The 57,408-nt window shown below is 67.3% G+C and carries 53 protein-coding genes, 2 tRNA genes and 1 pseudogene (2 of these 56 cut by a window edge); 36 read left to right on the forward strand and 20 right to left on the reverse strand.

Features of this window, described 5'->3' with window-relative positions; all coding sequences use genetic code 11:
- From pafA to G6N59_RS26470, 6 genes are all read left to right on the forward strand, one after another.
- Positions 1-330, forward strand: partial view of a Pup--protein ligase gene (gene pafA / locus G6N59_RS26445; RefSeq protein WP_138229873.1) — the final stretch only. 1,029 nt of this gene lie to the left of the window's left edge; the window shows 330 of its 1,359 coding nt (coding positions 1,030-1,359); its start codon lies beyond the left edge, outside the window; its stop codon occupies positions 328-330.
- Between the two features lie 71 nt (positions 331-401).
- Positions 402-1,397, forward strand: coding sequence for a helix-turn-helix transcriptional regulator (locus G6N59_RS26450; RefSeq protein ID WP_138229874.1), 996 nt, complete (start codon positions 402-404; stop codon positions 1,395-1,397).
- A gap of 31 nt (positions 1,398-1,428) precedes the next feature.
- A complete protein-coding gene (locus G6N59_RS26455) occupies positions 1,429-2,409 on the forward strand; it encodes a helix-turn-helix transcriptional regulator (RefSeq protein ID WP_138229875.1) in 981 nt (326 codons plus the stop codon).
- A 31-nt stretch (positions 2,410-2,440) separates the two neighbouring features.
- A complete protein-coding gene (gene tatA, locus G6N59_RS26460; protein ID WP_138229876.1) occupies positions 2,441-2,716 on the forward strand; it encodes a Sec-independent protein translocase subunit TatA in 276 nt (91 codons plus the stop codon).
- A gap of 60 nt (positions 2,717-2,776) precedes the next feature.
- Complete coding sequence (tatC, locus tag G6N59_RS26465) at positions 2,777-3,724, forward strand: twin-arginine translocase subunit TatC (protein ID WP_138229877.1); 948 nt, start codon at positions 2,777-2,779, stop codon at positions 3,722-3,724.
- Entirely contained in the window at positions 3,708-6,575 is a 2,868-nt protein-coding gene (locus G6N59_RS26470) for a DEAD/DEAH box helicase (RefSeq protein ID WP_234884170.1), read from the forward strand. Before tatC ends, G6N59_RS26470 begins: the two co-directional genes overlap by 17 nt.
- 27 nt (positions 6,576-6,602) lie before the next feature.
- On the opposite strand, the gene G6N59_RS26475 is transcribed toward G6N59_RS26470, so the two are convergent.
- Positions 6,603-7,481, reverse strand: coding sequence for an MBL fold metallo-hydrolase (locus G6N59_RS26475; protein WP_138229878.1), 879 nt, complete (start codon positions 7,479-7,481; stop codon positions 6,603-6,605).
- A 141-nt stretch (positions 7,482-7,622) separates the two neighbouring features.
- Between G6N59_RS26475 and G6N59_RS26480 the strand changes: the two genes are divergently transcribed.
- On the forward strand, positions 7,623-8,363 hold the full coding sequence (locus tag G6N59_RS26480) for a DUF4333 domain-containing protein (RefSeq protein ID WP_138229879.1): 741 nt from the start codon (positions 7,623-7,625) through the stop codon (positions 8,361-8,363).
- Between the two features lie 119 nt (positions 8,364-8,482).
- Here G6N59_RS26480 and G6N59_RS26485 read toward each other — a convergent pair whose 3' ends face one another.
- Positions 8,483-9,433 (reverse strand): 5'-3' exonuclease, encoded by a 951-nt coding sequence (locus tag G6N59_RS26485; RefSeq protein WP_138229880.1) that lies wholly within the window; start codon positions 9,431-9,433, stop codon positions 8,483-8,485.
- Between the two features lie 67 nt (positions 9,434-9,500).
- On the opposite strand from G6N59_RS26485, the gene G6N59_RS26490 reads away from it, so the two are divergent.
- From G6N59_RS26490 to G6N59_RS26500, 3 genes are read left to right on the forward strand one after another with little or no spacing between them, the layout of a single operon-like run.
- Positions 9,501-10,625 (forward strand): M24 family metallopeptidase, encoded by a 1,125-nt coding sequence (locus G6N59_RS26490; protein ID WP_138229881.1) that lies wholly within the window; start codon positions 9,501-9,503, stop codon positions 10,623-10,625.
- Positions 10,626-10,667: 42 nt separating this feature from the next.
- A complete protein-coding gene (locus G6N59_RS26495) occupies positions 10,668-11,993 on the forward strand; it encodes an ABC1 kinase family protein (protein WP_138229882.1) in 1,326 nt (441 codons plus the stop codon).
- A gap of 10 nt (positions 11,994-12,003) precedes the next feature.
- Positions 12,004-12,645 (forward strand): class I SAM-dependent methyltransferase, encoded by a 642-nt coding sequence (locus tag G6N59_RS26500; RefSeq protein WP_138229883.1) that lies wholly within the window; start codon positions 12,004-12,006, stop codon positions 12,643-12,645.
- On the opposite strand, the gene G6N59_RS26505 is transcribed toward G6N59_RS26500, so the two are convergent.
- Entirely contained in the window at positions 12,623-13,018 is a 396-nt protein-coding gene (locus tag G6N59_RS26505; RefSeq protein WP_138229884.1) for an MmcQ/YjbR family DNA-binding protein, read from the reverse strand. The two genes, G6N59_RS26500 and G6N59_RS26505, sit on opposite strands and share 23 nt — an antisense overlap.
- A 53-nt stretch (positions 13,019-13,071) precedes the next feature.
- On the opposite strand from G6N59_RS26505, the gene ligA reads away from it, so the two are divergent.
- Positions 13,072-15,144, forward strand: coding sequence for an NAD-dependent DNA ligase LigA (ligA, locus tag G6N59_RS26510; protein WP_138229885.1), 2,073 nt, complete (start codon positions 13,072-13,074; stop codon positions 15,142-15,144).
- Here ligA and G6N59_RS26515 read toward each other — a convergent pair.
- From G6N59_RS26515 to G6N59_RS26535, 5 genes are all read right to left on the reverse strand, one after another.
- Entirely contained in the window at positions 15,141-16,721 is a 1,581-nt protein-coding gene (locus G6N59_RS26515) for a polyamine aminopropyltransferase (RefSeq protein ID WP_138229886.1), read from the reverse strand. The two genes, ligA and G6N59_RS26515, sit on opposite strands and share 4 nt — an antisense overlap.
- Positions 16,721-17,179 carry a DUF350 domain-containing protein gene (locus tag G6N59_RS26520; RefSeq protein WP_138230071.1) on the reverse strand — a complete coding sequence of 153 codons (459 nt, stop codon included), beginning with the start codon at positions 17,177-17,179 and terminating at the stop codon, positions 16,721-16,723. The genes G6N59_RS26515 and G6N59_RS26520 overlap by 1 nt, the downstream gene beginning before the upstream one ends.
- Before the next feature lie 37 nt (positions 17,180-17,216).
- Positions 17,217-17,633 (reverse strand): DUF4247 domain-containing protein, encoded by a 417-nt coding sequence (locus G6N59_RS26525; protein ID WP_138229887.1) that lies wholly within the window; start codon positions 17,631-17,633, stop codon positions 17,217-17,219.
- A 5-nt stretch (positions 17,634-17,638) separates the two neighbouring features.
- On the reverse strand, positions 17,639-18,250 hold the full coding sequence (locus G6N59_RS26530) for a DUF4178 domain-containing protein (RefSeq protein WP_138229888.1): 612 nt from the start codon (positions 18,248-18,250) through the stop codon (positions 17,639-17,641).
- A 91-nt stretch (positions 18,251-18,341) separates the two neighbouring features.
- The gene (locus tag G6N59_RS26535) at positions 18,342-19,007 is read right to left on the reverse strand and encodes an ACT domain-containing protein (RefSeq protein ID WP_138229889.1); all 666 of its coding nucleotides are present in this window, start codon (positions 19,005-19,007) and stop codon (positions 18,342-18,344) included.
- Between the two features lie 168 nt (positions 19,008-19,175).
- Between G6N59_RS26535 and gatC the strand changes: the two genes are divergently transcribed.
- From gatC to G6N59_RS26550, 3 genes are read left to right on the forward strand one after another with little or no spacing between them, the layout of a single operon-like run.
- Positions 19,176-19,475, forward strand: coding sequence for an Asp-tRNA(Asn)/Glu-tRNA(Gln) amidotransferase subunit GatC (gene gatC, locus G6N59_RS26540; protein WP_138229890.1), 300 nt, complete (start codon positions 19,176-19,178; stop codon positions 19,473-19,475).
- Positions 19,472-20,956 (forward strand): Asp-tRNA(Asn)/Glu-tRNA(Gln) amidotransferase subunit GatA, encoded by a 1,485-nt coding sequence (gene gatA, locus G6N59_RS26545; protein WP_138229891.1) that lies wholly within the window; start codon positions 19,472-19,474, stop codon positions 20,954-20,956. The genes gatC and gatA overlap by 4 nt, the downstream gene beginning before the upstream one ends.
- A 37-nt stretch (positions 20,957-20,993) precedes the next feature.
- Positions 20,994-22,025: an ATP-dependent 6-phosphofructokinase gene (locus tag G6N59_RS26550; RefSeq protein ID WP_138229892.1), complete on the forward strand. Its 1,032-nt coding sequence runs from the start codon at positions 20,994-20,996 to the stop codon at positions 22,023-22,025.
- On the opposite strand, the gene G6N59_RS26555 is transcribed toward G6N59_RS26550, so the two are convergent.
- Complete coding sequence (locus G6N59_RS26555; protein ID WP_138229893.1) at positions 22,022-23,023, reverse strand: glycerophosphodiester phosphodiesterase family protein; 1,002 nt, start codon at positions 23,021-23,023, stop codon at positions 22,022-22,024. The genes G6N59_RS26550 and G6N59_RS26555 overlap by 4 nt on opposite strands.
- A gap of 58 nt (positions 23,024-23,081) precedes the next feature.
- On the opposite strand from G6N59_RS26555, the gene gatB reads away from it, so the two are divergent.
- Positions 23,082-24,578 carry an Asp-tRNA(Asn)/Glu-tRNA(Gln) amidotransferase subunit GatB gene (gene gatB / locus G6N59_RS26560; protein WP_138229894.1) on the forward strand — a complete coding sequence of 499 codons (1,497 nt, stop codon included), beginning with the start codon at positions 23,082-23,084 and terminating at the stop codon, positions 24,576-24,578.
- Here the strand turns inward: gatB and G6N59_RS26565 are convergent.
- The gene (locus G6N59_RS26565; protein ID WP_138229895.1) at positions 24,575-25,684 is read right to left on the reverse strand and encodes a hypothetical protein; all 1,110 of its coding nucleotides are present in this window, start codon (positions 25,682-25,684) and stop codon (positions 24,575-24,577) included. The genes gatB and G6N59_RS26565 overlap by 4 nt on opposite strands.
- Positions 25,685-25,713: 29 nt before the next feature.
- On the reverse strand, positions 25,714-26,889 hold the full coding sequence (locus G6N59_RS26570) for a PQQ-dependent sugar dehydrogenase (protein ID WP_191248091.1): 1,176 nt from the start codon (positions 26,887-26,889) through the stop codon (positions 25,714-25,716).
- A 139-nt stretch (positions 26,890-27,028) separates the two neighbouring features.
- Between G6N59_RS26570 and G6N59_RS26575 the strand changes: the two genes are divergently transcribed.
- Positions 27,029-27,949 carry a DoxX family protein gene (locus G6N59_RS26575; protein ID WP_138229896.1) on the forward strand — a complete coding sequence of 307 codons (921 nt, stop codon included), beginning with the start codon at positions 27,029-27,031 and terminating at the stop codon, positions 27,947-27,949.
- An 11-nt stretch (positions 27,950-27,960) separates the two neighbouring features.
- Here the strand turns inward: G6N59_RS26575 and G6N59_RS26580 are convergent, their stop codons facing one another.
- Positions 27,961-28,371: a PH domain-containing protein gene (locus G6N59_RS26580; protein ID WP_138229897.1), complete on the reverse strand. Its 411-nt coding sequence runs from the start codon at positions 28,369-28,371 to the stop codon at positions 27,961-27,963.
- Positions 28,372-28,631: 260 nt separating this feature from the next.
- Between G6N59_RS26580 and G6N59_RS26585 the strand changes: the two genes are divergently transcribed.
- The 3 genes from G6N59_RS26585 to ilvC all read left to right on the forward strand — a co-directional run bounded on the left by G6N59_RS26585 (position 28,632) and on the right by ilvC (position 32,111).
- Positions 28,632-30,482, forward strand: coding sequence for an acetolactate synthase large subunit (locus G6N59_RS26585; protein ID WP_138229898.1), 1,851 nt, complete (start codon positions 28,632-28,634; stop codon positions 30,480-30,482).
- Between the two features lie 37 nt (positions 30,483-30,519).
- Complete coding sequence (gene ilvN, locus G6N59_RS26590) at positions 30,520-31,026, forward strand: acetolactate synthase small subunit (RefSeq protein ID WP_138229899.1); 507 nt, start codon at positions 30,520-30,522, stop codon at positions 31,024-31,026.
- Positions 31,027-31,109: 83 nt separating this feature from the next.
- Positions 31,110-32,111 (forward strand): ketol-acid reductoisomerase, encoded by a 1,002-nt coding sequence (gene ilvC, locus G6N59_RS26595; protein WP_179970391.1) that lies wholly within the window; start codon positions 31,110-31,112, stop codon positions 32,109-32,111.
- A 208-nt stretch (positions 32,112-32,319) separates the two neighbouring features.
- Here the strand turns inward: ilvC and wrbA are convergent, their stop codons facing one another.
- Together wrbA and G6N59_RS26605 are read right to left on the reverse strand one after the other, a co-directional pair.
- Complete coding sequence (wrbA, locus tag G6N59_RS26600; RefSeq protein WP_138229901.1) at positions 32,320-32,919, reverse strand: NAD(P)H:quinone oxidoreductase; 600 nt, start codon at positions 32,917-32,919, stop codon at positions 32,320-32,322.
- A gap of 14 nt (positions 32,920-32,933) precedes the next feature.
- On the reverse strand, positions 32,934-34,361 hold the full coding sequence (locus G6N59_RS26605; RefSeq protein WP_179970241.1) for a phytoene desaturase family protein: 1,428 nt from the start codon (positions 34,359-34,361) through the stop codon (positions 32,934-32,936).
- An 87-nt stretch (positions 34,362-34,448) separates the two neighbouring features.
- Here G6N59_RS26605 and serA point away from each other — a divergent pair, with 87 nt between their 5' ends.
- The 9 genes and pseudogenes from serA (at position 34,449) to G6N59_RS26650 (ending at position 43,483) form a co-directional block, all read left to right on the forward strand.
- Positions 34,449-36,035, forward strand: a complete 1,587-nt coding sequence (gene serA, locus G6N59_RS26610; RefSeq protein ID WP_138229903.1) for a phosphoglycerate dehydrogenase — start codon at positions 34,449-34,451, stop codon at positions 36,033-36,035.
- Positions 36,032-37,042: a 3-isopropylmalate dehydrogenase gene (locus G6N59_RS26615; RefSeq protein WP_138229904.1), complete on the forward strand. Its 1,011-nt coding sequence runs from the start codon at positions 36,032-36,034 to the stop codon at positions 37,040-37,042. The genes serA and G6N59_RS26615 overlap by 4 nt, the downstream gene beginning before the upstream one ends.
- 13 nt (positions 37,043-37,055) lie before the next feature.
- Positions 37,056-37,643, forward strand: a complete 588-nt coding sequence (locus G6N59_RS26620) for a hypothetical protein (RefSeq protein ID WP_138229905.1) — start codon at positions 37,056-37,058, stop codon at positions 37,641-37,643.
- 28 nt (positions 37,644-37,671) lie between these two features.
- Entirely contained in the window at positions 37,672-38,553 is an 882-nt protein-coding gene (gene bla / locus G6N59_RS26625) for a class A beta-lactamase (RefSeq protein WP_138229906.1), read from the forward strand.
- A gap of 9 nt (positions 38,554-38,562) precedes the next feature.
- On the forward strand, positions 38,563-39,837 hold the full coding sequence (locus tag G6N59_RS26630; RefSeq protein ID WP_138229907.1) for a DUF7373 family lipoprotein: 1,275 nt from the start codon (positions 38,563-38,565) through the stop codon (positions 39,835-39,837).
- A 79-nt stretch (positions 39,838-39,916) separates the two neighbouring features.
- Positions 39,917-40,360 (forward strand): annotated as a pseudogene (locus G6N59_RS26635) (dihydrofolate reductase family protein); the annotation flags it as partial.
- A 33-nt stretch (positions 40,361-40,393) separates the two neighbouring features.
- Entirely contained in the window at positions 40,394-40,675 is a 282-nt protein-coding gene (locus G6N59_RS26640; RefSeq protein ID WP_163910732.1) for a hypothetical protein, read from the forward strand.
- A 33-nt stretch (positions 40,676-40,708) separates the two neighbouring features.
- The gene (locus G6N59_RS26645) at positions 40,709-40,993 is read left to right on the forward strand and encodes a hypothetical protein (protein WP_138229908.1); all 285 of its coding nucleotides are present in this window, start codon (positions 40,709-40,711) and stop codon (positions 40,991-40,993) included.
- Between the two features lie 267 nt (positions 40,994-41,260).
- Complete coding sequence (locus G6N59_RS26650) at positions 41,261-43,483, forward strand: DUF2502 domain-containing protein (RefSeq protein WP_138229909.1); 2,223 nt, start codon at positions 41,261-41,263, stop codon at positions 43,481-43,483.
- 109 nt (positions 43,484-43,592) lie between these two features.
- Here the strand turns inward: G6N59_RS26650 and G6N59_RS26655 are convergent, their stop codons facing one another.
- Positions 43,593-44,813, reverse strand: coding sequence for an MFS transporter (locus G6N59_RS26655; protein WP_138229910.1), 1,221 nt, complete (start codon positions 44,811-44,813; stop codon positions 43,593-43,595).
- 129 nt (positions 44,814-44,942) lie between these two features.
- Here G6N59_RS26655 and G6N59_RS26660 point away from each other — a divergent pair, with 129 nt between their 5' ends.
- From G6N59_RS26660 to G6N59_RS26680, 5 genes are all read left to right on the forward strand, one after another.
- Positions 44,943-46,085, forward strand: a complete 1,143-nt coding sequence (locus G6N59_RS26660; RefSeq protein WP_163912145.1) for an alpha/beta hydrolase family protein — start codon at positions 44,943-44,945, stop codon at positions 46,083-46,085.
- Between the two features lie 26 nt (positions 46,086-46,111).
- Entirely contained in the window at positions 46,112-46,894 is a 783-nt protein-coding gene (locus G6N59_RS26665; protein WP_138229911.1) for a fumarylacetoacetate hydrolase family protein, read from the forward strand.
- 1 nt (position 46,895) lies between these two features.
- The gene (gene gltX / locus G6N59_RS26670; protein WP_138229912.1) at positions 46,896-48,353 is read left to right on the forward strand and encodes a glutamate--tRNA ligase; all 1,458 of its coding nucleotides are present in this window, start codon (positions 46,896-46,898) and stop codon (positions 48,351-48,353) included.
- A 126-nt stretch (positions 48,354-48,479) separates the two neighbouring features.
- Positions 48,480-48,551: transfer RNA gene (locus G6N59_RS26675), tRNA-Gln, on the forward strand.
- 60 nt (positions 48,552-48,611) lie between these two features.
- Positions 48,612-48,684 (forward strand) — tRNA-Glu (locus tag G6N59_RS26680).
- A gap of 53 nt (positions 48,685-48,737) precedes the next feature.
- On the opposite strand, the gene G6N59_RS26685 is transcribed toward G6N59_RS26680, so the two are convergent.
- The 3 genes from G6N59_RS26685 to G6N59_RS26695 form a co-directional block, all read right to left on the reverse strand.
- The gene (locus G6N59_RS26685; RefSeq protein WP_138229913.1) at positions 48,738-49,952 is read right to left on the reverse strand and encodes a DUF1501 domain-containing protein; all 1,215 of its coding nucleotides are present in this window, start codon (positions 49,950-49,952) and stop codon (positions 48,738-48,740) included.
- Positions 49,953-49,970: 18 nt separating this feature from the next.
- Positions 49,971-51,284: a DUF1800 domain-containing protein gene (locus G6N59_RS26690; RefSeq protein WP_306789601.1), complete on the reverse strand. Its 1,314-nt coding sequence runs from the start codon at positions 51,282-51,284 to the stop codon at positions 49,971-49,973.
- 118 nt (positions 51,285-51,402) lie between these two features.
- On the reverse strand, positions 51,403-52,104 hold the full coding sequence (locus G6N59_RS26695) for an IclR family transcriptional regulator (RefSeq protein ID WP_138229914.1): 702 nt from the start codon (positions 52,102-52,104) through the stop codon (positions 51,403-51,405).
- A gap of 75 nt (positions 52,105-52,179) precedes the next feature.
- On the opposite strand from G6N59_RS26695, the gene leuC reads away from it, so the two are divergent.
- The 3 genes from leuC (at position 52,180) to G6N59_RS26710 (ending at position 55,142) form a co-directional block, all read left to right on the forward strand.
- Positions 52,180-53,616: a 3-isopropylmalate dehydratase large subunit gene (gene leuC / locus G6N59_RS26700; protein ID WP_138229915.1), complete on the forward strand. Its 1,437-nt coding sequence runs from the start codon at positions 52,180-52,182 to the stop codon at positions 53,614-53,616.
- 12 nt (positions 53,617-53,628) lie between these two features.
- Positions 53,629-54,222: a 3-isopropylmalate dehydratase small subunit gene (leuD, locus tag G6N59_RS26705; RefSeq protein ID WP_138229916.1), complete on the forward strand. Its 594-nt coding sequence runs from the start codon at positions 53,629-53,631 to the stop codon at positions 54,220-54,222.
- A gap of 248 nt (positions 54,223-54,470) precedes the next feature.
- A complete protein-coding gene (locus G6N59_RS26710; RefSeq protein ID WP_138229917.1) occupies positions 54,471-55,142 on the forward strand; it encodes an HU family DNA-binding protein in 672 nt (223 codons plus the stop codon).
- Positions 55,143-55,235: 93 nt separating this feature from the next.
- Here G6N59_RS26710 and mutT1 read toward each other — a convergent pair whose 3' ends face one another.
- Positions 55,236-56,165, reverse strand: a complete 930-nt coding sequence (gene mutT1 / locus G6N59_RS26715; protein WP_138229918.1) for an 8-oxo-(d)GTP phosphatase MutT1 — start codon at positions 56,163-56,165, stop codon at positions 55,236-55,238.
- Between the two features lie 62 nt (positions 56,166-56,227).
- Positions 56,228-57,408, reverse strand: the 3' portion of a protein-coding gene (locus G6N59_RS26720; protein WP_407665787.1) for an RNA degradosome polyphosphate kinase. Its footprint extends 1,012 nt past the window's final position; the window shows 1,181 of its 2,193 coding nt (coding positions 1,013-2,193); its start codon lies off the right edge, out of view — the gene reads right to left on this strand; the stop codon is at positions 56,228-56,230.

Below are 57,408 nucleotides of genomic sequence, written 5' to 3' on the forward strand. Positions count from 1 at the left end.
GAGCTGTCCGACCCCAAGATCGCCCAGCTGGATCTGGCGTACCACGACATCAAGCGCGGACGCGGGGTGTTCGACCTGTTGCAGCGCAAGGGATTGGCCGCGCGGATCACCACCGACGAGGAGATCGACGCGGCGGTCAACATCCCGCCGCAGACCACCCGGGCCAAGCTACGCGGCGAATTCATCACCGCCGCACAGGAAGCCGGGCGCGACTTCACCGTCGACTGGGTGCACCTCAAGCTCAACGACCAGGCGCAGCGCACCGTGCTGTGCAAGGACCCGTTCCGGTCGGTCGACGAGCGGGTGAACCGCCTGATCGCCAGCATGTGACGGGTGCCGCCGCGTTTGCGGCGGGCGCGCCCATGCCGGGCAACCCACGCTAACCACTTAGTCTGTTGGACGTGACGACGTCCAAGGTTGAGCGGTTGATGAACCTCGTCATTGCGCTCCTGTCCACCCGTAGCTACCTGTCCGCGGAGCAGATCCGGGCCAACGTCACCGGCTACCAGGACCCGCCCACCGACGAGGCGTTCTCCCGGATGTTCGAACGGGACAAGAACGAGCTGCGTGACCTCGGTATCCCGCTGGAGACCGGACGCGCCTCGATGATGGACGTCAACGACGGATACCGCATCAACCGCACCGCCTACGAGCTGCCGCCGGTCGAACTGACCGGTGACGAGACGGCCGTCGTCGCGATCGCCACCCAGCTGTGGGAGTCGCAGGAGATGGTGACCGCCACGCAGAGCGCGCTCCTCAAGCTGCGGGCGGCGGGCGTGGACGTCGACGCACCCGATGCCGGTGTCGCGATCACCACCGGCACCACCCAGGGGCTCCGCGGTTCCGAGGAAGCCCTGGGAATTCTGTTGTCCGCCATCGACTCCGGTCGCGCCGTGCAGTTCGCGCATCGCCCGAACCGGAGCGCGCCGTACATCGACCGCACGCTGGAGCCGTGGGGCGTGGTCACCTACCGAGGCCGGTGGTACGTCGTCGGCCACGACCGGGACCGCAACGACGCGCGCACCTTCCGGGTGTCCCGCATCGCCGAAGGAGTACGTGCCGTGGGGCCCGACCGCGCGTTCACCCGGCCCGACGGCGTCAACCTGCGGGACATCGTGCACCGCGCGGTCGCAGAATGGCCGGCCGGCGAGCAGGCTCGGATCTGGGTGGCCGCGGGCCGCTCGACGGCGTTGCGCCGGCAGGCCGTCAGTACGTCACCCAGCGCGCGCGGCGGGCGCGCCGGCGACGAGATCGTCGTCGACATCGGCATGGTCGACCGGCTGGCCCGCGAGATCGCCGGTTATGGTGCCGACGCTGTGGTGCTGGAGCCGAAATCTTTGCGGGACAACGTGATCGGTCGGTTACGGGCGCAGGCGGGGGAGAGCCTTCAATCATGAGCATCGAGCGAGCAGCGCAGGCGGATCGCGCATGAGCAACGTGTCCACCCGCCTCGTGCGGCTGTTGAACATGGTCCCGTACTTCCAGGCCAATCCGCGCGTCAGCCACACCAAGGCCGCGGCAGATCTGGGCGTGACGCGAAAGCAGTTGGAAGCCGACCTCTGGCAGCTGTTCGTCTGTGGGCTGCCCGGCGGAGGTCCCGGTGAACTGATCGACCTCGACTTCGAGGGCGACACCATCGAGGTGATCTTCTCGGCCGGCATGGACCGCGCGTTGCGGCTCACCTCGCCGGAGGCCACCGGCGTGTTGATGGCGCTGCGTGCGCTGGTCGACGTACCTGGCGTTGTCGATCCCGACGTGGCGCGCAGCGTGATCGCCAAGATCGAGGCCGCGGCCGGCACCGCCGGAGCAACCGCGGCGGCGGTGCCGGCGCCAGAGGTCACCGGCGACGTCGAGAACAAGGCCACCGCGGCGGTGCGGGCCGCGGTCCGGAACAAGCGGGCCTTGTGCCTGGAGTACTACTCCGCTTCACACGACACCATCTCGCAGCGCGTCGTCGATCCGATCCGGGTGGCGCTCATCGGCGATCACAGCTACCTGGAGGCGTGGTGCCGCACGGCCGAGGGCGTGCGATTGTTCCGCTTCGACCGGATCGTCGATGCCACTGCCCTGGACGAACCCGCGGCACCCCCGGCGCCCGCGGTGCAGGCCGAGCCGGACACGTCGCTGTTCTCCCCGGAGACCGCGGACCCGAGCTTGCCGGTGGCGACGCTGCTGATCGATTCGACGGCGTCGTGGATGTTCGACTACTACCCGCTGGCGGTGCAGCGGGAGATTCCCGACGGCAGCTGGGAAGCCACCATGACCTACGCGTCGGACGACTGGATGGCCCGTTTCGTGCTCGGTTTCGGTTCGGCGGTCCGGGTCCTGGACCCGCCGGCGCTCGCCGACCGCGTGCGGGAGTCCGCGGTAGCGGCGCTGACGGCATATGAACCCGGTCTTGGCGAGTAGACTCGGCCTCAACTTCTGGAGGTGACCCAAATTGGGCGGTTTGCAACCGTGGCACTGGTTGATCGTCATCGCGGTGTTCGTTCTGCTCTTCGGCGCGAAGAAGCTGCCGGACGCCGCGCGTTCGCTTGGTAAGTCGATGCGCATCTTCAAGTCCGAATTGAAGGAAATGCAGTCGGAAGGTTCCGGGGAATCGACCGTGCAGCCCGGCGCACACCCAAGTCCGAGGCCCATCACTGCCGAACGCGTCGAGAATCCGGCACCCGCACCGCAGCCGGCGCCGGACGCCACGGACAAGCACCCGGCCTGACCTTTGCCGTGATTCCGCCGCAGGCCCAGCGCGCGCGGCGGTTGGCTCCTACATACACCCGTGCCAATACCTGGAATTCTCCGAAAGCTTGACCCGCGCCGTCGACGGTCGCGGGTCAATCCTGACGGCACCATGTCGCTCGTCGACCACCTCGAAGAGCTGCGGACCCGTCTGCTGATCGCTGTCTTCGCGATCTTGTTGACCACGGTCGTCGGCTTCTTCTGGTACGAGCACGGTTTCTTCGGGCTCCCCAGCCTCGGTGACTGGCTCCGCGGCCCGTACTGTTCGCTTCCCGCCTCATCACGTGCGTCGATCGCCCCGGACGGCGCGTGCAGGCTGCTCGCGACGGCGCCGTTCGACCAGTTCATGCTGCGCCTCAAGGTCGGCATGGCGGCGGGCGTCGTCCTGGCCTGCCCGGTGTGGCTCCACCAGATCTGGGCGTTCATCACCCCCGGCCTGTACAAGAAGGAACGCCGGTTCGCGTCCCTGTTCGTGGGTGTCGGCGCACTGCTCTTCCTCTCGGGCGCGGTCATGGCCTACGTCGTGCTGTCGACGGCGCTGTCGTTCCTGCTGACCGTCGGTAGCGACGTCCAGATCACCGCACTGTCCGGTGAGCAGTACTTCGGCTTCCTGATCAATCTGCTGATCGTGTTCGGCATCAGCTTCGAGTTCCCGTTGCTGATCATCATGCTGAATCTGGTCGGGGTGCTCACCTACGAGAAGCTCAAGGCCTGGCGCCGCGGCCTGATCTTCGGCCTGTTCGTGTTCGCCGCGTTCGTGACGCCCGGCTCGGACCCGTTCTCCATGCTGGCGCTGTCCCTGGCGTTGACGGTCCTGCTGGAGCTGTCGATTCAGGTCGCCCGGCTCCACGACCGGCGCAAGGCCCGGCTCGAAGCCGAGGCCGTTCCCGACGACGAGGCCGCCCCGATCGGGTCGGTGGAACCCATCGATGCACCATCTGCCGTGCCCACTCCGACCCGGCTGACCATCGATGACGACGCCACCTGAGTTTCGGGCGGCGGAGCCGCCGATCCCGACGGGCGCGGCGGTATCCGTTGAAATCGAGCCCGGTCCACAGCTGCGCGACTTCGCCTCGGGCCTGTCGTTCACCCTGGATGGTTTCCAGACCAAGGCCTGTGTGGCGCTCGAGAACGGTCGCGGCGTCCTGGTCTGCGCCCCGACCGGCGCCGGGAAGACCGTGGTCGGCGAGTTTGCGGTGCATCTGGCGCTGGCCGCCGGCCGGAAGTGTTTCTACACCACGCCGATCAAGGCGCTGAGCAACCAGAAGCACAACGATCTGGTGGCCCGCTACGGACCTGAACGCATCGGTCTGCTCACCGGTGACCAGGCGATCAACGGTGACGCCGACATCGTGGTGATGACCACCGAAGTGCTGCGCAACATGCTCTACGCCGATTCCCCTGCGCTGCACGGCCTGTCCCACGTCGTGATGGACGAGGTGCATTTCCTGGCCGACCGCATGCGCGGCGCGGTGTGGGAGGAGGTGATCCTGCACCTGCCGGAGGAGGTGCGGTTGGTCAGCCTGTCGGCGACGGTGAGCAACGCCGAGGAGTTCGGCGGCTGGATTCAGACCGTCCGCGGTGACACCACGGTCGTCGTCGACGAACATCGCCCGGTACCGCTGTGGCAGCACATGCTGGTGGGCAAGCGGCTCTTCGACCTGTTCGACCTGTCCAAGGGGGCAGGTGGAGGTAAGGGCTCGGGCAAACCGGCTGCTCGCGTCGATCCGGAGCTGTTGCGGCACATCGCGCACCGCCGCGAGGCGGACCGGTTGATGGACTGGCAGCCGCGGGGACGAAGCGGAGACGGACGCGGACGTTCTGGCGGCCGGCCCGCGATGTACCGGCCGCCGAGTCGTCCGGATGTGATCGGCACGCTGGACCAGGCCGGCCTGCTCCCGGCCATCACGTTCGTGTTCTCCCGCGCCGGATGCGACGCCGCGGTCAAGCAGTGCCTGCGCTCGGCGGTGCGGCTGACCAACAAGGCCGAACGCGATCGGATCGCCGAGGTCGTCGACCGGCGCTGCGCCGATCTGGCCGAGTCCGATCTGGCGGTGCTCGACTATCACGAGTGGCGCGAAGGGTTGCTGCGCGGCCTGGCCGCCCACCACGCCGGCCTGCTGCCGGTGTTCCGGCACACCGTCGAGGAGCTGTTCACCGCGGGGCTGGTGAAGGCCGTTTTCGCGACGGAGACACTGGCTTTGGGCATCAACATGCCCGCCCGCACCGTCGTGCTCGAGCGGCTGGTCAAGTACAACGGCGAACAACATGCCCCGCTGACGCCGGGGGAGTACACCCAGCTGACCGGCCGCGCCGGGCGCCGCGGCATCGACGTCGAGGGCCACGCTGTCGTGCTGTGGCACGCCACCGACGAGATGGCCGATCCTGTGCAGGTCGCCGGCCTGGCGTCGACCCGAACGTTCCCGCTGCGCAGTTCCTTTGCGCCGTCGTACAACATGACCATCAACCTGGTTCAGCACATGACCCCGGCGGCGGCGCACCGGCTGCTCGAGCAGTCGTTCGCGCAGTACCAGGCGGACCGATCGGTCACCGGGTTGGTGCGTGGCATCAAGCGCGGTGAGCGGATGCTCGCCGAGATTGCAGCCGAGCAACGCGAGAGTTCGGATTCAGCGCAGGGTGGCGATTGGAACTCGGTGCTGGAGTATGCCCGGCTGCGGGCGAGCATCACCGAACGTGAGCGGGCGCAGTCCCGAGCCGGGCGCCTGACGCGCCGCAAGGGCATCAACGACGCGCTGGCCGCGCTGAAGCGGGGCGATGTCATCGCCATCGGCCTCGGCCGCCGCAGCGGACTGGCCGTGGTGCTGGAGCCGGCATTCGACGCCGACGACCCCAGGCCGCTGGTGCTCACCGAACATCGTTGGGCGGGAAGGATTTCCGCTGCCGACTACGCGGGCACGTCGCAGCGACTGGGCAGCATGTCGCTGCCCAAGCGGGTGGAACACCGGCAGCCCAAGGTGCGCCGCGACCTGGCGTCGGCGCTGCTGTCGGCGGCCGAAGCACTCGACGTGCCGTCGGTGCGGCGCAGCCGCGGCGCCGCAGAGCCGACGCCGGATATCGATCCGGAGCTGGCGGGTCTGCGGGAGCAGATGCGCCGCCACCCGGCGCATCAGCTGCCCGACCGCGAAGCCAAAGTGCGTGCCGCCGAGCGCTATCTACGCATCGAACGTGACAACGAGCAGACCCAGCAGAAGGTCGCGGCGGCCACCAACTCGCTGGCCCGCACCTTCGACCGGATCACAGCGCTGCTCAGCGAGCGCGGTTTCATCGTGGGGGCCGAGGGCGAACCCGCGGTAACCGACGACGGCCGGCTGCTGGCCCGGATCTACAGTGAGAGTGACCTTCTGGTCGCCGAGTGCCTGCGGGGCGGTGTGTGGGACGGACTCAACCCCGCCGAGCTGGCCGCGGTGCTGTCGGCCGTGCTGTTCGAGTCGCGCGGTGACGGCCCGACGGTGCCGCCGGGTTCCGAGCAGGTCACCGACGAGGTACGGCGGGCGCTGGCGAAGACCCGCCGGTTGTGGACCGACATCAGGGGCGACGAGCGCAGGCATCGGCTGCCGTTCAGCCGGGAACCCGACGCCGGGTTCGCCGCGGCGATGTACAGCTGGGCGACCTACGGAGACCTGACCGCGGCGCTGTTGATGTCCGACAACGGCAATGGAAATGCTTTGCCTGCAGGCGATTTCGTGCGCTGGTGTCGTCAGGTGCTGGACTTGCTGGACCAGGTGCGCATTGCTGCGCCGTCGCCGCAGTTGCGCGCCACGGCCAAGCGGGCCATCGGTGCGGTACGTCGCGGCGTGGTGGCGATAGACACCATGTGAGGCGCGGCGACCGGCTGCTGGGCGCCGTCAGGCCGGCCCCAGGTCCAGCCAGTCGTCGACCATGAACCCATCGCCGCGCGCGACGATGGTCGCGCCGCCACGGCCGGCATAGTGCGCCGGGACCACCGTCGCCCGCCGCCGGGTTGCCTCGGTGAACACTCGCTTGCGGGTGACGGTCGCCTCGGCCGCGTTGACGTCGAAGGCGCACGGATCATCCGGCCGGGGAATCTGGATGGGGCAGTGGGTCAGGTCGCCGACGAACACGGCCGGCTTGCCGGCATCCAGCCACAGCACCGACGAGCCGGGCGTATGACCGGGGGCCGGGCGCAGCCACGCCGAGTCGCTCAGCTGGTAGTCACCGGAGAACTGCTCGGTCTGGTCCGCCACGGGGATGACACTGTCCTCGAACACCGTTCGCATCTCGTCGGTGGTTTCCGGATTGTCGGGGGCGAAGAACCGGTAGTCGGCCTGGGGCATCAGGTAACGGGCGTTGGGGAAGGTGGGGACCCAGGCGCCGTCGACCAATTGGGTGTTCCAGCCGACATGGTCGGTGTGCAGATGCGTGTTCAGGACGACGTCGACGGCCGCCGGGTCGATGCCGGCAGCGCGCATGGTGTCGAGAAACGGGGTGCTGAGGTGATCCAGCGGCAGCATGTGCGGCCGGTGCCGGTCGTTGCCCGCGCCGGTGTCGATGACGATGGTCAGCCCGTCGACCTGCAACACCCAGCTTTGAATCGCGATGCGGAACAGGTCCGTCTCGGGGTTCCAGAACCGCGGGGCGAGCAGTTCGGCCTCGGCGTGCCAGGCCTCCGGCGGTGTCGACGGCCACAGCGACGTGGGGATTTGAACCTGGGTTTCTGCGACGCGGGTCAAGATCGCGTTGCCGAGCCGGATTTGGTCCGTCATACCGCGAGACTAAGGCCGGCCGGGTTAAGTAATGCCCAGACACGCGTCCCGCGTGCAGGTCATCCATGACCGGCGGCACCGGTAGTGTGGTTGACCAGCAGCCCGGATGATGTCCGAGTAGTAGAGCACCGAGGAGAGACGATGAGCGGTCCAGAGGGAACTGATCCGTCACAGCCGTGGCAAGGTCAGCAGCCCGCTTGGGGGCAGCCGGCGTCCGGCGCCGAGCAGCCGACCACTGCCGCCCCGGCGTGGGGTCAGCAGCCGGCCTACAACCCGGAGCAGTACCAGCAGCAGTATCCGGGGGCGCAGCCCGGTGCCGCGCAGCCCGGGGCGCAGCAGGTTCCCGGTTACCCGCAGCAGCAGTACCCGCAGGGTTACCCACAGCAGGCGTACCCCCAGCCGGGCGCCTACGGCCAGCCGCAGTACGGCCAGCCGCAGTACGGCCAGCCCCAGTACGGCCAGCCGGGACAGTACGGTCAGCCGCAGTTCGGTGAGGGCGCCGCGGGGCAGCAGTTCGACCAGCAGTTCGGCGCACCGGCAGCCAAGAAGTCGAACAAGGCGCTGCTGCTCATCGGTGGAGTCGTGGCCGCGGTCATCGTCGCGGTCGTCGGCGTGCTCGGTTTCCTGTGGCCCGGCTTCTTCGTCACCACCAAGCTCGACGTCAATGCCGCGCAGTCCGGCGTGCAGAAGGTCCTGACCGACGAGACCAATGGTTACGGCGCCAAGAACGTCAAGGACGTCAAGTGCAACAACGGCGCCGACCCTGAGGTCAAGTCCGGGCAGACGTTCGACTGCGACGTGAACATCGACGGCACCAAGCGCACCGTGAAGGTCACCTTCAAAGACGACAACGGCACCTACGAGGTAGGCCGCCCGAAGTAGTTTCCCCGCGAGCAGCCGGCAAAGCCCCCACTTCCACTCGGAGATGGGGGCTTTCGCTGCTGATCACCAGGAATCCGCGCCGAGTGTGCCGTCGGAGCGCAGATCTGGCGGAGCTCGCGCTATAGCTTGTCGAGCGCCTTCTGTAGCCGCGCGATCGAGTTGGTGACGCCGTACTTGGCGGCCAGGTCGGCCACGCGTTGCGGGTCGCGGGCTGCGAGCGGCAGCGCGTCGGATTCGGTCGACATCGACACCGGCGCATCGGTCGCGACGAGGACGACGGGGCGCGCAGCGGTGATGTAGTCGGCGGCGGCAAGCAGTTTCTTGCGTTGCGCCGCAGCCATTTTCGAGGTCGGGTCCTGCGCGGCGGCCTCGATCGCCGTCAGTGAGCCGTAGGTCTGCAGCAGGCTGGCGGCCGTCTTCTCGCCGATGCCGGCGACGCCAGGCAGCCCGTCGGACGCGTCACCGCGCATCAGCGCCAGCTCGGCGTACGCGGCGCCGGCGCGATCCAGCGGGACGCCGTAGCTCTCGGCGACCTCGGCGGGCCCGTAGAGCACGGCCTTGGCCAGGCCGCGGCCGATATAGAACACCCTGATTCCCGGTTCGTCATCGCTGGCCAGCTGCAACAGGTCACGGTCGCCGCTGACCACGATCGCGGGGCTGGTCTGCTCCCGGGTCGCCAGCGTGCCCAGCACGTCGTCGGCTTCGAAACCCGGTGCGCCCGCGGTGGCGATACCGAACGCGTCGAGCAGCTCCATGATCATGGCGACCTGCGGCGTGAGGTCGTCGGGCACTTCCTCGATGTCGGGGGCGTCACCTGCAGTGATCTCTTCGACCCGGTGCGCCTTGTACGACGGGATCAGGTCGACGCGCCACTGCGGACGCCAGTCCAGGTCCAGGCACACCACCAGCCGGCTGGGGCGATGCTGGGTAACCAGGGCGGCGATGTTGTCGATGAAGCCGCGGACCGCGTTGACGGGGCGGCCGTCGGGCGCGGTGATCGAGGACGGCACCCCGAAGTACGAGCGGAACCACATACTGGCGCCGTCGAGGAGCAGGATCGGCTGACTCACGCTCGGCTCGTTCATACTCGGGCCCGCCTGTCACGGATGTCGATCAGCATCGCACTAGCCTATTGCCATGAGCTCAGGTCGATTCAACACCGACGTCTATGCCGCGCGTCTGCGCTCGGCCGCCGCGGCCGCACACGCCGCCGGCCTGGCCGGGCTGGTCATCACCCCGGGGTATGACCTCCGGTATCTGGTGGGCTCGCGCGCGCAGACCTTCGAGCGGTTGACGGCGCTCGTCGTGCCGGCTGACGGTGCGACACCGACGGTTGTGGTGCCGCGGCTGGAGCTGGCGTCGCTGAAAGAGTCGGCGATCCTGGAACTGGGCCTGGCGGTTCAGGATTGGGTCGACGGCGACGACCCCTACGCGCTGGTGGCTGCCGCGTTGCCGGGCAGTGCCGTCGCGGTGACGGATGCCATGCCCGCACTGCATCTGTTACCGCTGGCCGGGGTCCTCGGTGCCGTGCCGGTGCTGGCCACCGACGTGCTTCGGCAGTTGCGAATGATCAAGGACCCCAGCGAGATCGACGCCCTGCTGAAGGCCGGTGCGGCCATCGACCGGGTGCACGCGCGGGTACCCGGGTTCCTGGTGCCGGGACGCACCGAGGCCGACGTATCCGCTGACATCGCCGAAGCGATTGTCGCCGAGGGCCATTCGGAGGTGGCGTTCATCATCGTCGGCTCCGGCCCGAACGGGGCGGACCCGCACCACGAATGCTCCAACCGGGAATTGCAGGTGGGTGACATCGTCGTCGTCGACATCGGCGGGCCTGTCGAGCCCGGCTACAACTCGGACTGCACCAGGACCTACAGCATCGGCGAACCCGATCCCGTCGTGGCGCAACAGTATTCGGTGCTGCAGCGGGCACAGGCGGCAGCGGTGGCGGCGGTCCGGCCCGGGATGACCGCCGAGCAGATCGACGCCGCGGCCCGCGACGTGCTGGCCGCCGAGGGACTGGCCGAGGTGTTCGTCCACCGCACCGGCCACGGCATCGGACTGTCGGTTCACGAGGAGCCCTACATCGTGGCGGGGAATGCGCTGACGCTCGAGCCGGGCATGGCGTTCAGCGTCGAGCCCGGCGTGTATTTCGCAGGGCACTGGGGTGCCCGGATCGAGGACATCGTCGTCGTCACGGACGACGGCTGCGTGTCGATGAACAACCAGCCGCACGAGTTGGTGGTTGTGCCGGTTTCGTAGCGGTTGTTGTCAAGATCGGCTAAGAAAGACAAGATCGACGCCATGGCTGAAATTCGCCGTGGCCGCACGGGACGTGCCGTCAAACTGGCAACCCTTCCTGCCGGCATCGCCGGCCGCGCCGTCCTGGGCGTCGGCAAGCGCATGGCCGGCAAGTCGAAAGAGGATGTCAACGCCGAGCTGGTCGAGAAGGCTGCCGAGCAGCTGTTCCAGGTGCTGGGGGAGCTCAAGGGCGCAGCCATGAAGCTCGGACAAGCGCTTTCGGTCATGGAGGCCGCCATCCCGCCGGCGTACGCCGAGCCCTATCGCGAAGCCCTCACGAAACTGCAGAGCGACGCCCCGCCGCTGCCGGCAGACAAGGTACATCGCGTACTCGACGCCCAGTTGGGCACCAAGTGGCGCGAGCGCTTCCAGTCCTTCGACGACAAGCCGGTCGCCTCCGCGAGCATCGGCCAGGTGCACAGTGCGGTGTGGGGCGACGGCCGCCGCGTCGCGGTGAAGGTGCAGTACCCGGGCGCCGAGGAGGCGGTACGAGCCGACCTCAAGACGCTGCGGATGCTGACGTCGTTGTTCAAGCAGGTGGTGCCCGGCGCCGACGTGAAGAGCATCATCGACGAGCTCATCGAGCGCACCGAGGAAGAACTGAACTACCGGATCGAGGCGGACTATCAGCGTGCCTTTGCCAAGGCCTTTGCCGGCGACCCGCAGTTCTATGTGCCCGCAGTCGTCGCGTCGTCGCCGAAGGTGGTCATCACCGAGTGGATGGAGGGCCGCAAGCTTTCCGAGATCATCGCCAATGGTTCCGAAGACGAGCGCAACCGGTGCGCGCACATGCTGCTCGAGGTCACCATCAGCGCCCCATACCGCTGTGGGCTGCTCCATGTCGACACCCATCCCGGCAATTTCATGTTGCTCGACGACGGCCGGTTCGGCGTCATGGATTTCGGTGCCGTCGCAGTCCACGAGGGCGGTCTGCCGCGCGCGACCGGGCCGATCCTGCGGCTTGCGCGTGACGAGAAGTGGCAGGAGATGACGGACTACCTGCGGGAGGAAGGCTTCATCCCGCCGGGGGCCACGGTGTCTCACGATGAGATCAACGCCTACCTACTGCCGTACATCGAACCATTGCGGCACAAGAGCTTCCACTTCAGTCGCAAGTGGCTGCAGGGCATCGTCGCCACCGCCGCGGACATCCGCAGCGAGCAGTTCGCCGCGACGTTCAAGACCAGCAGGCAACTGAACCTGCCTGCCAATTACCTGATGATGTTCCGGGTGCTCGGCGGTCTGCTCGGCATTGCCGCGCAGCTGGACGCGACCATCAACTACGCCGAGATCGTCGAGAAGTGGGTGCCCGGATTCCGCGAGGACTGACGACGCTGCCGTGGAACCCGACTTCGTCACATTGACCCGTGACGGCTACGACCGCAGTGCGGCGCACTACGTCGCGCGCTTCCAGCGCCATCTCGACGACAGGCCGGTGGATCGCGCCATGATCGGCGCCTTCGCCGCGCTGGTGCACCCCGGGACCAGAGTGCTCGATGTGGGTTGCGGTACCGGCGTGGCCACCGCGGCACTTGCCGTTGCCGGCCTGGATGTCACGGGAATCGATCTGTCTCCCAACATGATTGCGCAGGCACGGCGGCACAACCCGGGTCTGTCTTTTCGGGTGGGGTCGATGCTGGACCTCGATGTGTCCGACTGCAGCGTCGGCGGGCTGTGCGCGTGGTACTCGATCATCCATGTCCCGGACACGCATCTGCCGGCAGTGTTTGCTGAGTTCCACCGGGTGCTCGCGCCCGGCGGGGTGGTCCTTCTGGCATTCCAGGTTGGGGAGGAACCGCGCGTGCTGACCGACTTCGACGGTGCGCGGGTGAACTTGACGTTCATCCGCCGCCAACCGCATGCCGTCGCAGACCTGTTGTCGAAGAGTGGATTTCGCGTCTATGCCGAGCTGGTTCGGCAACTTGACGACGGACTCGAGTCTACTCCGCAGGCTTACCTTATGGCGCGTCGAGCAGCTTGACCAACCGCTTCGTCGCGATCAGCCGGAACGACGCGTCCAGCAGTTCGCGGACCTCGTCCCAGTCGACCTTCGCCGCGGTGAAATCCAGCCCGAGCCAGCCTGACGGGCCCAGGTAGGCGGGGTAGTAGAAGCGCGAATCCTGTTCCAGTGCGGCGCGGTCCGACTCGTCGACCTTGACCAGGACCGAATGCGGGTACGCGACCATTTCGCCCGTCGTCTTCGAGTTGCCGCCGTATATCGCGAACATCTTGGGCGCGCAGAACACGGGCCGGCCCCACGACACTTTCTCGAAGGACTCGGGGAAGCTCAGGGCCGCCATCCGCAGCTCCGCCAGGCCGGGGTCGTCATCGTCGAACATGATCGGATGCGGCACGTGCCCAGCCTATCGGCACTCGCCCTGTCAGACCCCTTCGCTAGCCTTACCGGGTGAGCTCACCCGATCCCGACGTGCGCCGGCAATGGCAGGAACTGGCCGAAGAAGTTCGCGGCCATCAGTTCCGCTACTACGTCAAGGACGCACCGATCATCTCCGACGGTGAGTTCGACAAGCTGCTGGGAGAGCTGCAACAACTCGAAGATACCTACCCTGAACTGCGCACGCCGGATTCGCCGACGCAGCTGGTCGGCGGTGCGGGGTTCGCCACCGAGTTCGGGGAGGCCCAGCACCTGGAACGCATGCTGTCGCTCGACAACGCGTTCAACAGCGACGAGCTGACGGCATGGGCGGCCCGGCTGTCGAACGAGCTGGGCGGTGACCTCGAATACCTCTGCGAGCTCAAGGTCGACGGCGTCGCGCTCGCACTGGTCTATCGCGACGGCAAGCTGGTCCGCGGCGCGACGCGTGGCGACGGCCGCACGGGTGAGGATGTGACGCTCAACGCCCGCACCATCACCGACGTGCCCGAGGTGCTCAGCGGAACCGATGAATTCCCGGTCCCCGCCGTGCTGGAAGTCCGCGGCGAGGTGTACTTCCGCGTCGAGGACTTCGCGGCGCTCAACGCCAGCCTGGTGGAGGAAGGCAAGGCGCCGTTCGCCAATCCGCGCAACAGCGCCGCAGGGTCGTTGCGGCAGAAGAACCCGGCCGTCACGGCGCGCCGTCGGCTGCACATGATCTGCCACGGTCTGGGGCTTACCGAGGGCTTCGAGCCGGCGTCGCTGCACGACGCGTATCGCGCGCTGAAGGCCTGGGGGCTGCCGGTATCGGACCACACCACTCGCGTCACGGGTATCGCCGCGGTGGCCGAACGCGTCGCCTACTGGGGTGAGCATCGTCATGATGTCGATCACGAAATCGACGGTCTGGTGGTCAAATTGGACGACCGGACGTTGCAGCGGCGCCTCGGTGCCACCAGCCGGGCGCCACGCTGGGCCATCGCGTACAAGTACCCGCCCGAGGAAGTCACCACCAAGCTGCTCGATATCCGGGTCAGTGTGGGGCGCACCGGCCGGGTCACGCCATTCGCCTATATGGAACCCGTCACCGTGGCGGGGTCGACGGTCGGCCTGGCGACGTTGCACAACGCCACCGAGGTCAAGCGCAAGGGCGTGCTGATCGGCGACACCGTGGTGATCCGTAAGGCCGGTGACGTCATCCCCGAGGTGCTCGGCCCGGTGGTCGACGTGCGTGACGGCACCGAGCGCGAATTCGTCATGCCTGCAACATGTCCCGAGTGTGGCAGCACCCTCGCGCCGTCGAAGGAGGGCGACGCCGACATTCGCTGCCCCAACACCCGGTCATGCCCGGCGCAGCTGCGCGAGCGCGTGTTCCACGTCGCGGGCCGCGGTGCCTTCGACATCGAGGGCCTCGGTTATGAGGCGGCCACCGCGCTGCTGGCCGCCGGCGTGATCACCGACGAGGGTGACGTCTTCGATCTCACCGCTGACGACCTGTTGCGTACCAACCTGTTCAAGACCCAGAAGGGCGAGCTCTCCGCCAACGGCGCACGTCTGCTGGCCAACCTCGGTAAGGCCAAGCAGCAGCCGCTGTGGCGAGTGCTGGTGGCGCTGTCCATCCGGCACGTCGGCCCGACGGCGGCCCGCGCACTCGCCGCGGAATTCGGTGACCTGCAATCGATTACCGAAGCCTCCGAGGAACAGCTGGCCGCGGTCGAGGGCGTCGGTTCGACCATCGCCGCGGCGGTGATCGACTGGTTCACCGTCGACTGGCACCGCGCCATCGTGGACAAGTGGCGCGCCGCGGGTGTGCGGATGGCCGACGAACGCGACGCCGGCATCGAGCGCACCCTGGAAGGGCTGTCCATCGTGGTGACCGGTTCGCTGACGGGGTTCTCGCGCGACGAGGCCAAAGAGGCGATCCTGGTCCGCGGCGGCAAGGCGGCCGGGTCGGTGTCGAAGAAGACCGCCTACGTGGTGGCCGGTGACGCACCAGGGTCCAAGTACGACAAGGCCGTTGAGCTCGGCGTGCCGATCCTCGACGAGGACGGCTTCCGGCGGCTGCTGGAGGAGGGACCAGCGGCGGAGGATAGCCCCGACGACTAGCGGTATCCGCGCCGCATGTCGTCGACGATCAGCGGATGCTCCAGAGTCGACGGCGGCAGGTGTTGGGGGGCAGTGTCGGGCGCGAAGACGGTGGCGGCGTCGAGCACCTGCTGATTCAGAAAGCGAAGCGGGGGAGCGTCTTTGGGTAGGATGGGCACCGGTGGCGCGGCGCCGCGACGGGCCAGCGTGAAACCCCAGTCGCCGAATGTCGGCACCTCGATGTGGTACGGCGTCACGGCCAATCCCGCGGACGCGATGGTGGACACCGCGCGCCAGAACACGATCGGCGTCGAGTACGGACTGCCGGACTGCACCACCAACAGTCCCTGGGGCGCCAGCGCCCGGGCGGCCAGGCTGTAGAACTCCGTCGAATAGAGTCGGCCCAGAACCGGGTTGTCGGGGTCCGGCAGGTCGACGATGATTGCGTCGAATCCGCCCGGCGGCGCGACTTCGGGGTGCGGGACCCGCAGCCACGTCATGGCGTCGTCGAGAATCAGCTGAACGCGCGGATCGTCGAGCGCATCGGCGTTGGCGTCCCGCAATGTGGTGCGCGCAATCGCGACCACCGCCGGATCCAGTTCGACCTGGACGATTCTGTCGATACCTTTCTGACGCAACAATTCTCGCGCTGCCAGACCGTCGCCACCGCCGATCACGAGCACCGAGCGGGCGCCCTGGCCCAACGCCGGGTAGACCAGCGATTCGGTGTACCGGTACTCGTCGCGGGTCGAGAACTGCAATCCGCCATCGAGATACAGCCGGGTGTCGTCGCCACGGCGGGTCACCACGATCTCCTGGTATGCCGAATGCCGATAGGCCACAATCGGGTCGGCATACAGCCGCTGCCGCGACGTGGTCTCGATGCCGTCGGCGGCCGCCAACAACCCGCCCAGCACCGCGAACGCCAGCACCAGGGCGCTCAGCGCGCCGATGAATTCGCGCCGGCTCAGGATGCGGCGTAACAGAAAGACCGAAACCACCGCTGCGGCAGCCAGGTTGATCATTCCGGTGGCGGCGGCGCCGCGGATCATGCCCAGGTGCGGCAAGACCAGAAATGGCCATGCCAGACCGCCCAGCAGGGCGCCCAGATAGTCGGCGGCATTGAGGTTGGCCAGCACCCGGCCGGCGTCGGTGGCACCGGCGACCCGGTCCCGCTGCAACAGCGTCATCAGCAGCGGCACTTCCGCGCCGACCAAACCGCCGATCAGGGCTGTCGCTACTCCCAACACCCAGTCGGAGTCGCCGAGGAAAGCGAACGTCACGTACAGCACCGTCGCCGACAGTCCGCCCACGACACCCAGTGTCGTCTCCACCGCGATGAAACTGATTGCCGCGCGGGCCAGCAGGGCCTTGGCCAACAGCCCGCCGACGCCCAGGGCCGCGACGTAGCCCGCGACGATCAGCGATGTCGACACCACGCCGCCGCCGTTCAGACTCGTCGAAAGGGTCAGCAGCGCAAGCTCATAGACGATGCCGCACGCGGCGCACGCCGACACCGCCGCCAAAAGCAGCGCGCGCCAACGCGTTCCGACCGCAGGTCCGGGGGCCGCCTGGGCCGCTGGGGTTTCCGTCACCATCAGGTGAGGGCGGCGGCATTGATGCCGCCGATGGCCAGCAGCACCACGGCGACCGCCACGGCGGCGGGGTGGAAATCCTCGGCGTGGATGTCGCCCCGGAAGTGGCCGGGCGCCAACAACTCCACGGCCACCAGGGCCAGCCCCTGAAGGGCGACGCCGATCAGCCCGTAGATCAACGTGTCGATCAAACCCTGCCCGAGACGGTCGGAGCTCGAGTGGATCGCGGTGATGATGATGGCGGCCAGCGAGATATCCATCGCGGCGGTGACAGCCACCGCGTTGGGCCGCCGTTCGACGAACACCTGCCGGCGGAGGCTGCCGGGTGTCAACGCGTCGACCATGAGGAAGCCGGCGGCCAGCACCAGCACTCCCACCAGGAAGTACAGCACCGAGCTGACGACGTTCTGGATGATGGTATCGGTGTGGACGGTGCCGAAGTCGATGGCGGCCAGGTACATCGGAGTCTCCTCGGGTTTCACTTGATTGCCTGATGTATCACTTGACGCCGCCCGGTCCGCCCGAGCTGCCGCCGGAACTGTGCGACGGGGAACCCGGACTGAAGCCAGGGCCCAGAAAGAAGTAGCTGCCGTGGTTGTATCCGGAGCTCAGGCTCTCCAACCGGATGGCGCACGACTGACCCGAGCCGGGCCCGACGATCACGATGGAGTCGCTGTACCGCAGGTAGTAGTTGCCGCTGTCCGTTGCGCGTGCCTGCGGAGCGTGGGCCTCGGCGAGGTCGTCGGCCACGTCGCTCGGCGACCCGTCGCATCGGTAGGTGTTGTTGCCGACGTTCTGATAGTGATCTTTGACGTACGACTGCACGGTGCGGGCGGTACTGATGCCGATCGCCAGGCAGATCACCGATGCGACCGCCAGCACTCCGGCGAGGATCAGCATCTTGCCCCTGGTCATGGCACCTACGAACCCGCGGGGGGAGCGGGGTACACCGTGAGCTCACCGGGCAACATGAGCTTGCCGGTCGACACCTCCCATGGTGAATTGGGTGACCACTGCTCGAAACTCAGCAGGGCAGCGCGGCCCGCGGTGGCGTAGTCGACGTAGTTCATCTCGCCCTGCGGCGGTAGGCCCGTGGTGCCCTCGCAGGTGTAGCGCGCGGTGCCGCGCTCGACTTCGCTGTACTGCCCGCCGTCGACGGTGTGGGGGCCGCCGGGCTGCAAGATCAGGTCGGGCCGCTTGGTCCAGAACGCGAGTTCCAGACGTCCCTCGTCCTCCTCGACGCTGAACCAGATAGGTTCTCCCTGAACGCCTTCCAGCAGATGCTCCCACCAGACGAACGGCCCTTCGCGGTAGGTCACCGAGCCCCGCACCACGTAGTCGACGCCGCCGTAGCTGACGATTGCGCCAGGGCCCAGCTGCTTGGGTCCGAACACCGGCATCTCGCCGGACTTCAGTGGGTCCTGGCGGGCGCCTGGCTTCTCGGGCTTCTTGGCCCGGGTGAAGGCGAGCACCACGACAACGATGGCCGCGATCATCAGCAGGACACCGATGACGATCAGAAATGTGCTCACGTGCACCCTCCAGCGAGATGTGGGCTCACGCTAGCAGTTTCGACGCTGCAGCGACCGTATTCCCGCAGGTGAAGTGGCGCAGAGCGACCAGCTAGCGCACGATGGTCGCGACGATGCCCGCGAGGTATCCGAGCCGGGCGACCTCCGACGGCCGGAAGGCCGGTCCGCCCGGGCGCCCGAGCATGATCGCGGTGTGCGAGTCACCCAACGGCGCCGCGGCCAGGGTGGTGTCGATATCCCGCCAGAACTGCGGCACCCAGTCGCCGGTCGCGTCCAGGGCGGCAGCGTGTTCCAGCGGCAGCCACGGCGCGGAGTCGGCGAGCGTCTCGGGCGCACCGGGGCTGCCGGTGATGCGGTGGGGCACCACGCCTTCCTTACCGCCGGTCACCACCACGCACCAGCCGACCCGCAGAACGCGCGGCGCTTCGTCGGCCAGCACCTGGAGGCGGGCCGTCTTGCCCTTGGCGGCGGCCACGTGGTCGATCAGTTCCAGTTCGCGATGGGCCTCGAGCAGTCCGGTGTGGGGCCGAATGCTGTCCACATACACGCCATTGAGGGCCTCGGCGGCCGTGATCAGGGTGTCGGGCATGGACCCGAGCGGCAGCTCGACCACCAGGTCGTCGATGGCGTAGCCCGGACCGCGCTCAACAACGTCGAGCGACAGGATGTCGGCGCCCACCGAGCCGAGAGCCACCGCCAGCGAGCCGAGGCTACCGGGGCGGTCTTCGAGCTGGACCCGCAGGAGATAGGAGGACACGCCACAACTCTGGCATAGCGTCGTGGCTACGGCAGGACGTGCGGGTGCGGTGCGTGTCACGGTCGGGCACGATTGCCGCACGTTGCCCCGCAAGCGGGAGGTGCCCCCACAGCGCGGCTCGTGCCTCGCCGGTCGATCGTCGTCCGGCCCCCACTAGGCTGTTTCGCTGTGTCGAAGATTTCCCGGGACGATGTCGCCCATCTGGCGAATCTGGCCCGGCTCGCCCTGACCGACGGTGAGCTGGACAGTTTCGCAGGCCAGCTCGATGCCATCCTGGCGCACGTCGGCAAGATTCAGGCCGTCGACGTCACGGGGATCGAGGCGACCGGTAACCCGCTCAAAGAGGTCAACATCACGCGGCCGGACGTCGAAGTGGCGAGCCTCGCGCAGGACCAGGCGCTGGCGGAGGCCCCACGGGCCGAGGACGGGCGGTTCGCCGTGCCCCGCATCTTGGGAGAAACAGAGTGAGTGACCTGATTCGTTTCGACGCCGCCACGCTCGGCGAGAAGATCGCCGCGGGCGACGTGTCGGCGACCGAGGTCACCCAGGCGCACCTGGACCAGATCGCCGCCACCGACGAGCGCTACCACGCGTTCCTGCATGTCGGTGCCGACGAGGCTCTGGCCGCCGCCGCCGCGGTCGACAAGCAGGTGGCCGCGGGCGAGCCGCTGGCGTCGCCGCTCGCCGGTGTTCCGTTGGCCCTCAAGGACGTTTTCACCACGACCGACGCCCCGACCACGGCCGGCTCGAAGATCCTGGAGGGCTGGCGGTCGCCGTACGACGCGACCCTGACCGCCAAGTTGCGCGCCGCCGGAATCCCGATCCTCGGCAAGACCAACATGGACGAGTTCGCCATGGGGTCGTCCACCGAGAACTCGGCCTACGGCCCCACCCGCAACCCGTGGGACGTCAACCGCGTGCCGGGTGGTTCCGGTGGGGGTAGCGCCGCGGCGCTCGCGGCGTTCCAGGCGCCGCTCGCGATCGGCACCGACACCGGTGGCTCCATCCGTCAGCCTGCCGCGCTGACCGCGACCGTCGGTGTCAAGCCCACCTACGGCACGGTGTCGCGGTACGGCTTGATCGCGTGTGCGTCGTCGCTCGACCAGGGCGGGCCGTGCGCCCGGACGGTGCTGGATACCGCGCTGCTGCACCAGGTGATCGCCGGCCACGATCCCCGCGATTCCACCTCGGTCGACGCTCCCGTGCCCGACGTGGTCGGTGCGGCTCGGGCCGGCGCCGGCGGTGACCTGAAGGGCGTCCGGATCGGTGTGGTCAAGCAGCTGCACACCGGTGAGGGCTACCAGCCCGGTGTGCTGTCGTCGTTCAACGCCGCGGTGGACCAGTTGACTGAGCTCGGCGCCGAGATCACAGAGGTCGACTGTCCGCACTTCGACTACTCGCTGGCGGCCTACTACCTGATCCTGCCGTCCGAGGTGTCGTCGAACCTGGCCCGCTTCGATGCGATGCGCTACGGCCTGCGGGTCGGTGACGACGGCACTCACAGCGCCGAAGAGGTCATGGCGCTGACTCGCGCCGCCGGCTTCGGCCCGGAAGTCAAGCGCCGCATCATGATCGGTACTTACGCCCTGTCGTCGGGCTACTACGACGCCTACTACAACCAGGCCCAGCGGGTGCGCACCCTGATCGCTCGCGACCTGGACCAGGCCTACGAGAAGGTCGACGTACTGGTCACCCCGACCACCCCGACCACCGCCTTCGGCATCGGCGAGAAGGTCGACGACCCGCTGGCGATGTACCTGTTCGACCTGTGCACGCTGCCGCTGAACCTGGCCGGGCACTGCGGTATGTCGGTGCCGTCGGGCCTCTCGCCCGACGACAACCTGCCGGTGGGTCTGCAGATCATGGCGCCGGCCCTGGCAGACGACCGGCTGTATCGCGTCGGCGCGGCCTACGAAGCCGCCCGCGGCGCCCTGCCCTCGCCGGTGTAGTTCTGCTCGCCGAAGCAAAACCCGGCAGTATGGGGGCATGCGGATAGGCGTGCTGACCGGTGGCGGTGACTGTCCTGGCTTGAATGCGGTGATCCGGGCGGTGGTCCGCACGTGCGACGTGCGGTACGGCTCGACGGTCGTGGGGTTCCGCGACGGTTGGCGCGGCCTGCTCGAGAACCGTCGGGAACAACTCAAGAACGACGACCGCAACGACCGGCTGCTCGCCAAGGGCGGCACCATGCTGGGTACTGCGCGGGTCAATCCCGACAAGCTGCGAGCCGGGCTGGACCAGATCAAGCAGACGCTCGAGGACAACGGCATCGACGTGCTGATCCCGATCGGCGGCGAGGGCACGCTGACGGCGGCGCACTGGCTGGCCGAGGAGAACGTGCCCGTCGTGGGCGTGCCCAAGACCATCGACAACGACATCGATTGCACTGACGTCACTTTCGGCCACGACACCGCGCTGATGATCGCGACCGAGGCCATCGACCGGCTGCACAGCACCGCGGAATCGCATCAGCGGGTGATGCTCGTCGAGGTGATGGGTCGCCATGCCGGCTGGATCGCGCTCGGCGCCGGCATGGCCGCCGGCGCCCACATGACCCTGATCCCGGAACAGCCGTTCGATATCGAAGAGGTGTGCCGCCTGGTGAAACAGCGCTTCGTGCGGGGCGATTCCCACTTCATCTGCGTCGTCGCCGAAGGGGCGCGGCCGGCCGAGGGGGCAATGCAGTTGCGCGACGGCGGAATTGATGAATTCGGGCATGTGAAGTTCACCGGTGTCGCCCAGCAGCTGGCGGTCGAGATCGAGAAGCGGATCCGGAAGGAAGTACGCACCACCGTGCTCGGTCATGTGCAGCGCGGGGGCATCCCGACGGCACATGACCGGGTGCTGGCCACCCGGTTCGGGATCAACGCCGCCGACGCCGCGCACTCGGGGGAGTACGGGATGATGGTGTCGCTGCGGGGCCAGGAGATCGGTCGGGTGCCGTTGGCGGACGCGGTGCGTCAGCTGAAGCTGGTGCCGCAAACCCGGTACGACGACGCCGCGGAATTCTTCGGCTAGCGGTAGGCCGGTGGCAGTGGCATGCCCAGCTCGGACTCCACCGCGCGCAGCCGGCTCGGGTAGTCGGTGATGATGCCGTCGGCGCCGGAGGCGATCTGGGCGCGCATGGTGTCGGCGTCGTTGATCGTCCACGGAATCACCTTGAGCCCGAGGGCATGTGCGCGGTCGATGAATGCCTTGTCGGCTACGAGCGCGAATCCTGGATCTCTCGGGGTCATCCCGTAGGGGACCGAATAACCAGGGGACAGGATGTTCGCGCCGACCGACGCTGCCCCGGCGATGGGATCGGTGACCACTGCCGGGTTCACGTCGGCGGTCCATGCCGAGTTCGGCACCCAGGTCGTCTCATCCCACAGCGCCACCAGTGGGACGCCGGGTTCCTGCTGCCGGACCAGCGGCAGGGTGCGCCAGTCGAAACTCTGGATCTCGACCTTGTCGGCCTTGTGGGCAGCCCGCACGACGCCGAGGATGACGTCGACGAATTGTTGTGGTGTGGCGGAGGATTGGGGCTTGTCGGCTTCGATCTTGGTCTCGACGTTGTACCGGACGTCGGCCCGATGCGCGTCGGCCAGTGCGAAGACCTGGTCCAGGGTGGCGATCTTGTTCCCGGTCACCACTTCGGCGGCCGGGAATCCGCTGAGCAACCGGCCGCAGTCCAAGGTCTGCAGCTGCGCCCGGGTGAGGTCGTGCACGAGCTTGCCGACGTAGGGGTACTGCGGGTCACCGGGCCGGGCGGGGCCGGTGTCGGTGCACTTGTCGGGCTGGATGGCCGGGTCGTGCCACACCATGGGTGCACCGTCCTTGGAAAGGACGATGTCGAGCTCCAACGTGGTGACGCCGAGTTCGATGGCCTTGGTGAAGGCGCGTAGCGATTCCTCGGTGGTCTCGCCCCGGCCGCCGCGGTGCGCTTGCAGGTCGAAGCCGTCGGGAGCGGCCGCAGCGACAGGCGTGGTGGTCAGCGCGAAGGCGGTCAGCAGGGCGCCGATGCGTGCGAGCATCCGCGGAGGGTAACCGGGCCGAGGAAATGGCCGGTGAACGACAACTAGGATTCAACGCATGGCTGACGCAGACCTTCTCGACTACGACGACGTCCTCGCGACGTACGAGCCCGTCATGGGCATGGAAGTCCATGTCGAGCTGTCCACCGAGACCAAGATGTTCTGTGGTTGTGCGAACCGGTTCGGCGCCGAGCCGAACACGCTGGTGTGCCCGGTGTGCCTGGGCCTGCCGGGCGCATTGCCGGTGGTCAACGCGGCCGCCGTGGAGTCCGCCATCCGGATCGGCTTGGCGCTGAACTGCGACATCGCGCCGTGGGGCCGGTTCGCGCGGAAGAACTACTTCTACCCGGACCAGCCGAAGAACTACCAGATCAGCCAATACGACGAGCCCATCGCCGTGAACGGTTACCTCGATGTCCCGTTGGAGGACGGCAGCACCTGGCGCGTCGAGATCGAGCGCGCGCACATGGAAGAGGACACCGGCAAGCTGACCCACCTCGGCAGTGACACCGGCCGCATCGCGGGCGCCACCACCTCGCTGGCCGACTTCAACCGTGCCGGTGTGCCGCTCGTCGAGATCGTCACCAGGCCCATCGAGGGCGCCGGCGAACGCGCCCCGGAGATCGCCCGCGCCTACGTGACGGCGCTGCGGGATCTGTTGCGCGGCTTGGACGTTTCGGACGTGCGCATGGATCAGGGATCGATGCGGTGTGACTCCAACGTCTCGCTCAAGCTCAAGGGCGCCGCGGAGTTCGGCACCCGCACCGAGACCAAGAACGTCAACTCGCTCAAGAGCGTCGAGGTCGCGGTCCGCTACGAGATGCGCCGGCAGGCTGCCGTACTGCAGGCCGGCGGCACCATCACGCAGGAGACCCGGCACTTCCACGAGGACGGGCACACCACGTCCGGCCGCAGCAAGGAGACCGCCGAGGACTACCGGTACTTCCCGGAGCCGGATCTGGAGCCCATCGCGCCGTCGGCCGAGTTGGTGGACCGGCTGCGTGGCACCATTCCCGAGCTTCCGTGGTTGGTACGCAAGCGGATTCAGGACGACTGGGGCGTCTCCGACGAAGTGATGCGCGACCTGGTCAACGCCGGCGCGGTGGAACTGGTGGCGGCGACCGTCGAGCACGGCGCGTCCAGCGAGGCGGCCCGCGCGTGGTGGGGCAACTTCCTGGTGCAGAAGGCGAACGAGGCCGAACTGACGCTCGACGAGCTGGCCATCACCCCGGCCCAGGTCGCCGCGGTGGTCAAGCTCGTGGAAGAAGGGAAGTTGACGGCGAAATTGGCCCGTCAGGTACTCGAGGGTGTGCTGGCCGGTGAGGGTGAGCCCGAGCAGGTGATGAACGATCGCGGATTGGTTGTGGTGCGCGACGATTCGCTCATCCAGGCGGCCATCGACGAGGCGCTGGCAGCTCAGCCGGACATCGCCGAGAAGATCCGCGGCGGCAAGGTCCAGGCCGCGGGCGCGATCGTCGGCGCGGTGATGAAGGCCACCAAGGGCCAAGCCGACGCGGCGCGCGTCCGCGAACTGGTGATCGCGGCTTGCAGCTAGTGCAGCGCCTCCTGCGGCGCGGGCGTCGTCCTCGGACGTAGTGACGACACGCCCGCGACGCAGTAGCCCGCGATCACGAAACACACCGCGGCGCAGGGCAGGTTACCGGTCGGCGTGCCGGTGCCGGTGACGCCGTCGATGGCGCCGGCGAAGTCCGGCAGCGCGGCCAGCCAGAGCACCGTGAAGGTGAGTAGATAGAGCACCCCGAACACGCGGACGTACGGGCTCGGGTGCTGCGTGCCGACGCGGCGCGTGATCCGCCAGTCCTGTATCAGGACCGGCACCGCCACGAGGGTGAACACCGTCACCTCCACGCCGAGGACCGCGTACTGCGTCGCGCTGTGGTGGGCCGAGAGCAATGTGGGCAGGCTGAGCAGGCCCATGATGACGGGGGCCAGCACGCTGATGACCGGTATGCGCCAGGCCAGCGACCGCAGCCCGGGAGGTTCGCCCGCTTCCACCCGCCGCTCGACCAGTACCCGCACCAGGAACGCGACCGCCGCAGGCCCGACCACCGCCAGGCTGACCCAACTGCTGACCGGCACGCAGCCCAGGGTCGGGTGGTTCAGCGGGTTGGCGGTGTTCCAGACCCACCAGCGCAGCTGCGGACCGAGGTGGTCGAACACCCCGTAGACACAGCCGTGCACGAAGCCGACGCAGATGGCGCCGATGACCGCACCGCGCCGTTCGAACACCCCGGTGGCGCGGACGATGTCATAGGCCAGGGTGATGGTCGCCGGATACAGCGCCACGATGTACAGCGGTAGCCGTCCGTCGACGAAATCCACGCTGAACACGTTGTGCACCAACATGACCCCGAGCCGGGTGCCGGCGAAGATGTCGGGTGGATGGCGGGGCAGTTCGGTCACCAGGGCGTAGGCCACCGACGCCAGCCAGATGGCGATTCCGGTCGGGTCCCGGCGGACCCGCCGCAGCGCGTACGCCAACGCCAGCGCCGCGCCGATCAGCATCAGCAGCTCGACGACCGGCATGGTCCAGTTGGCCAGGGTCAGTGGGTTGCGCAGCTTGACCCACGAATCGTCATCGCAGGCGAAACCCAGATAGCCTGCCAGCCGAGCGAAGTCGGCCGGGCACGCGCGCATCATCGAGCGACCCCTCGCACGTTGGTCGCCAATTACGTCTTGTCGTCAGTGCTACGCGGGAATCCGCCCTGCGGGAACAGCGGGAACACGACGTCGTCGAACTTCTCGACGTCGCCGGCCGTCTTGTTGATCGTCGCCCCCCAGACATTGCCGTCGGGGGAGAGCTTCAGCGCGAAGACATGGCCGTGGGTGTCTGTGCGGAGGGCCTCAGGGTCACCGGTGACCGCGCCCGTGTCCTTCGACAGCCGCAGCGCGACGGTCTTCTTGGTGTTGACCAGATTGACCATGACGGTGTTGTCGGTTGCCACACAGCCGGCGACACCGGGACGGTCCGGCCAGCTCCACACCGTGGACACCTTCGAGTCCTTGGTGATCTTCTGCAGCCGATCGGCAGTCGGGGTGCGGTCGGTGATGTACAGCGCACCGCTGGCGCCGTCGATGCACATTGAGCCGCCGGAACCCAGGCCCGACAGCGCGGTGGTCGGGGGTGCCTGGTTCACCGTCGTGGGTTGTTCGATGCGCAGCAGTTTGCCCGCCAGCGAAGCCGGATCGGCCGCGGCAGCGGGGTTTCCGGCGTCTCCGGTTTGGACCACGAGGGTCGTAGGGCTGGTGAAGATCAGCGCCCCGGTGTTGCCTGTGGGGCCCTTGGGGATACCGGTGAGAATCGGCTTGGGCACGTCGCCGTCGGCGATCCGGACCACCCGGTTGTCGGTGGGGGTGGTGATGTACGCGTACATCAGCCGGTCCTGCTGATAGCTCGGTGACAGCACGATGTCCATCAGTCCGCCGTCACCGGAGGCGTCGACCGGGATTACCGTCTTGACCTTGGGTTCGGCGTTCGTGGCGATGTTCTTGACGGCGCCGGTGACCCGTTCGGCGACGATGGCCGACTTGCTGTCGCCACCCATGATCAGGCCGCTGGTGCTCTCCAGGCAGCCCTGCAGGACGGCAGGTGCCGGGCACGCCTTCGGGAACGGGGTCGGCGGCAGCGGAGGTGGCGGCGGCGGAGTCGAGCTCGGCGCCCCGCCAAGGTCCGGCTCGATGGTGAACGGCTCGGACGCAGCCGAGTCGAAACGGGCGCAGCCGGGCAACGCCAGCAAAGCGATGGCGCACAGCGCCAGGACCCGTCGGGCGGGTGCAGAGCTGGGACGCTCCGGCCGGCGTTCGGGCCTCGTCAGCGCAGTCCGCGTCGACCGCCGCAATGTCATGCCCGCCAGGTTACGGACTGTTCGACAGTGCTCGCCACGTCGGGGCCGCGCGCCGGAGTGGGCAAATCCCGTGAACAAGCCGGTCAAACCACCGCTTAAATCCACGGTCAGCAGTGCAATTGCACTTACCCTGGCAACTATGACCAGTACTTCCCATGACCCGCGTGCATGGCAACGGCCCGATGAGCCGGCCGCCAGGCCCGCGTCGGCACGCCTGGTCGATCCCGAAGACGACCTGCCCATCACGACCTACCGCGGCGGTGGCGGTACAGATGGCGGTGAGACGGCGGCGACCACCGCCATCCCGCGGTTCGACGCCGCGTCGTCCGACGATGCAACCGAGGTCACCGCTACACCGTCGGCGATGTCGTCCGGGGCGCCGTCCTCGATGGCGTTCGATCTGATGCACGAACCGGAGCCGCTCCCGTATGTGCAACCCCGGGAGCGGAGTGCGGAGCAGGCCTCCCAGCACGCATTGGGGCCCGCCGAGATAGAGCCCGATCCGGAGACCGAGGCCCGCGTGCGCGTGGCCAAACGCCGCGGCTCTCAGGACCTGGGGCTCATGGTGTTGCGCGTCGGTCTGGGCGCCTGGCTGGTGGTCCACGGACTGCAGAAGGCGTTCGGCTGGTGGGGCGGTCAGGGGCTGAACGGATACGAGCACGCGCTCGCCGCGGCCGGCTTCCAGCACGCCGGGATACTGACCTATCTCGCCACCGGTGCGCAGATCGGGGCCGGTGTCCTACTGGTGCTGGGGCTCTTCACGCCGGTGGCTGCCGCTGTCGCCCTGTGTTATCTCGTCAACGCGCTGGCCGTGGAGGTCGCCGCACAACCCGTGCACGGTTACTTCCCGTACTTCCTGCCCGAAGGCCACGAGTACCTGGTGACCATGATCGTGCTGGCGGCGGGGCTGACCCTCACCGGCCCGGGGCTCTACGGCTTCGACGCCGGCCGTGGTTGGGCGCGGCGGCCCTTCATCGGATCGTTCCTGTGCCTGCTGATCGGCGTCGGTGCGGGCGTCGGCGTGTGGATGCTGCTGAACGGATCAAACCCGCTGCACTGAGCGGGGCCGGCTCATTCGTTGTACGGGTTGGGCACGACTCCACCGCTGGCCGAGGTCAGCAGGGGCAGTGATGCGAACGTCACACCCGGCAGGCGCAGATCCGTGCCGTCGGTCAATTCGGCCTTGGCCCATTTCGAGCCGTCGAAGCGCAGACCCGAGATGTCCTGCCACGTCACGGTCCGGCTGCCGAGCAGCGACCGCGCGGTGACGCCCTTCTTGTCGGCCACCGTGCGGTAGCGAATCACCATCGCCGACAACAGGATCGGGATGACGAGCAGTGCCGCGCACCAGGCCGGCCCGGCGAACACCAGGGCCAGCAGTCCGATGGCGAAGAACCCCACCGCCAGATGGGCGACCCCCGGGATCTTGATCACGACGGGTCCGGCGGCGGGCGAAGCGGTTCGGCGGCTCACGTCAGCCATCTTCCCAGGCGGCGCGTCAGCGGGTTGCCGGGTGTGTCCTGCAGTGGATCTGATTTGACCTGCGCGCGCCGCGAGGACTACCGTCCTTGCTTATGCAGAACTCGGGATTGCTTGTAGTAACTGGGCGCGTTGGTGCGTGACCAGGCTGTGTAAGCCGACTACAAGCATCGACGCGCAACCCTCGTACAGCCACCCACGCTGACGGGGGTTTTTTGTTTGCCCGAGAACGCCAAAACCGCAACACGATCAAGAGGACAAGAGTGAGCGCACCCACCACGCGACCGCCAGAGTCGACGCAGCAGCCCAACGGCCCCAGTGGCCTCAGCGGTACGGTGAACGGTTCTTCCAAAGCCGTTGCCCCGCAGCAGATGACCGGTGCCCAGGCCGTCGTCCGGTCGCTCGAGGAACTCGATGTCGACACCATCTTCGGCATCCCCGGCGGTGCCGTGCTGCCGGTCTACGACCCGCTGTACGACTCGAAGAAGGTCCGCCACGTCCTGGTCCGGCACGAGCAGGGCGCAGGCCACGCCGCGTCGGGCTACGCGCACGCCACCGGCAAGGTCGGCGTGATGATGGCCACCTCGGGCCCGGGTGCCACCAACCTGGTCACGCCGCTTGCGGACGCCCAGATGGACTCCATCCCTGTGGTCGCGATCACCGGCCAGGTCGGCCGCGGGCTGATCGGCACCGACGCGTTCCAGGAAGCCGACATCTCCGGCATCACCATGCCGATCACGAAGCACAACTTCCTGGTCCGCAATGGCGACGATATCGCCAAGGTCATCGCCGAGGCGTTCCACATCGCCGCGTCCGGCCGGCCCGGCGCCGTCCTCGTGGACATCCCGAAGGACGTACTGCAGGCGCAGTGCACCTTCAGCTGGCCGCCGGTCATTGACCTGCCCGGCTACAAGCCCAACACCAAGCCGCACAGCCGGCAGGTCCGCGAGGCCGCCAAGCTGATCGCCGCGTCGCACAAGCCCGTGCTGTACGTCGGTGGCGGCGTCATCCGCGGTGAGGCGTCCGCGGAGCTGCTCGAGCTCGCCGAACTGACCGGTATCCCCGTCGTCACCACCCTGATGGCGCGCGGTGCGTTCCCCGACAGCCACCCGCAGCACATGGGTATGCCGGGCATGCACGGCACGGTGTCCGCGGTGGCCGCACTGCAGAAGAGCGACCTGCTGATCGCCCTCGGCACCCGCTTCGACGACCGGGTCACCGGTCAGCTGTCGACGTTCGCGCCCGACGCCAAGGTGATCCACGCCGACATCGACCCGGCCGAGATCGGCAAGAACCGGCACGCCGATGTGCCGATCGTCGGCGACATCAAGAACGTCATCGTGGACCTGCTGGAGGCGCTGCGCCGCGACGGCGTCTCGGCCGACACGCTCGATCTGGCCGATTGGTGGACGTACCTGGGCGGCATCAAGGAGACCTACCCGCTGAGCTACGGCCCGCAGAGCGACGGCAGCCTCTCGCCGGAGTTCGTCATCGAGAAGCTGGGCCAGATCGCCGGACCGGACGCGCTGTACGTCGCGGGCGTCGGCCAGCATCAGATGTGGGCCGCGCAGTTCATCAAGTACGAGAACCCGAAGACCTGGCTGAACTCGGGCGGTCTCGGCACCATGGGCTTCTCCATCCCGGCCGCGATGGGCGCCAAGTTCGCCCGCCCGGAGGCCGAGGTGTGGGCCATCGACGGTGACGGCTGCTTCCAGATGACCAACCAGGAGCTGGCCACCTGCGCCCTCGAAGGTGCACCGATCAAGGTTGCGCTGATCAACAACGGCAACCTCGGCATGGTGCGGCAGTGGCAGACGCTGTTCTACGACGAGCGCTACAGCCAGACCAACCTGTCGACGCACTCGCACCGCATCCCGGATTTTGTGATGCTGGCCGAGGCGCTGGGTTGCGTCGGCCTGCGCTGCGAGCGCGCCGAGGATGTCGAGGACGTCATCCGGCAGGCCCGGGAGATCAACGACCGCCCCGTCGTCATCGACTTCATCGTCGGGGCCGACGCCCAGGTGTGGCCGATGGTCGCCGCCGGCACCAGCAATGACGAGATCATGGCGGCGCGCGATATCCGTCCGCTGTTCGACAACGAGGAGCAGGTGTGATGAGCGCTTGCGCGAAGAACGAAGGGACCTGCGTGCCATGACGACTACCCATACCCTGTCGGTCCTGGTCGAGGACACCCCCGGTGTGCTCGCCCGCGTTGCGGCGCTGTTCTCCCGGCGCGGCTTCAACATCCAGTCGCTGGCGGTCGGCGCCACCGAGCAGAAGAACATGTCCCGCATGACCATCGTGGTCTGCGTCGAAGAGCAGCTGCCGCTCGAGCAGATCACCAAGCAGCTCAACAAGCTGATCAACGTCATCAAGATCGTCGAGCAGGATCCGGAAAACTCCGTCTCCCGCGAGCTGGCGCTGATCAAGGTGCGCGCCGACGCCACCACCCGTGGTCAGGTGATCGAGGCGGTCAACCTGTTCCGCGCGAAGGTCGTCGACGTGTCGACCGAGTCGCTGACGGTCGAGGCCACCGGCACCCAGGAGAAGCTCGAAGCACTGCTGCGAGTGCTGGAGCCGTATGGTATTCGCGAGCTGGTGCAGTCCGGTGTGGTCTCGTTGGCGCGCGGCCCGCGCGGCATCGGCGCGGCGAAGTAACCGAGCTGGACCCCGAGCAAAACTTCGAATAACAGAGCTTCAACAACAGAAACAAGGGTAAGGAAAAGCAAGTGGCAGTTGAGATGTTCTACGACGACGATGCGGACCTGTCGATCATCCAGGGTCGCAAGGTCGGCGTCATCGGCTACGGCAGCCAGGGTCACGCACATTCGCTTTCGCTGCGCGACTCGGGTGTGCAGGTCAAGGTCGGCCTGAAGGAGGGCTCGAAGTCCCGCGAGAAGGTCACCGAGCAGGGCCTCGAGGTCGACACCCCGGCCAACGTCGCCGCCTGGGCCGACGTCATCATGCTGCTGGCGCCCGACACCGCTCAGGCCGAGATCTTCACGAACGACATCGAGCCCAACCTCAAGGACGGCGACGCGCTGTTCTTCGGCCACGGCCTCAACATCCACTTCGGCCTGATCAAGCCCCCGGCCAACGTCACCATCGGCATGGTCGCCCCCAAGGGTCCCGGCCACCTGGTGCGCCGTCAGTTCGTCGACGGCAAGGGCGTCCCGGCCCTGATCGCCATCGACCAGGACCCCAAGGGCGAGGGCCAGGCGCTGGCGCTGTCCTACGCCAAGGGCATCGGCGGCACCCGCGCCGGCGTCATCAAGACCACCTTCAAGGAAGAGACCGAGACCGACCTGTTCGGTGAGCAGGCCGTTCTCTGTGGCGGTACCGAGGAACTGGTCAAGACCGGTTTCGAGGTCATGGTCGAGGCCGGCTACGCACCGGAGATGGCCTACTTCGAGGTGCTGCACGAGCTCAAGCTGATCGTCGACCTGATGTACGAGGGTGGCATCGCCCGCATGAACTACTCGGTGTCCGACACCGCTGAGTTCGGTGGCTACCTGTCCGGTCCGCGCGTCATCGACGCCGACACCAAGGACCGCATGCGCGCCATCCTGAAGGACATCCAGGACGGCACCTTCGTCAAGCGCCTGGTCGCCAACGTCGAGGGCGGCAACAAGGAACTCGAGGGTCTGCGCAAGGCCAACGCCGAGCACCCGATCGAGGTCACCGGCAAGAAGCTGCGCGACCTGATGAGCTGGGTCGACCGGCCGATCACCGAGACCGCCTAGTCTCTGAAGCTCAGGCGCCGACTGGCCGGTTACTGCACGCGAAACAGCGTGCGGTAACCGGCCTTTCGTCGTTTCAGCCTTCGGAAGCCGCTCTCGGCGACATGTCCGATCTGGAGCTGTCAGTTCGGGCTGACGTTGTCACCACATGCTGACGGGCTCACATCGCAAGTGCCGCAAAGGAGCCGACACGCCGAGCGTGGGTGACGGGCTACGAACCGAGGCGGTCGGCCACGCTCACGACCCGCTCCGCCAGGTGATCCAGCGCGGCGTAGGTGTTGTCGTCGAACTGGCGGATGTTGTCGTGGTTGGCCAGCAGGCTCACGCCGTACGGGTTGCCGTCGGCGAACTTGAGCGGGTCGGTGTAGCCGGGTGGGACGATGATGCCGCCCCAGTGCATCAGCGTGATGTACAGCGACAGCAGCGTGGTCTCCTGCCCGCCGTGCGCGGTGTTGGACGAGGTGAACCCGGCGTAGACCTTGTCGGCCAGCATGCCCTGCGACCAGAGTCCGCCGAGCGAGTCCAAGAACCCGCGCAGCTGCGACGCGACCGAGCCGAAGCGGGTCGGCGAGCCGAAGATCACGGCGTCGGCCCAGACGATGTCGTCGCCCGTGGCGGTCGGAAGGTCTTTGGTCGCTTCGTAATTCGCGGTCCATGCCGGGTTGTGGGCGAAGGACTCGGGGTCCGCGGTCTCGACGACGGGACGCAGTCGCACGTCGGCACCCAACGATTCAGCGGTGCTCGCCACACGCTGTGCCATGGACGTGCCGTGCCCGGTTGCGGAGTAGTAGATGACAGAAAGCTTGGCCATGAGCCAAGCCAACACTATGGCGCCAGCGACGGCAGCGTCTTCACTCCGAATTCACGATGGAGCACGGTCCGGGCGGCGTAGAGACCGGCCATGCCGTGCACGCCGCCGTTCGGGGGAGTGGCGGCCGAGCAGAGATAGGCACCGGGAATCGGCGTGGCCCACGGATTCAGACGCAGCGTCGGCCCGGCGAGCGCCCGCCATGCGCTGTTGCCGCCACCGGTGATATCGCCGCCCGTCAGGTTCGCGTTGTGTTCGGCCAGCTGCGACGCAGGAACGCCACGGGTCGCGACGATGATGTCGCGGAACCCGGGGGCAAAGCGCTCCATGATTTCGATGACCGCTTCGGTCTGGTCGACCGGTGAGTCACGGGGCACGTGGACATAGCTCCAGAACGGTCGACGGCCATGGTCGTCGATCCGGGTCGGGTCGGCGATGTGTGGTGAGGCAGCGAGCACCATCGGCCACTCCGCGTGCCGTCCGCTCGCGATCTCGCGTTCCGCAAGAACCATCCGGGCCCGCTCACCACCGAGGTGGATCATGACCGTGCTGGCCAATCGTGAGTCACGCCAAGGGATTTCATCGGACAGTACGAAATCGACTTTCGCCACGCCGGGGTTGGTCCGCAGCCCTCGCAACCTCGCGGCGTAGCGCGTCGGTAGCCGGTCGCCGTAGATGTCCAACAACGCCTTGGCGGGCGTGTCGTAGAGGACCACTCCCTGCGGCGGTTCGGTGACCTCCTCGCCGACCACCACTTCACCACCGTGGGCCAGCAAGTCGGCGATCAGTGCCTCAGGAATCGCTTGGCTGCCGCCGGTCGGCACCGGCCATCCCACCGAATGGGCCAGCACGGCCAGCATCATGCCCAGGCCCGAGGACGTCATCGAAGGCATCTGCGAGATCGTGTGCGCGGCAACGCCGGTGAACAACGCGCGGGCGTCCTCGCCACGGAGCAGCCCCCATGCCGGACTGCCCTGCGTCACCATCCGCAGCGCGAGCCGGGCCGAGGTCACCAGGTCGGGCGGCAATGATCTCTTGTCGCCGAGCACGAACGCGGCGGCAGCCTCGCTTCGTTGCACCATCGGTCCCAACAGCCAGCGCCACGACGCCCCATCAGCCAGCTCGGCGCAGGTGCGCTCGAAATCGCGGTAGGCCAGCGCGGCGGGACGCCCTGGCAATGGGTTGGCATAGGAAACCTCCGGCACGTTCAACGTGATGCGGTCCGCGAGGCCGAAATCACGGAAGAACGGTGAGGCGAACGCCAGTGGATGCACCGCCGCGCAGACGTCGTGCAAAATGCCTGGATATTCGGGATCGGGGGCGCTGCGGGCGCCGCCGCCGGGGGTCGGCTGGCCTTCGATGACGCGGACCGACAGCCCTGCTCGGGCGCAGACGACGGCCGCCGCCAGTCCGTTGGGTCCACTGCCGACGACGGTGACGTCCACCACTTGATGGTAGTGACGCGTGGTGACAACCCAGATCAAGGCAACCGCGATTGGAAGCACAGCCATGCGGACCACTAGTCTGTGCGCGTGAGCCTTCCTGTCGTACTCATCGCTGACAAACTCGCCGAATCGACCGTCGCCGCCCTCGGTGACCAGGTAGAGGTCCGTTGGGTCGACGGCCCCAACCGCGCCGAACTGCTGGCCGCCGTGCCGGACGCCGACGCGCTGCTGGTGCGCTCGGCCACCACGGTGGACGCCGAGGTGCTGGCTGCAGCGCCCAAGCTCAAGATCGTCGCCCGCGCCGGCGTGGGCCTGGACAACGTCGACGTCGACGCCGCCACCGCGCGTGGCGTGCTGGTCGTCAACGCCCCGACCTCCAACATCCACAGCGCCGCTGAGCACGCCCTGGCGCTGCTGCTGTCGGCGGCTCGCCAGATTCCGGCCGCCGACGCCACGCTGCGCGAGCACACCTGGAAGCGTTCGAAGTTCTCCGGTACCGAGATCTTCGGCAAGACCGTCGGCGTCGTGGGGATGGGCCGCATCGGCCAGCTCGTCGCGCAGCGCCTCGCCGCGTTCGGCGCGCACATCGTCGCCTACGACCCCTACGTCTCGCAGGCCCGTGCCGCCCAGCTGGGCATCGAGCTACTGACCCTCGATGAGCTTTTGGGCCGCGCTGATTTCATCTCGGTGCACCTGCCCAAGACCAAGGAAACCGCCGGCCTGATCAACAAGGACGCGCTGGCCAAGACCAAGCCGGGCGTCATCATCGTCAACGCGGCCCGCGGTGGCCTGATCGACGAGCAGGCCCTGGCCGACGCGATCACCAGCGGCCACGTGCGTGGCGCGGGCCTCGACGTGTTCGCCACCGAGCCCTGCACCGACAGCCCGCTGTTCGAGCTGCCGCAGGTCGTCGTCACCCCGCACCTGGGCGCCTCCACCGAAGAGGCCCAGGACCGTGCCGGCACCGACGTTGCCGCGAGCGTGAAGCTGGCGCTGGCCGGCGAGTTCGTGCCGGACGCCGTCAACGTCGGCGGCGGTGTCGTCGGCGAAGAGGTCGCGCCGTGGCTCGACCTGGTGCGCAAGCTGGGTCTGCTGGTCGGTGCCCTGGCGCCGGCGCTGCCGGCTTCGCTGAACGTGGAGGTGCTCGGCGAGCTGGCGTCGGAAGACGTTGAGATTCTGAAGCTTTCGGCAATGCGCGGCCTGTTCTCGGCCGTCATCGAGGACCAGGTGACGTTCGTCAACGCCCCGGCGCTGGCCGCCGAGCGTGGCGTCGAAGCCAACCTCAGCACCGAGACCGAGAGCCCCAACCACCGCAGCGTCGTCGACGTGCGCGCGGTTCTGGCAGATGGCTCGGTTGTCAACGTGTCGGGCACCTTGAGCGGCCCGCAGCTGGTCGAGAAGATCGTCCAAATCAACGGCCGCAACCTGGATCTGCGCGCCCAGGGCGTCAACCTGATCCTCAACTACGGTGACCAGCCGGGTGCCCTGGGCAAGATCGGCACCCTCCTCGGTGGCGCCGACGTCAACATCCTGGCCGCGCAGATGTCGCAGGACTCTGACGGTTCCGGAGCGACGGTCATGCTGCGCCTGGACCGCGAGGTGCCGGCCGACGTGCTCAGCGCGATCGGCGACGCCGTCGGCGCGACCACGCTGGAACTGGTGGACCTGTCGTGAAGCTCGCCGTCATCGCCGGTGACGGCATCGGCCCCGAGGTCATCGGTGAGGCGCTGAAGGTTCTCGACGTCGTGCTGCCGGGTGTCGAGCGCACCGAGTACAACGTGGGCGCCAAGCGCTACCACGAGACCGGGGAGACCCTGCCCGAGGGCATGGTCGACGAGCTCAAGACGCACGACGCAATCCTGTTGGGCGCCATCGGCGATCCTTCGGTACCCAGCGGCGTGCTCGAGCGCGGCCTGTTGCTGACCATGCGGTTCGCCCTGGATCACCATGTGAACCTGCGGCCGTCGCGGCTGTTCGCGGGCGTCGACAGCCCGCTGGCCGGCAACCCGGACATCGACTTCGTCGTCGTGCGCGAAGGCACCGAGGGGCCGTACACCGGCACCGGTGGCGCCATCCGCGTCGGCACCCCGCACGAGGTGGCGACCGAGGTGTCCACCAACACGCGGTTCGGCGTCGAGCGCGTCGTGCGCTACGCCTTTGAAAAGGCCCGCGCCCGGCGCAAGCACCTCACCCTGGTGCACAAGAACAACGTGCTGGCCTACGCCGGTTCGCTGTGGAAGCGCACGGTCGACGAGATCGCCACCGAGTACCCGGACGTCGAGACCGCATACCAGCACGTCGACGCTGCGACCATTCATATGGTGACCGCTCCTGAGCGGTTTGATGTGATCGTCACCGACAACCTGTTCGGCGACATCATCACCGACCTGGCCGCGGCGGTTTCCGGCGGCATCGGCCTGGCGGCGTCGGGCAACATCGATGCGACGGGCACCAACCCGTCGATGTTCGAGCCGGTACACGGCAGCGCGCCCGATATCGCCGGCAAGGGCCTGGCCGACCCGACCGCCGCCATCATGAGCGTGGCGCTGTTGCTGACTCACCTCGGTGAGACCGAAGCCGCGGCCCGGGTGGACAAGGCCGTGGCCGAGCACCTTTCGACACGTGGCGATGCCAAGCTTTCGACGTCGGAGACCGGCGAGCGGATCCGTAGCTACCTGTAATGCTGTGAACGGCATGAACGGCCTTGCCACCCTCACCAGGCAGTGCTGGCTGTTCGCCGTCGGGTCGTCGTTCTTCGCGCTGGCCACGGTCCCCGGGTTCCCCTCGGTGGCCGGGGCCGGTGTGACGAATGTGCTGTGCTTCATCGGGTCGTGGTTCTTCACCACCGCCGCCTTGATGCAGTATGTGCTGGCCTCGCCGGGAATTCAATGGTGGTCGGCGGCAATCCAATTCATGGGCACCGTCCTGTTCAACGTGAGCACGGGCGCGGCGGTGTGGGCGCATGCTGTCCTCGCCGAGCGGCGCTACGTGTGGGCCCCCGACGCCGCCGGGTCGTTGGCCTTCCTGCTCAGTGGTCTGCTGGCGGTCATGGTGGTCGGCCTGTGGTCGCCGAAATCCGTTGACTGGCAGGCATCGTGGATCAACATGATGGGCTGCGTCGCGTTCCAGGTCTCGGCGCTGGCGGCATTCGTCCGCAGGACCGGAGTGACGGTCGACGAGTGGCTGGCCAACTTCGGGACGTTCGTCGGGGCATTGTGCTTCCTGGTGGCCGCCCTGTTGGTGCGGCCCAAGGGCAACCCGCAAGAATCCCGTTTGGCGTAGCACGCCGATACATGATTGGCTGGGATACGTGGGGGTACAGCTGAACCGACGGGATTTCATCGTCGGGTTGGCCGCGACGGGTGTACTGGCCGGGTGCCGGCCCGCCAAGTCGGAAGAGCCAACCAGCTTTGAAGATCTGGAAGACCGCTATCAGGCGTTAATCGGCGTCTATGCAGTGGATTTGGAATCATCGGCGACGGTCGAGCACCGCGCCGACGAGCGGTTCGCGATCTGCTCGACGTTCAAAGCGTATGCGGCGGCCCGTATCTTGCAGATGGCCAAGACCGGTCACGCGAATCTCGATGCCATGGTGCCCATCACCGCGGCAGATATCGTGGTCAACTCGCCGGTGCTGAGTCCGGCGGTGGGTGCGCGGATGGCGCTGCGGGACATCTGCGCCGCGGCCCTGACCCAGAGCGACAACGCAGCGGGAAACATCATGCTGCGCACCATCGGTGGGCCGTCCGCCGTCACCGATTTCGCCCGTTCGATCGGGGACTCGCAGACGCGGCTGGATCGCTGGGAACCGGACCTCAACGACGCGGCGCCCGGCGATCTGCGGGACACCACGACGCCGCGGGCCCTCTGCGGCGGGTACCGCGCCATCCTCGTCGGCGACGCACTGCCCGGGGCGAGCCAATATCAGCTGCAGCGGTGGATGTCCGAGACCACCACGTCGACCCGGCGCTTTCGCGCAGGTCTGCCGGCGGAGTGGACCAGCGCGGACAAGACCGGCAGCGGGGATTACGGTTCGACCAACGACGCCGGCATGCTCATCGGCCCCAAACATGAGCGGGTCATGCTCACGGTTCTGATCCGGACGCGCACCCTGCGACGGGACGCCGGGCCGTTCAACGAGGCGGTGGCGGAGAGCGTGCGATCCGTGCTGGCGCGCCTCGGCCACAGCTAGGGTTGGATCGTGGGGATCCGGAAGCTGGCGCTCGTGGTGGCGACCTGCTTGTGTGCCGTGACGGCGTGTTCGACGACCACCACAGGCACGGCGCGGTTCGGAGGTTCACTGAGCGACCCAGAACCCGACGTCAGCCAGCTGCGGACCGGTAACTACCAGATCAAGCCGAGCACGCCGTTCTTCAGCGCCGGGGATGACCCCATCACTCAGTCGCTGGTCGAGTCGATCCGGTTGGCCGAATTCGTCGTCGGGCCTTGGGAAGTCGACTCGAGTGTCAGCACCCCGGTGCCGCTGAGTACGCACAGCATCACGCCGACGTTCGGCGCCGAGCTGGTTCTCGGCGGATCTGATGGGCACGTCATGCAGGGCATAGTGCAGGCACACAACCTCGTCGCGGGTTTCGGGTCGGCACGGGTGGCCATGAATGCCGGCACCGCCGATCTGGATCTGACCAACGCGGTGATGATGTTTCCGGATGCCGGGCAGGCCGCCGCGGCGGCCGCTGAGTTCGTCGCGCAGATCGGTCCGGTGGTCGCCGGCGGTCTGCCCACCTATCCCGTCGAATTGTCGCTCGGCGGCCATCCGGTACCTGCTGTCGGCTGGGATGTCGGTACCAAGTCCGTCGTCGTTTCGTTTGTTCCGCACGGCCGTTACGTGCTGTTCCAAGACGTTTGGGCCAAGGGCACGGCCTCCAGTCGGCCTCAGGTGAGGGCCAAGCTGCTGGCCGGCGATCTGTTGGGCAGGCAGACGCCTCTGATCGACGGATTCGTCCCGACCGAACCGGCGAAACTCGCTGGCTTGGCCAAGGATCCGAGCAATGACCAACTGCTGTCCAAAACGCTGACGACGCCCGATCGTCAGCAAGGCGTCATGATCGGGACCTGGCGACCCAATGCCTGGTTGCACTTCGAGACCGACCCCGTCACGGCCGGCGCTCAGTTCCAGCAGGCCGGCGTGCAGTGGGTCACCCAGCGTTGGGGTCGGGTGTACCAAGCACCGAATGCCCAATCTGCAGCGAACTTACTGGATTCCATGACACGCGCGATCTCCAACGAACCGAACGTGACGCTTTCCGGGGCGGTGCCGGGATTCCCCGGCGCCCGGTGCTTCGAGCGGACGAGTGACTACGCGGAGCCGGATACCACTGTGACATTCCGCATCCTCAGCTGGCACTTCAGCTGCCTCGCACGTACCGACAAGTTCGTGTTCCAGGTCTTTGCCGACGATGAAACCACTGTGAACCAACAGATTTCAGCGCAATACCGGGTGCTCTCCGGGAAGTAGCCCGACTGCCCCGATGAGTTTGGCGGCGGTCGGTGGCCTATCTCACCGACAGGCACGGTCGACTCGTCAGGAGCTGGAAATGGGCCAGATTCGCCTCGCCTTGTTCGCCACCCTCGATCTCGTCGGGCAGGCCCCGGGCGGACCCGGTGAAGACCCCGACGGTGGATTTCCGTTCGAGGGCTGGCAGGCTCCGCTGATCGACGAGGCGTCGGGGGAGCAGGTCGGCGCGGACCTGGCGACCGAGGTGCGGCAGCTCCGGCAGCGGCACGAGCACATCAAAGTGGTCGGCAGTCTGAACTTCGTACAGACCCTGTTGCGCGAAAAACTGTTTGATCGGATGGATCTTTGGGTGCATCCTGTTGTGCTGGGGGTCGGCAAAAAGTGTTCGACGGGGGCGCGGTGCCGTCCAACCTGACGCTGCTCGCGCCGCCGGTGTCCAGCCCGGCGGGCATTGTGCATCTGCAGTACGGGTTGGCAGCAGGTGTGCCGACGACGGGGGAACATGAGCGCGCGGGATCGGGGGGGACGTTTGACAGATACGGACTGGACTCGCGGTGTGCTCGCCGGCGCGGTCCTCGGAGGTATCGGCTGGGGGCTGCTCGCCGTCGACGCGGTGAGCGTGTCGAACGATGACGTGTATATGGGCGCGGGTGGTGGAATGAACTTACCTGTCGCGGTTGGTATTTCATTGCTATGTCTGGTGGTTGCCGGGGTACTGCCCCGTACGCGGGTGTCGCGCACGGTGGCCGTCGCGCTGGTTGTCGCACCCGTAAGCGGTTGGTTCGTGATCGGGCTGCTGTCCTTGCAGGCCCTTGCGATGGGGTCGACATGGCGGTGAGCGGGGGCTGGACGACAACCGGAGGGGGTGCGCATGTCCTTCGAGCATGAGAGCTTGCTCGATCCACTCACCGAGCGGACGGTCGATCCGCGGTATCTGGTCGGTGGTTATGTCCTCGGGTTGGTCGCGACCTCGCTCGCGCCCCTGATGTTCTACTGGCTCTTCGCGCCGGCCGGCGCGCTGCTTGTCGCTGCGGTAGCGGTTGTGGTCGCGACGGCGCGACCACGATTTGACGACGCCGCATGCGGCGCATTCTTCGCAGCGGTGTTCGGTGCGGTGGCGATATTCGTGTTGTCGTTCGTCGTCGCTCAGCGCTGACTGACGCCGGCGGTCGGACGCGTGTGACGGGAGTGTCGAAAGCGACTGGGCGCCACCGGTTTCTGTGCGTCGCTATGTACGCGCTATGGGTTGATGAGAATCCCGTTCAGGCACTGGCGAGTGCTCCGAGGCTGCGTAGCCTTTAGTTGTGCTTAGTAGTTCTGGTTGGCCTGAAAGCCGGTCGGGACCAACGGGCACTTGTATCCGAAATCGCGCGGGTCGGGAGCGACGCGACGACGGCCACCGGTCGTAGTTGAGGAGGTCGACATGACGACTTTCAGTTCTCCACCCATCCACGTAGTACCGCCGCCCGCTCCCACGCCGCGGTGGCACAGACTCCTGCCGCGCACCCGCAGGCGCAAAACGGCCGTCGCCGCCGGAGTCACGGTGGTCCTCGTCGCGGGCGTGCTGGGCGCGTGCTACGAGGCCACGCCCGGAGGCACGCTCTGGGGCGTCGAGAAGACGGTGTTTCCGGGTCACGCGCAGGACGTCGCGCTGACGGCCGTCGTGAACGACCTGAAGGCGGCGCAGGACATCCTGGGCAGCGGACAGCAGCCCACGCCCGATCAGTTGACGGCCGCTCGTACGTCACTCAACGAAGCCAAGCAGGGTCTGGACTACCTGTCGCCCTCGTCGCAGCGGGCGAGTCTGCAGAACCTCTACCTCCAACTGACACAAGAACTTCTGCAATACACGCCTGATTCGGCGCAGCAATTGCCGGCGTTGCCCGCGCCACCCGCCGAGCCGCAGGCCGCCGATCCGGGCAGCGCCGCGCAGACACCTGAGGTGGCACTGATGAGCGCCACCGCACCTACTTGGGGATACCAGGATTCGGCCGGGAGCACGGCCCCCGTCGACCAGATGTCGGACACCTTCGTCCCGCCGCCGCCAGGCGTGCCCGACGCGCCTGCCGCTGACTGGTCGCAGCCGGTGGATCCGCCGTTGACGCCGAACCTCCAAGAGCTCGGCAACTACGATCCGTCCTGGGGGCAGCTGTATGGCTACAACCCCGGAGCTTGGTACAACTACGACCTCGGCGGCTACAACCAGTACGGCTACGACTTCCTCGGTTTCGACCGGTGGGGATACGACCGGTGGGGATACGACCGGTGGGGCTACGACCGCCGGGGCTACAACTGGTCCGGCTATAACTGGTCCGGTTACGACCGCGACGGCTGGGATCGAGGCGGCCGCAACGAATGGGGCCAGCGGCGCGACCATCCCGACGACCCGCGCAATCAGGCCTGGTACGACAACCATCACCCGTACGAGCAGTACTACCAATGGAAGTTCCGGAACGACGATCCGGTATACGAACGCACACAGTGGGATCAGGCCCACGGATTCAAACCGAACCAGTACCGGAACTGGAACATGAACCGGGACTGGCACGATCCGCGCAGTCGTGACTGGGCGCCGCCGGCCACCGCCGGGAGTGCCCCGCATTCGATCACCGCTGCGAGCACGCATGTCTCGTCGCCGGTCGTGAACCTGAATGTCTCACTGGCCCAGTTCATCTCCACCGACAAGGCGACGGCTGCCTCCGGGCCGCTATTGACCGACCTTGGGCGCAAGCCCACCCGCGATATCACCAAGGACCTCGACGCGACCGCCACCAAGGTTGCCGCGGTGATGCCCGCGACTCCGGTTCCGGGCACCGGCGCGCCGGTTGTCAACCACCAAACACCTTCGGCGCCGCCGGCGTTGACGGCGGTCGTGCCGAGCGCGCCGCCGTCGAAGGTGCCGGCCGGATTCACCGCACCCGAGCTCGCGCCGGTACCCCTGCCGGCACCGCAAGGCAAACCACAGACCGCGCCGAGTGGTCGTACACCGGGTTCTGGCCTGAACAACGTTCCGGGAGCTACGGCTGTTGTGCCGAAGGACGGTTCGCCGAATCCGGTTGTGGTGCCGCCTGACGAGCCGAAATCGGCAACGGTGCCCAACCCGGTTGTGGTGCCGCCTGACGAGCCGAAATCGGCAACGGTGCCCAACCCGGTTGTGGTGCCGAATCCCGTCGTGCCGCCGGCCGCGCCGAAGGCCGCGACTCCGCCCGCGCCTGATGTGGCGCCGCCGAGCGCGGCACCGCTGCCACGTGAGGCGAATCTGGTTCCTCCAACACCGGTTTCGGAGCCGCAGGCTCCTCCGGCGAAGCAGATCCCGCAAGAGTCACCTCAGCAGCAGTCCGCGCCGAAGCCACCGGTGAATCACGTGCCGGCGCCCGACGGCCCGGCGCCTGAGGCCACCGCTCCACCTGTTCCGGTTCGCCAGGCACCCGTACGGCAAGCCCCGGCGCCGCAGGAGCAGGCTCCGGTTCGGCAGGCACCGCCGCCTGTGCATGAAGTACCGCCGCCGGCACCGGTGCACGAGGCACCCCCTCCGCCGCCACCGCCGGTGCACGAGGCGCCGCCGCCACCACCTGCACCGCGGCCGGCGCCCGAGCCGTCGCGGGGGTCTGGCAAGTGCTTCGGCCCGATGTGCCCACCCGCGTAGCCCGTTCCGCTGTCGACGTGTACCGCCGGGTGCAAGGCGGACGCCGAGCGTGGGGGCTGCCGAGGCTGCGGTCGGCGTGTCGCCTCGTCAGTTCCCACGCTCGACGTGGCTACACTTCCGACCGTTCGTCCTCGTCAACGGAACTGGCGCGCAAGGGATCCGCGGTCACCGGGACCAAGGGCACCGCCAATACCGGGAACAGTGCGCACACCGCGAACGCGGCCGGGAAGCCGAAGACTCCGATCAGCGCCCCGAATGCCGGTGGCACGATGCCCGCCGTCAACAATTGCGTGGTGTTCTGCACGCCCAACGCGCGTCCGCTCCAGAATGGCCCGGCGATTTCGGCGATTGCGGTAAAGGACAAGCCATTATCGGTGACCGTGACAACGGATGCCACCACCATGACGAATACCGCCACCGGCCAGTGCAAGTAATCGCACAGAGCCAACAGCCCCATCGTGGCACCCGCCAAGACGGCAATCACCCGGACCGGATGGAGCCGCGAACCCGTCAGATCGGACCACCGTCCGGCGCCGATTCGCCCTGCCGCGCCGCATAGTTGGGCGACCGTCACCATCGCGCCCGCCGCGCCGGCGGACCAGCCGTGTGCCGTCATCAGCCAGACCAATGAGAAAGTCCATACCAGGCACTGGGGGACCACCAGCAGCACCGACACCGCGTGGATGCGGGCCAGCACCGAGGACCCGCGATACGGGTTGGCCAGATCGGTTGCGGGGGCCGATGATCGGGGCGGCCGCGGCGGATCGATGACGCCGGCGGCGGTCACCACAGCCGCAACCAAACAGGCGATGGCGGGGAACAACAGCGCGGCGGAGACTCCCGAAGATTCGGCCAGTCGCGGAATTACCAAGGCGCCCAGTCCAACTCCCAGTGGTTGCGCCGTCTGCCGAATGCCCATGACCAGTCCACGCTGCTCCGGTGGGAACCAGCCGACGACCAGCCGGCCACTCGCGGAATTGGAGCTGGCGGCCGCCATGCCGCCCAGTAGCAGGAACGCTCCGACCGCCACCAACGAGTCGGCCCAGGCGGCCGCGAACGCCGCCAGTGAGGTCAGCAACGCCCCGGCCGTCAGCACGAATCGCTCACCGACGCGGTCGACGACCCAGCCCCAGGCGATGAGCGTCAGCACCATCCCGAAACTCGGCATGGCCGACACCAGCCCGGCGCGCGACAGGTCCAACCCGCGTTCGCCGTGCAGCGTCGGGATCAGGAAGGCCGCCCCGTTGATGAAGACGTTGGCACACATCGTCGAGCCGAGGGCGATCACGAGCATCGACCAGCGGCGGACGGCTGAGACGGAAGTGACCATGGGCTCATGGTGCCATCGCCATTCTCAAAATATGAATGAATATCTCACTATATGGAAACCGTTAAGTTCGACAACATGGCTCTGTGGGCGCACCTTTCCCGGTTGACGGCGGCTTTCGCGGCCGGCCTGATGGTGGTGGCGGTACCGATACCGGCGGCGTCGGCGGCCGCTCCGAATTGGTCAGGTTTGGACACCCGGGCATTCGCCGCGCCGGTGCCGCAGCCGGGCACGCTCATCACGGCGGTACCACTGGATCCGGTGTTGTCGGTCGCCGCCGCGGCGCGCGCCTATCGAATCCTGTATTCGACTACCGACCAACACAATTCACCTGCGGTGAGTACCGGGGTGGTGTTCATCCCCAAAGGACCGGCGCCACCGGGCGGCTGGCCCGTGCTTGCCTGGGCGCACGGCACCGTCGGCCTCGGTGATGACTGCACGCCCTCGGCTCAACCCCGTAGCCAGCGTGACAACGAATACCTGTCCCATTGGTTGGAGCAGGGATACGTGGTCGTCGGTTCCGACTACACCGGCCTCGGCACGCCGGGCCTGATGAGTTATCTCAACAGCGTCGCCACCGCGCACGCCATCATCGACTCGGTGATTGCCGCGCACCACCTGGACTTGCCGCTGTCACCGAAGTGGGCGTTGGTCGGCCAGTCCCAGGGCGGCGCCGCCGCGGTGGCGAGCGCCCGGTGGGCGACCGAATTCAGCCGGGGGACGGGCCTGGACTATCGCGGAGTGGTGGCCACCGGCACTCCGGCCAATATCGATGACGTGGTCATCACCGCAGGTCCCGACATGGTGCTACCGCCCGGCTTGGGGCCTATCGCGTCGGCCTACGCCGCCTACATTCTGGCGGGTTTCCGGGAAGCGCGGCCGGACCTCGCCGTCGACAGCGTGCTGACGCCGGCGGGACTGGCCGCTGCCGACAAAGCCGAGACACTGTGCACCGCGCCGCTGAGCGCGGCTCTCGATGGCTTGACTCCGCAACAGTTCTTCGCCGCTCCGCTCGCCTCGCTACCCGGCATGCGCGGCGCGCTGGCCGACTTCATGGGCACCCCGGTCGCTGGCTACGACCGGCCGATCTTCCTGGGCGTCGGCCTCAAGGACCGCGATGTGCCGCCGTCGTCGACGTTGAAGTTCGCCGACCAGCTCAAGGCCAACGGCCAGGATGTGGCGCTGCACGTCTACCCCGAAGACGACCACTCCAGCGCGGTGCTGACCTCGATGGCGGACTCCACTCCGTTCCTTCAAGCCCAGTTCGCGGGCTGACCAGCGGCCCTCACTAGGCTGGACGGATGCGTCTAGGTCGAATTGCCAGTCCAGACGGTGTCGCTTTCGTGGTGATCGAGGGTGACCCGAACTCCGATGCGGTCTGCAAAGAAATTGCCGAGCAGTACCTGTCCCGCAATCCAACTTTCACCGGACGCTCGTGGCCGCTGGCCGACGTCCGGCTGCTGGCGCCGATCCTGGCCAGCAAGGTGGTCTGTATGGGCAAGAACTACGCCGCGCACGCCCGCGAGATGGGCAGCGAACCGCCCGAGGATCCGGTGATCTTCCTCAAGCCCAACACCGCGATCATCGGGCCGAACATTCCGATCCAGTTGCCCGCCGATGCCAACCCGGTGCACCACGAGGGCGAGCTGGCGGTTGTCATCGAGCGCCCGTGCAAGGACGTCCCGGCGGCCAAGGCCAAAGACTTCATCCTCGGCTACACCATCGCGAACGACGTCTCCGCGCGTGATCAGCAGAAGAAGGACGGCCAGTGGATGCGGGCCAAGGGGCATGACACCTTCTGCCCGGTCGGCCCATGGATCGAGACCGCCGTCGACCCGGCCGATCTGGACATCCGCACCGAGGTCAATGGTGAGAAGCGTCAGGACAGCAACACCGCGCTACTGCTGCACGACGTCGGCGCCATCATCGAATGGGTCTCGGCGGTCATGACACTGCTGCCCGGCGACATCATCCTCACCGGAACTCCCGAGGGCGTCGGCCCGATCGAGGACGGCGACACCGTCAGCGTCACCGTCGAAGGAATCGGCACCCTCTCCAATCCTGTTGTACGTAAAGGGAAATAACGTGACCACACCTGTCAGGGTTCGCTTCTGCCCGTCACCGACCGGCACCCCACACGTCGGTCTGGTCCGCACCGCGCTCTTCAACTGGGCCTACGCGCGACACACGGGCGGCGACTTCGTCTTCCGGATCGAGGACACCGACGCCGCGCGCGACAGCGAGGAGAGCTATAACGCGATTCTGGACGCGCTGCGCTGGCTGGGCTTGAACTGGGATGAGGGGCCAGAGGTCGGTGGCCCCTATGAGCCCTACCGGCAGTCGCAGCGCAGCGACCTCTACCGCGACGTCATCGCGAAACTGCTTGCCGCGGGCGAGGTTTACGAGGCCTACTCGACGCCTGAGGAGGTCGAGGCGCGGCACATAGCGGCCGGCCGCAACCCGAAGCTGGGTTACGACAACTACGACCGTCACCTCACTGCTGAGCAAAAGGCCGCCTTCGAGGCGTTGGGGCGAAAGCCGGTGCTGCGCCTGCGGATGCCCGACGAGGACATCACCTGGGTGGATCTGGTGCGCGGCGAGACGACCTTTGCCGCCGGCGTGGTTCCGGACTACGCGATCACCCGCGCGAGCGGAGATTCGTTGTACACCTTGGTCAATCCGGTCGACGACGCGCTGATGAAGATCACCCACGTGCTTCGCGGCGAGGATCTGCTGCCATCGACGCCACGGCAGATCGCGCTGTACCAGGCGCTGATCCGGATCGGTGTCGCTGACGCGGTGCCCCAATTCGCGCACCTGCCAAGTGTTCTCGGCGACGGCAACAAAAAGCTGTCCAAGCGCGATCCGCAGTCGAACCTGTTCCTGCACCGCGATCGTGGCTTCATTCCGGAAGGCCTGCTGAACTACCTGGCGCTGCTGGGCTGGGGTATCGCCGACGACAACGACATCTTCGGCCTCGATGAGATGGTGGCCGCCTTCGATGTGGTCAACGTCAACTCGAACCCGGCACGTTTCGACCAGAAGAAGGCCGACGCCATCAACGCCGAGCACATCCGCCGGCTGGCACCGGAAGACTTCGCGAGACGACTCGACGTCTTCCTGAAACAGCACGGCCACGACACCACGTTGGACGACAAGGGTTTCGCCGCGGCGGCCGAACTGATCCAGACGCGCATCGTCGTGCTCGGCGACGCGTGGGACCTCGTGAAGTTCTTCAACGACGACGCCTACGTGATCGACGAGAAGTCGGCTGCCAAGGAACTGCGGCCGGAGGCTGCAGGGGTCCTGGACGCCACGCTGAGCGCCTTGGCGGCCGTCACGGACTGGAACACCGTCAATATCGAGGCCGCGCTCAAGGCGGCGCTGCTCGACGGTCTGGAACTCAAGCCGCGCAAGGCGTTCGGTCCCATCCGGGTGGCGGTCACCGGAGCGGCGATCAGCCCGCCCCTGTTCGAGTCGATGGAACTGCTTGGCCGTGACCGCAGTCTGGCGCGGTTGCGGGCGGCCCGAAATGGGCTGTGAGCGGGCGATTTATTTCGGCGCCAACTATTTGGTAGTCTGCTCGTCGGCCCGGAAAGCAAAAGCGGCGAACATCCGCTGAGCGGTTCGGTCCGAAGATGCCTGTGACCTGCGGTGATGGGCATCAAATGGGGTATGGTGTAATTGGCAACACTAGGGATTCTGATTCCCTCATTCTAGGTTCGAGTCCTGGTACCCCAGCTGCCGGAGCGATTAGGTCAGTCAGCGCGACTGGGCTAAGCTATCGCTCCGGAAGTTCTAGCCCCCGTCGTCTAGCGGCCTAGGACGCCGCCCTCTCACGGCGGTAGCGTGGGTTCGAATCCCATCGGGGGTACGTACGAACGCCGGACCTGACAACAGGTCCGGCGTTTTGTCTTCCCCGGGGTATTACTTGCCGCCGGCCAGGAATCCGATGTCCCGCCGTCCGCGGCCCACCGAAGGCTCCGGATCCGCGCCGAGGGTGCCATGGAGCAGTTCGTGATAAACGTCACGGAAGTCGACGGTCGTCTTCAGGTCGCCGTCGGTGAGGTCGGTCAGGCTTGGCGCGTCTCCGTAGAAGCCACCCCTGACGGGCGTGCCTGCGATGAACACCGGGCCCGACGTGCCGTGGTCGGTGCCCTGCGAGGCATTCGCGGCCACGCGCCGCCCGAATTCGGAGTACATCAGGACGACGACGTTGCGGCCGTAGGGCGTGCCCTGGAGTTTGTGGAAGAAGGGCGTCAGGGCATCGTCGAGGGTCTTGAGCAACGCCTGCTGAGGGGCGCGCTCATCGGCGTGGGTATCGAAGCCCAGCAGTTGCGTCATGTACACCTGCGTGGGCACGCCGGCCCGGATGCAGCGGGCCACCAGTTCGAGGTCGCTGGCCAACTGGTTGTCGGCCTGGCCGATGGTCTGCAGGCGGCCGTTGATCACCGGGGCGAAGCGGCTGTTGGTGGAGTGACTGGACCGGTAGGACTCGCACACCTGGCTCATGGCGGTGGTGTCGTTCGGGTCGTCGGCGCTGAGCTCGGCCAACGTCCGTGCGACGTCGGGCGGGATGGCCGGCACGAAGTCGGAAAGCGATGCCGCGACGTGCTTTTGGCCGACGGCCAGCGGCGGCAGCACGGTGCCGATGTTCACGGCCCGGATCGGGTCGTCACCGCTGGTGTCCAGCCAGCGGCCGATCCAGCCGCTGGTGACCGCGTCGACGGGATTGGCCGTCTGCCAGATGTCCATGGAGCGGAAGTGGCTGCGGTCCGGCTTCGGGTAGCCGACCCCGCGCACGATCGCGAGCTTGTTGGACTGCCATAGCTTCGACATCCCGGTCAATGCGGGATTGAGCCCGAATGCCGGGTCGAGCCGCAGCACTTCCTCCGGCTTGTAGGCGAGTTCGGGCCGGGCATCGTGATAGGCGTTGTCCGCGTATGGGATAACGGTGTTGAGGCCGTCATTGCCGCCGTAGAGGGTGACGATCACGAGGATGCCCTGATTGGCCTGCAGTGGGCGGTCCTGGGCTTCGTGGAGCAGATCAGGCAGCGTGACGGCGGCGACGCCGCCGAGCAGACCGGCCGCGCCGACCCCGGCGCTGGCGATCAAGAACTTGCGGCGATTGAGCTCGGGCATGGGAGCTGTGCGACCTCCTCAGGACGTCACGTACTCGGGAGTGATGACGGCCGCTGCCACCAGCCGGTGTGGATCGGAGGCCAAGGGTTTGAGTGCGGCCGCCGAGCGATCCGACCAGGCGCCGATGCCGAACAGGTAACCCACGCCGTCGATCCGTTCACTGGATGACATCTTCTCGACCGCGCTGATATCGCTGAGGGCCAGCAGCCGGTTCGCGGCCCAGACTCGCGCTGCCGCACTGTTGGTCGACAGCCAGAGCTGCCCGCGGGGCCAGCCGCCGACGTCCGGCGGGTAGAACGGGCGCTGGCCCATCACGCGGAGCACCTGGTCGAGGTCGGCGAGCACGTGGTCGTCGTCGAGAGGGACCGCGAGCGAACGGACGATGCCCATCAGCCATTCCACCGGCGTGTTGACCACTGTGCCGGCGGCCTTGGTGAATTCGGGATCGAGCACCACCGCTTTGGTGAGTGCCTTGAGATCCCGGTTCGGGCCGTAGGCGGCGACCAGGCGGGTCACGGTGTCGGGGGCGGCCGGTTGGTCTGAAGCCAGTAGGCGCCACAGGGTTCTGGCGACGAAAGCGGCGGAGCTGGGCTGGCGCAGCACGATGTCGCAGAAGTCGGTGTCGGTGAGGTTGCCCGTCACGCCGAGCACGGTCTTGCTCGACTCGTCGTGGTGTTCGGGGTAGACGACGGTGCTGCCGTCGGGCCGCAGGTGTCGTCCGGTGAGTGCTTTGGCGCCTTCCTTGACGTCGAACTCGGTGTAGCCGTTGGCATGCCCCATGGTGAAGAGCTCCATGAACTCCCGGGACAGGTTCTCGTTCGGCGCCGCGGCGGTGTTGACGTCACCGTCCAGCCAGTGCAGCATGGCCCCGTCCGTGAGCAAGGCGTACGCCAGGGTGTGGAAGTCACCGAGCGCCAGGGTGCGGAGTTTCTCGTTCTGCTCGCCCATCAGCTGAGCCGCGTTGACCTTCTCTGCGGAAGTGGCAAAGTGGTTGTGCCACAACAGGGTCAGCTTCTCGTGGATGGGCTGTTGCACTGCGGCCATGCGGCGCAACCACCAGCCGGACAGCACCTGCATGCGCGCCACGAGTTCCTGGCCGAAGGCGGCGATCTCGGTGGCCGACGCACCTGACGGCGGATACTGCGGGATGGCGGATTTCGGCATCGGGGTCGCGATCGCGCCGGGGTCGGCGTTCGGATCGAGGTTCAGCACGGTGTCCAGGTAGGTCGACCAGTTCTGATTGACCACAGCGTCCACCTGGGCTCCGGTGGTTCCGAAGCCCGTGCGACGCAGCATCCGTGCGGTTGCCAGCCACTGTGGTGGCTGCGACACGATGAAACCTACTTTCCTGCAGGGGGCGACCCGACTCCGCGGGGTCCCTTAAGAACTTAGGTGATCAGTGCCGTCGTCGCCGCCGTATGCAGCGGATTCAAAGGTTTGCTGGGCTGGGTCACAGCCGGCGGGTGAGCGCTTCGGCCGCAGCCAGTAGATCGCTCGCCCAGCGGACACCGGGGCGGCGGCCCATCCGGTCGATCGGCCCGGACACCGACACCGCCGCGATCACCGCGCCGCGGTTGTCCCGCACCGGTGCCGAGACGCTGGCGACGCCGGGTTCGCGCTCGGCCGCGCTCTGTGCCCAGCCGCGCCGGCGGACCTCGGCGAGCACGCGATCGGTGAACTTCGCCGTCGGTAGCACCGCCTGCTGGGTGGCCGGATCGCTGTACGCCAGCAGTACTTTGGCGCCGGACCCGGCGGTCATGGGCAGCCGGCTGCCCACGGGCACCGTGTCGCGTAGGCCGGACGGCGGTTCGAGCGCCATGACGCACACCCGCGCCAGCCCTTCCCTGCGGTACAGCTGCACGCTCTCGCCGGTGATCTCGCGCAGTCGGGGGAGCACCGCGCCTGCCGCACTGAGCAGTGGGTCGTTGACCTGCCCCGCCAGTTCGGTCAGGGCCGGGCCCAGCCGCCATCGTCCTTCGTTGTCGCGGGCCAGAAGCCGGTGGACCTCGAGGCCTGCTGCCAGCCGGTGTGCGGTGGCCCGGGGCAGCCCGGTGCGGGCGCACAGTTCGGCCAGTCCACATGGGGACTCGGCCACTGAATGCAGCACGCCCACCGCTTTGTCGAGGACGCCGATGCCGCTATCCTGTCTCACAGGGAGATACTAGCGTTCCGCATCGTGAGACGGTAGGTCAGCCTCCCCGGGTATCGCGGAAGGAACTGCACAGTCATGACGAACAAGCCACGCACCATGGCGGAGAAGGTCTGGACGGACCATGTGGTGGTCGCGGGCGCCGGCGAAGGCGCTGCCCGCGAACCCGATCTCATCTATATAGATCTGCATCTGGTGCACGAGGTGACCAGCCCGCAGGCATTCGACGGCCTGCGTCTGGCCGGTCGGCCCGTGCACCGCCCGGACCTCACCATCGCCACCGAGGATCACAACGTCCCGACCGTCGACATCGACAAGCCGATCGCGGATCCCGTGTCGCGCACTCAGGTTGAGACGCTGCGGCGCAACTGTGCGGAATTCGGCATCCGCCTGCATTCGATGGGTGACGCGCAGCAGGGCATTGTGCACATCATCGGCCCGCAGCTGGGTCTGACCCAGCCCGGCATGACGGTCGTGTGTGGTGACAGCCACACGTCGACGCACGGCGCCTTCGGTGCCATCGCCATGGGCATCGGCACGTCCGAGGTCGAGCATGTGCTGGCCACCCAGACGCTGCCGCTCAAGCCATTCAAGACCATGGCGGTCAACGTCGATGGCGTCCTGCCGCCGGGAGTCAGCGCCAAGGACATCATCCTGGCGGTGATCGCCAAGATCGGCACCGGCGGCGGTCAGGGCCATGTCATCGAATACCGCGGCAGCGCCATCGAATCGCTGTCGATGGAAGGCCGGATGACGATCTGCAACATGAGCATCGAAGCCGGCGCCCGTGCCGGCATGGTGGCTCCCGACGAGACGACGTTCGAGTTCCTCAAGGGCCGGCCGCACGCGCCGAAGGGCGCGGATTGGGACGCGGCTGTGGAAGCCTGGACGGCGTTACGTACTGACGAGGGTGCCGAATTCGACACCGAGGTCCACATCGACGCGGCGACTTTGAGCCCGTTCGTCACCTGGGGCACCAACCCCGGACAGGGCGTGCCGCTGTCCGCGAATGTTCCGGATCCAGAACAGATGTTCGATGAGAGCGAGCGATCGGCCGCCGAAAAAGCCTTGGCCTACATGGACCTTCAGGCCAATATGCCGATGCGGGACATCGCGGTGGACACGGTGTTCGTCGGTTCCTGCACCAACGGGCGGATCGAGGATCTGCGCGTGGTGGCCGATGTACTGCGTGGTCGCAAGATCGCCGACGGAGTGCGGATGCTGGTGGTGCCCGGGTCGATGGCAGTGCGTGCACAGGCCGAATCAGAGGGCCTGGGTGAGGTTTTCACCGCCGCGGGCGCGCAGTGGCGGCAGGCCGGCTGCTCGATGTGTCTGGGCATGAACCCGGATCAGCTGGCTCCGGGCGAGCGCAGCGCGTCCACGTCGAACCGGAATTTCGAAGGCCGTCAAGGCAAGGGCGGTCGCACCCACCTGGTGTCACCCGCCGTCGCCGCCGCCACCGCGGTGCGCGGCACCCTGTCCTCACCCGCTGACTTGAGCCCAGTTCTGAGCTAGGAGCACATCATCATGGAAGCTTTCCGCACCCACACCGGAATCGGCGTTCCGCTGCGCCGGTCGAACGTCGACACCGACCAGATCATCCCCGCGGTGTACCTGAAGCGGGTCACCCGAACGGGTTTCGAGGACGGACTGTTCGCCGGGTGGCGCACCGATCCGTCGTTCATCCTCAACCTCCCGCCGTTCGACCGGGGCTCGGTTCTGGTCGCCGGTCCCGACTTCGGCACCGGCTCCTCACGCGAGCATGCGGTGTGGGCGTTGATGGACTACGGATTCCGGGTCGTCATCTCGTCGCGTTTCGCAGATATTTTTCGCGGCAATTCAGGAAAGGCCGGATTACTCGCCGCGGAGGTCGCGCAGGACGATGTCGAGCTGCTCTGGAAGCTCATCGAGCAGAACCCGGGGCTGGAAATCACTGTGAATCTTCAAGATCGGAATTTGACCGCGGGAACGGTCGTGCTGCCCTTCAAGATTGACGATTACACCGCGTGGCGGTTGCTCGAAGGACTTGATGATATAGGCCTTACGCTGCGGAAACGCGACGAAATCGAGGCATACGAGCAGCGTCGACCGAGCTACAAACCCCGCACCCTGCCGGCCTGAACGAGCTGCTCCGCGGGTGCCGTCCGACGGCCCGCGGAGCAGTTTCGGCACTCGGGCGCAGCTCGAATCCCTGCCCCCGCAGCAGGTTCGAAATACCTGTCAACCACCTCTCAAGTGGGCCAACCGGATTGCCGAAATCCGCTATAGCTATGCCCGAAACTGGGCGTGGCTCTTGGAAATCGGCGGGTACTGGGTTTACCGTGTGCATTAGTCGGTCCACCCAGGGCCACTGACATCGGAGGTTTTGGATGAACAAAGCAGAACTCATCGATGCCCTGACAGAGAAGTTGGGCACCGATCGTCGTCAGGCCACCGCGGCCGTCGAGCACATCGTGGACACCATCGTCCGCGCCGTGCACAAGGGCGAGAGCGTCACCATCACGGGCTTCGGCGTCTTCGAGCAGCGTCGCCGCGCTGCCCGCGTCGCGCGCAACCCGCGCACCGGTGAGACCGTCAAGGTGAAGCCGACGTCGGTTCCGGCGTTCCGCCCGGGCGCGCAGTTCAAGGCTGTTGTGTCTGGTGCGCAGCGTCTTTCGGCTGAAGGTCCCGCGGTGAAGCGCGGCGCGACCGCAGCTCCGGCCAAGCGTGGTGCCGCCAAGAAGGCTGCCCCCGCGAAGAAGGCCGCTCCGGCCAAGAAGGCCGCCGCCACCAAGGCTCCGGCCAAGAAGGCCGCGGCACCGGCCAAGAAGGCCGCTCCCGCGAAGAAGGTCGCTCCGGCCAAGAAGGCCGCCGCCACCAAGGCTCCGGCCAAGAAGGCTGCGGCTCCGGCCAAGAAGGCTGCGGCTCCGGCCAAGAAGGCTGCGCCCGCCAAGAAGGCTGCGGCTCCGGCCAAGAAGGCTGCGCCCGCCAAGAAGGCTGCGCCCGCCAAGAAGGCTGCTCCGGCTAAGAAGGCTGCGCCCGCCAAGAAGGGTCGCCGCTAAGCCCTACCGATAGGTCCGACTCGGACACGCCGTGGATCCTGCGATCCACGGCGTGTCTGTGTGTGGGGTGGGGCCGCCTGAACGGGCTGGCCGCTAGAGTTTTGTCGGTAATGGGCTGCCGATGTGGTCCGCGGCGATCAGTGCGTCACCGTGCAGCGTCATCACCCACATGCTGCCCTTGCGATTACGCGATTTGTCCGGCCGGATACCACTGCGGTCGCACCACCACGAAATCAGGCCCGGGATCACCTTGCCCTGCGTACAGATGACGGGGACTGTTTCGTCGTTGCTTTTCGCGGCAATCTTCAGCACCCGTTTCCGTGCCGCATCGGCGTCGGCCGCATAGGCCTCTTCAGTGAGCGTCGGCTCGTCCCGGATCTGGACACCGAGCTCCTGTGCCAGCGGTTCCATGGTCTGGTGGCACCGGGTCCGCGATGCCGCGTAGATGTCACTGGCGCCGAAGGCGAGCAGTTGGCCGACAAGCGATTCCGCTTGTGCCCGGCCCTTCATGTCGAGCGGTCGCAGCTGATCGTCACCCTTGTACCGGGCCTTGCGCCCCGCGGTGGCGTGCCGCACGATCAGCACCGTGTGGGTGTCGGCAGGTCGACGGATGAAGCGCCGCAGTACCTTTCGATCATGCGGGTACTGCAGCCGGAGCATGGCGTCGGCAACCGGTAGCCAATCGAGCTTGTCCACCTCGGCGTTGGGGCTGAACCCACCACCGGTCGTGCGCGCCGCCCAGTAGCGGACCTTCTTGGTGCCGTACTCCAGGGGATAGCTGACGGACGCCAGCCGCCGGCCCAGTACCGACTCATAGCCGGTCTCCTCCAGGATTTCGCGCACGGCGGTAACCGGTTCGGTCTCACCGGGATCCACTTTGCCCTTGGGGAGTGACCAGTCGTCGTAACGCGGGCGGTGGACGACGGCGATCAGCGGATCTCCGGATTCGCCGGGGCGCCACAACACCGCCCCGGCCGCGAACACCGGCGTCTCGGGGGTGTCGTGCGCCGTCTTGTTCGGCACCTGTGCTCCTGGGTGTGGTTGTCGGGATCAGGTTTTCGCGGTGCGCGACGTGCCGGGCGAAACTAGGGTGTCCGGTGCCGCTCCATGATCGACACTTGGTGATCCCGCACCTTCTCGCCTTCCCGTGGCAACGCCGTCCAGTGCCCGTCGGGACCCAGCTCCCAGCAGCGGGTGGCCGGATCCATCGTCGAATCGAACATCCCGTTCAGTTCCTCGGTGAGCCTCGGATCCTTCACCTGTGCCATCACCTCGACGCGACGGTCGAGATTACGATGCATCATGTCGGCGCTGCCGATCCAGAATTCATTGATGGCGTTGAAGTGAATAATCCGTGAATGCTCAAGGAAGCGGCCGAGAATCGAGCGCACCACGATGTTCTCGGAGAACCCCGCGACACCCGGACGCAGCGCGCAGATGCCGCGCACGACCACCTCGACGCGGACGCCGGCCTGCGACGCCCGGTACAGCGCGTCGATGACCTGTTCGTCGACCAGAGCGTTCATCTTCATCCGGATGCGGCCGTCGCCGCCGGCCCGTTTGGCTTCGATTTCGCGCTCGATGCGCTCGATGATGCCGCGCCTCACGCTGTGCGGGGCGACCAGCAGGTTGCGGTAGGACACCTTGCGCGAGTACCCGGTCAGCGAGTTGAACAGGTCGGTGAGGTCGGCGCCGATCTCGGGTGCGGCGGTGAGTAGGCCCACATCTTCGTACAGGCGCGCGGTTTTCGGGTTGTAGTTGCCGGTGCCGATGTGGCAGTAACGTCGGATGGTCGAGCCCTCACGTCGCACCACCAGCGCCGTCTTGCAGTGCGTCTTGAGCCCGATGAGCCCGTACACCACATGCACGCCCGCCTGCTCCAGCGCACGGGCCCACTTGATGTTGGCCTGCTCGTCGAACCGGGCCTTGATCTCGACCAGCGCCACCACCTGCTTGCCGGCCTCGGCGGCGTCGATCAGCGCGTTGACGATCGGGGAATCACCGGAGGTCCGGTACAGCGTCTGCTTGATGGCCAGCACATTCGGATCGGCGGCGGCCTGCTCGATGAAGCGTTGCACCGTGGTGGAGAACGAGTCGTACGGGTGGTGCACCAGGACGTCGCCGTCTCGCAGCGTCGCGAAGATGCTCTTCGGGGTTTCCCGCTCGCCGAACGCCGGGGGAGTGCTCGGCACGAACGGCCGGTCCTTCAGATCTGGCCGGTCGACGCCGTAGACCTGCCACAACGACGAAAGGTCCAGCAGCCCGG

Source organism: Mycolicibacterium aubagnense, assembly GCF_010730955.1.
Lineage (GTDB): Bacteria > Actinomycetota > Actinomycetes > Mycobacteriales > Mycobacteriaceae > Mycobacterium > Mycobacterium aubagnense.

Bases quoted from the DNA above. Each gene is read 5' to 3' on its own strand.
- G6N59_RS26575 (WP_138229896.1), top strand. From the start codon at position 27,029: ATGACCAGTACTTCCCATGACCCGCGTGCATGGCAACGGCCCGATGAG.
- G6N59_RS26520 (WP_138230071.1), bottom strand. From the start codon at position 17,179: ATGTACCTGGCCGCCATCGACTTCGGCACCGTCCACACCGATACCATC.
- G6N59_RS26515 (WP_138229886.1), bottom strand. From the start codon at position 16,721: ATGGTGACGGAAACCCCAGCGGCCCAGGCGGCCCCCGGACCTGCGGTC.
- ilvC (WP_179970391.1), top strand. From the start codon at position 31,110: ATGTTCTACGACGACGATGCGGACCTGTCGATCATCCAGGGTCGCAAG.
- G6N59_RS26645 (WP_138229908.1), top strand. From the start codon at position 40,709: ATGTCCTTCGAGCATGAGAGCTTGCTCGATCCACTCACCGAGCGGACG.
- G6N59_RS26620 (WP_138229905.1), top strand. From the start codon at position 37,056: ATGAACGGCCTTGCCACCCTCACCAGGCAGTGCTGGCTGTTCGCCGTC.
- leuC (WP_138229915.1), top strand. From the start codon at position 52,180: ATGACGAACAAGCCACGCACCATGGCGGAGAAGGTCTGGACGGACCAT.
- G6N59_RS26660 (WP_163912145.1), top strand. From the start codon at position 44,943: ATGGTGGTGGCGGTACCGATACCGGCGGCGTCGGCGGCCGCTCCGAAT.
- gatB (WP_138229894.1), top strand. From the start codon at position 23,082: ATGGCTGACGCAGACCTTCTCGACTACGACGACGTCCTCGCGACGTAC.
- G6N59_RS26685 (WP_138229913.1), bottom strand. From the start codon at position 49,952: ATGCCCGAGCTCAATCGCCGCAAGTTCTTGATCGCCAGCGCCGGGGTC.
- G6N59_RS26470 (WP_234884170.1), top strand. From the start codon at position 3,708: ATGACGACGCCACCTGAGTTTCGGGCGGCGGAGCCGCCGATCCCGACG.
- ilvN (WP_138229899.1), top strand. From the start codon at position 30,520: ATGACGACTACCCATACCCTGTCGGTCCTGGTCGAGGACACCCCCGGT.
- G6N59_RS26490 (WP_138229881.1), top strand. From the start codon at position 9,501: ATGAGCTCAGGTCGATTCAACACCGACGTCTATGCCGCGCGTCTGCGC.
- leuD (WP_138229916.1), top strand. From the start codon at position 53,629: ATGGAAGCTTTCCGCACCCACACCGGAATCGGCGTTCCGCTGCGCCGG.
- G6N59_RS26495 (WP_138229882.1), top strand. From the start codon at position 10,668: ATGGCTGAAATTCGCCGTGGCCGCACGGGACGTGCCGTCAAACTGGCA.
- G6N59_RS26475 (WP_138229878.1), bottom strand. From the start codon at position 7,481: ATGACGGACCAAATCCGGCTCGGCAACGCGATCTTGACCCGCGTCGCA.
- G6N59_RS26710 (WP_138229917.1), top strand. From the start codon at position 54,471: ATGAACAAAGCAGAACTCATCGATGCCCTGACAGAGAAGTTGGGCACC.
- wrbA (WP_138229901.1), bottom strand. From the start codon at position 32,919: ATGGCCAAGCTTTCTGTCATCTACTACTCCGCAACCGGGCACGGCACG.
- G6N59_RS26455 (WP_138229875.1), top strand. From the start codon at position 1,429: ATGAGCAACGTGTCCACCCGCCTCGTGCGGCTGTTGAACATGGTCCCG.
- G6N59_RS26525 (WP_138229887.1), bottom strand. From the start codon at position 17,633: ATGACCAGGGGCAAGATGCTGATCCTCGCCGGAGTGCTGGCGGTCGCA.
- G6N59_RS26550 (WP_138229892.1), top strand. From the start codon at position 20,994: ATGCGGATAGGCGTGCTGACCGGTGGCGGTGACTGTCCTGGCTTGAAT.
- G6N59_RS26565 (WP_138229895.1), bottom strand. From the start codon at position 25,684: ATGATGCGCGCGTGCCCGGCCGACTTCGCTCGGCTGGCAGGCTATCTG.
- G6N59_RS26655 (WP_138229910.1), bottom strand. From the start codon at position 44,813: ATGGTCACTTCCGTCTCAGCCGTCCGCCGCTGGTCGATGCTCGTGATC.
- G6N59_RS26480 (WP_138229879.1), top strand. From the start codon at position 7,623: ATGAGCGGTCCAGAGGGAACTGATCCGTCACAGCCGTGGCAAGGTCAG.
- G6N59_RS26665 (WP_138229911.1), top strand. From the start codon at position 46,112: ATGCGTCTAGGTCGAATTGCCAGTCCAGACGGTGTCGCTTTCGTGGTG.
- G6N59_RS26580 (WP_138229897.1), bottom strand. From the start codon at position 28,371: ATGGCTGACGTGAGCCGCCGAACCGCTTCGCCCGCCGCCGGACCCGTC.
- G6N59_RS26555 (WP_138229893.1), bottom strand. From the start codon at position 23,023: ATGCTCGCACGCATCGGCGCCCTGCTGACCGCCTTCGCGCTGACCACC.
- G6N59_RS26650 (WP_138229909.1), top strand. From the start codon at position 41,261: ATGACGACTTTCAGTTCTCCACCCATCCACGTAGTACCGCCGCCCGCT.
- G6N59_RS26570 (WP_191248091.1), bottom strand. From the start codon at position 26,889: ATGACATTGCGGCGGTCGACGCGGACTGCGCTGACGAGGCCCGAACGC.